48 protein-coding genes, 2 pseudogenes and 1 riboswitch (2 of these 51 cut by a window edge) are annotated in these 56,996 nt (G+C 62.3%); of the genes and pseudogenes, 23 read left to right on the forward strand and 27 right to left on the reverse strand.

All coding sequences use genetic code 11. From position 1 onward, the window contains the following. From FS767_RS09480 to FS767_RS23485, 6 genes and pseudogenes are all read right to left on the reverse strand, one after another. Positions 1–775 (reverse strand): annotated as a pseudogene (locus tag FS767_RS09480) (CAP domain-containing protein) (its annotated part extends 74 nt beyond the left edge of the window); the annotation flags it as partial. A 248-nt stretch (positions 776–1,023) separates the two neighbouring features. Then, complete coding sequence (locus FS767_RS09485) at positions 1,024–1,941, reverse strand: AEC family transporter (protein ID WP_144964983.1); 918 nt, start codon at positions 1,939–1,941, stop codon at positions 1,024–1,026. Positions 1,942–2,021: 80 nt separating this feature from the next. Next, complete coding sequence (locus tag FS767_RS09490; RefSeq protein WP_144964984.1) at positions 2,022–2,879, reverse strand: proline/glycine betaine ABC transporter permease; 858 nt, start codon at positions 2,877–2,879, stop codon at positions 2,022–2,024. Next, positions 2,876–3,892, reverse strand: a complete 1,017-nt coding sequence (locus FS767_RS09495) for an ABC transporter substrate-binding protein (RefSeq protein ID WP_144964985.1) — start codon at positions 3,890–3,892, stop codon at positions 2,876–2,878. Before FS767_RS09495 ends, FS767_RS09490 begins: the two co-directional genes overlap by 4 nt. A gap of 69 nt (positions 3,893–3,961) precedes the next feature. Beyond that, entirely contained in the window at positions 3,962–4,717 is a 756-nt protein-coding gene (locus FS767_RS23480) for a methyl-accepting chemotaxis protein (protein WP_371259672.1), read from the reverse strand. 102 nt (positions 4,718–4,819) lie between these two features. Further along, positions 4,820–6,106, reverse strand: a pseudogene (locus FS767_RS23485) (HAMP domain-containing protein); the annotation flags it as partial. 215 nt (positions 6,107–6,321) lie between these two features. On the opposite strand from FS767_RS23485, the gene FS767_RS09505 reads away from it, so the two are divergent. Continuing rightward, the gene (locus FS767_RS09505) at positions 6,322–7,641 is read left to right on the forward strand and encodes a Na+/H+ antiporter family protein (RefSeq protein WP_144964987.1); all 1,320 of its coding nucleotides are present in this window, start codon (positions 6,322–6,324) and stop codon (positions 7,639–7,641) included. Positions 7,642–7,652: 11 nt separating this feature from the next. Here FS767_RS09505 and FS767_RS09510 read toward each other — a convergent pair whose 3' ends face one another. Beyond that, on the reverse strand, positions 7,653–8,654 hold the full coding sequence (locus FS767_RS09510; protein ID WP_144964988.1) for a FecR family protein: 1,002 nt from the start codon (positions 8,652–8,654) through the stop codon (positions 7,653–7,655). Positions 8,655–8,892: 238 nt separating this feature from the next. On the opposite strand from FS767_RS09510, the gene FS767_RS09515 reads away from it, so the two are divergent. From FS767_RS09515 to FS767_RS09530, 4 genes are all read left to right on the forward strand, one after another. Continuing rightward, positions 8,893–9,366, forward strand: a complete 474-nt coding sequence (locus FS767_RS09515) for a MarR family winged helix-turn-helix transcriptional regulator (RefSeq protein ID WP_144964989.1) — start codon at positions 8,893–8,895, stop codon at positions 9,364–9,366. Between the two features lie 30 nt (positions 9,367–9,396). Then, positions 9,397–10,590, forward strand: coding sequence for an efflux RND transporter periplasmic adaptor subunit (locus FS767_RS09520; RefSeq protein WP_144964990.1), 1,194 nt, complete (start codon positions 9,397–9,399; stop codon positions 10,588–10,590). Next, the gene (locus FS767_RS09525) at positions 10,587–12,119 is read left to right on the forward strand and encodes a DHA2 family efflux MFS transporter permease subunit (protein ID WP_058638313.1); all 1,533 of its coding nucleotides are present in this window, start codon (positions 10,587–10,589) and stop codon (positions 12,117–12,119) included. Before FS767_RS09520 ends, FS767_RS09525 begins: the two co-directional genes overlap by 4 nt. Before the next feature lie 682 nt (positions 12,120–12,801). After that, positions 12,802–13,548, forward strand: coding sequence for an SDR family oxidoreductase (locus FS767_RS09530; protein WP_058638312.1), 747 nt, complete (start codon positions 12,802–12,804; stop codon positions 13,546–13,548). 16 nt (positions 13,549–13,564) lie between these two features. Here the strand turns inward: FS767_RS09530 and FS767_RS09535 are convergent, their stop codons facing one another. The 4 genes from FS767_RS09535 to FS767_RS09550 form a co-directional block, all read right to left on the reverse strand. Next, on the reverse strand, positions 13,565–15,208 hold the full coding sequence (locus tag FS767_RS09535; protein WP_371921582.1) for an ATP-binding protein: 1,644 nt from the start codon (positions 15,206–15,208) through the stop codon (positions 13,565–13,567). Between the two features lie 484 nt (positions 15,209–15,692). After that, complete coding sequence (gene mapR / locus FS767_RS09540; RefSeq protein WP_144964992.1) at positions 15,693–17,102, reverse strand: GntR family transcriptional regulator MpaR; 1,410 nt, start codon at positions 17,100–17,102, stop codon at positions 15,693–15,695. A 49-nt stretch (positions 17,103–17,151) separates the two neighbouring features. Further along, positions 17,152–18,555 carry a cytochrome c oxidase accessory protein CcoG gene (ccoG, locus tag FS767_RS09545; RefSeq protein WP_144964993.1) on the reverse strand — a complete coding sequence of 468 codons (1,404 nt, stop codon included), beginning with the start codon at positions 18,553–18,555 and terminating at the stop codon, positions 17,152–17,154. Positions 18,556–18,675: 120 nt separating this feature from the next. After that, positions 18,676–18,915 (reverse strand): DUF3203 family protein, encoded by a 240-nt coding sequence (locus FS767_RS09550; protein WP_058605420.1) that lies wholly within the window; start codon positions 18,913–18,915, stop codon positions 18,676–18,678. A 275-nt stretch (positions 18,916–19,190) separates the two neighbouring features. Here FS767_RS09550 and FS767_RS09555 point away from each other — a divergent pair, with 275 nt between their 5' ends. Continuing rightward, the gene (locus FS767_RS09555) at positions 19,191–19,697 is read left to right on the forward strand and encodes an MgtC/SapB family protein (RefSeq protein WP_058605421.1); all 507 of its coding nucleotides are present in this window, start codon (positions 19,191–19,193) and stop codon (positions 19,695–19,697) included. Positions 19,698–20,231: 534 nt separating this feature from the next. On the opposite strand, the gene FS767_RS09560 is transcribed toward FS767_RS09555, so the two are convergent. Next, positions 20,232–21,131 (reverse strand): hydroxymethylglutaryl-CoA lyase, encoded by a 900-nt coding sequence (locus FS767_RS09560; protein WP_144964994.1) that lies wholly within the window; start codon positions 21,129–21,131, stop codon positions 20,232–20,234. A 19-nt stretch (positions 21,132–21,150) separates the two neighbouring features. Further along, positions 21,151–21,549 carry a MerR family DNA-binding transcriptional regulator gene (locus tag FS767_RS09565; protein ID WP_144964995.1) on the reverse strand — a complete coding sequence of 133 codons (399 nt, stop codon included), beginning with the start codon at positions 21,547–21,549 and terminating at the stop codon, positions 21,151–21,153. A 225-nt stretch (positions 21,550–21,774) separates the two neighbouring features. Between FS767_RS09565 and ggt the strand changes: the two genes are divergently transcribed. The 3 genes from ggt to sodC all read left to right on the forward strand — a co-directional run bounded on the left by ggt (position 21,775) and on the right by sodC (position 25,131). Then, the gene (ggt, locus tag FS767_RS09570) at positions 21,775–23,565 is read left to right on the forward strand and encodes a gamma-glutamyltransferase (RefSeq protein ID WP_144964996.1); all 1,791 of its coding nucleotides are present in this window, start codon (positions 21,775–21,777) and stop codon (positions 23,563–23,565) included. A gap of 69 nt (positions 23,566–23,634) precedes the next feature. Continuing rightward, positions 23,635–24,516, forward strand: coding sequence for a LysR substrate-binding domain-containing protein (locus FS767_RS09575; protein WP_144964997.1), 882 nt, complete (start codon positions 23,635–23,637; stop codon positions 24,514–24,516). Positions 24,517–24,615: 99 nt separating this feature from the next. Then, the gene (sodC, locus tag FS767_RS09580; protein ID WP_144964998.1) at positions 24,616–25,131 is read left to right on the forward strand and encodes a superoxide dismutase family protein; all 516 of its coding nucleotides are present in this window, start codon (positions 24,616–24,618) and stop codon (positions 25,129–25,131) included. A 59-nt stretch (positions 25,132–25,190) separates the two neighbouring features. Here sodC and FS767_RS09585 read toward each other — a convergent pair whose 3' ends face one another. The 3 genes from FS767_RS09585 to FS767_RS09595 all read right to left on the reverse strand — a co-directional run bounded on the left by FS767_RS09585 (position 25,191) and on the right by FS767_RS09595 (position 28,518). Then, a complete protein-coding gene (locus tag FS767_RS09585; protein ID WP_058605425.1) occupies positions 25,191–26,027 on the reverse strand; it encodes a bifunctional allantoicase/(S)-ureidoglycine aminohydrolase in 837 nt (278 codons plus the stop codon). Between the two features lie 106 nt (positions 26,028–26,133). Then, complete coding sequence (locus tag FS767_RS09590; RefSeq protein WP_144964999.1) at positions 26,134–27,525, reverse strand: LLM class flavin-dependent oxidoreductase; 1,392 nt, start codon at positions 27,523–27,525, stop codon at positions 26,134–26,136. A 12-nt stretch (positions 27,526–27,537) separates the two neighbouring features. Next, positions 27,538–28,518 (reverse strand): aliphatic sulfonate ABC transporter substrate-binding protein, encoded by a 981-nt coding sequence (locus FS767_RS09595; protein WP_144965000.1) that lies wholly within the window; start codon positions 28,516–28,518, stop codon positions 27,538–27,540. A gap of 195 nt (positions 28,519–28,713) precedes the next feature. Between FS767_RS09595 and FS767_RS09600 the strand changes: the two genes are divergently transcribed. Next, complete coding sequence (locus FS767_RS09600; RefSeq protein ID WP_144965001.1) at positions 28,714–29,598, forward strand: hypothetical protein; 885 nt, start codon at positions 28,714–28,716, stop codon at positions 29,596–29,598. Between the two features lie 22 nt (positions 29,599–29,620). Here the strand turns inward: FS767_RS09600 and FS767_RS09605 are convergent, their stop codons facing one another. Continuing rightward, the gene (locus FS767_RS09605; protein ID WP_144965003.1) at positions 29,621–30,628 is read right to left on the reverse strand and encodes a GlxA family transcriptional regulator; all 1,008 of its coding nucleotides are present in this window, start codon (positions 30,626–30,628) and stop codon (positions 29,621–29,623) included. A gap of 220 nt (positions 30,629–30,848) precedes the next feature. Here FS767_RS09605 and FS767_RS09610 point away from each other — a divergent pair, with 220 nt between their 5' ends. The 3 genes from FS767_RS09610 (at position 30,849) to FS767_RS09620 (ending at position 32,615) form a co-directional block, all read left to right on the forward strand. Next, positions 30,849–31,061, forward strand: a complete 213-nt coding sequence (locus tag FS767_RS09610; protein WP_023535666.1) for a PLDc N-terminal domain-containing protein — start codon at positions 30,849–30,851, stop codon at positions 31,059–31,061. Between the two features lie 143 nt (positions 31,062–31,204). After that, on the forward strand, positions 31,205–31,633 hold the full coding sequence (locus FS767_RS09615) for a RidA family protein (protein ID WP_144965005.1): 429 nt from the start codon (positions 31,205–31,207) through the stop codon (positions 31,631–31,633). Between the two features lie 88 nt (positions 31,634–31,721). Continuing rightward, positions 31,722–32,615 (forward strand): DMT family transporter, encoded by an 894-nt coding sequence (locus tag FS767_RS09620; protein ID WP_144965007.1) that lies wholly within the window; start codon positions 31,722–31,724, stop codon positions 32,613–32,615. A 41-nt stretch (positions 32,616–32,656) separates the two neighbouring features. Here FS767_RS09620 and FS767_RS09625 read toward each other — a convergent pair whose 3' ends face one another. From FS767_RS09625 to FS767_RS09635, 3 genes are all read right to left on the reverse strand, one after another. After that, a complete protein-coding gene (locus FS767_RS09625; protein WP_144965010.1) occupies positions 32,657–33,376 on the reverse strand; it encodes a TorF family putative porin in 720 nt (239 codons plus the stop codon). Between the two features lie 161 nt (positions 33,377–33,537). Beyond that, positions 33,538–34,578 carry a branched-chain amino acid aminotransferase gene (locus tag FS767_RS09630; RefSeq protein WP_256674249.1) on the reverse strand — a complete coding sequence of 347 codons (1,041 nt, stop codon included), beginning with the start codon at positions 34,576–34,578 and terminating at the stop codon, positions 33,538–33,540. A gap of 74 nt (positions 34,579–34,652) precedes the next feature. Next, a complete protein-coding gene (locus tag FS767_RS09635) occupies positions 34,653–36,251 on the reverse strand; it encodes an ATP-binding cassette domain-containing protein (RefSeq protein WP_144965011.1) in 1,599 nt (532 codons plus the stop codon). Positions 36,252–36,541: 290 nt separating this feature from the next. Beyond that, positions 36,542–36,755, forward strand: a riboswitch (cobalamin riboswitch). Positions 36,756–36,854: 99 nt separating this feature from the next. Here FS767_RS09635 and cobW point away from each other — a divergent pair. The 4 genes from cobW to FS767_RS09655 all read left to right on the forward strand — a co-directional run bounded on the left by cobW (position 36,855) and on the right by FS767_RS09655 (position 43,364). Further along, positions 36,855–37,922: a cobalamin biosynthesis protein CobW gene (cobW, locus tag FS767_RS09640; protein ID WP_144965013.1), complete on the forward strand. Its 1,068-nt coding sequence runs from the start codon at positions 36,855–36,857 to the stop codon at positions 37,920–37,922. 3 nt (positions 37,923–37,925) lie between these two features. Beyond that, complete coding sequence (gene cobN / locus FS767_RS09645) at positions 37,926–41,687, forward strand: cobaltochelatase subunit CobN (RefSeq protein ID WP_144965015.1); 3,762 nt, start codon at positions 37,926–37,928, stop codon at positions 41,685–41,687. A 1-nt stretch (position 41,688) separates the two neighbouring features. Beyond that, on the forward strand, positions 41,689–42,699 hold the full coding sequence (locus tag FS767_RS09650) for an ATP-binding protein (protein WP_144965017.1): 1,011 nt from the start codon (positions 41,689–41,691) through the stop codon (positions 42,697–42,699). A gap of 119 nt (positions 42,700–42,818) precedes the next feature. Continuing rightward, a complete protein-coding gene (locus tag FS767_RS09655; RefSeq protein ID WP_371921581.1) occupies positions 42,819–43,364 on the forward strand; it encodes a VWA domain-containing protein in 546 nt (181 codons plus the stop codon). Between the two features lie 102 nt (positions 43,365–43,466). Here FS767_RS09655 and FS767_RS09660 read toward each other — a convergent pair whose 3' ends face one another. Then, the gene (locus FS767_RS09660; protein ID WP_058638293.1) at positions 43,467–43,733 is read right to left on the reverse strand and encodes a hypothetical protein; all 267 of its coding nucleotides are present in this window, start codon (positions 43,731–43,733) and stop codon (positions 43,467–43,469) included. A 340-nt stretch (positions 43,734–44,073) separates the two neighbouring features. On the opposite strand from FS767_RS09660, the gene FS767_RS09665 reads away from it, so the two are divergent. Continuing rightward, positions 44,074–45,402 carry a sigma-54 dependent transcriptional regulator gene (locus FS767_RS09665; RefSeq protein WP_144965018.1) on the forward strand — a complete coding sequence of 443 codons (1,329 nt, stop codon included), beginning with the start codon at positions 44,074–44,076 and terminating at the stop codon, positions 45,400–45,402. A gap of 25 nt (positions 45,403–45,427) precedes the next feature. Here the strand turns inward: FS767_RS09665 and FS767_RS09670 are convergent, their stop codons facing one another. Further along, entirely contained in the window at positions 45,428–47,428 is a 2,001-nt protein-coding gene (locus FS767_RS09670) for a U32 family peptidase (protein WP_144965020.1), read from the reverse strand. A 223-nt stretch (positions 47,429–47,651) separates the two neighbouring features. Continuing rightward, the gene (locus tag FS767_RS09675) at positions 47,652–48,032 is read right to left on the reverse strand and encodes a RidA family protein (RefSeq protein WP_058638290.1); all 381 of its coding nucleotides are present in this window, start codon (positions 48,030–48,032) and stop codon (positions 47,652–47,654) included. 126 nt (positions 48,033–48,158) lie between these two features. On the opposite strand from FS767_RS09675, the gene FS767_RS09680 reads away from it, so the two are divergent. Further along, positions 48,159–48,872, forward strand: a complete 714-nt coding sequence (locus FS767_RS09680) for a class I SAM-dependent methyltransferase (RefSeq protein ID WP_144965022.1) — start codon at positions 48,159–48,161, stop codon at positions 48,870–48,872. A 5-nt stretch (positions 48,873–48,877) separates the two neighbouring features. After that, positions 48,878–49,810: a LysR family transcriptional regulator gene (locus FS767_RS09685; protein ID WP_144965024.1), complete on the forward strand. Its 933-nt coding sequence runs from the start codon at positions 48,878–48,880 to the stop codon at positions 49,808–49,810. Between the two features lie 56 nt (positions 49,811–49,866). On the opposite strand, the gene FS767_RS09690 is transcribed toward FS767_RS09685, so the two are convergent. Then, positions 49,867–51,018 carry an acyl-CoA dehydrogenase family protein gene (locus FS767_RS09690; RefSeq protein ID WP_058638287.1) on the reverse strand — a complete coding sequence of 384 codons (1,152 nt, stop codon included), beginning with the start codon at positions 51,016–51,018 and terminating at the stop codon, positions 49,867–49,869. Between the two features lie 15 nt (positions 51,019–51,033). Continuing rightward, the gene (locus tag FS767_RS09695; protein WP_144965026.1) at positions 51,034–52,104 is read right to left on the reverse strand and encodes an enoyl-CoA hydratase/isomerase family protein; all 1,071 of its coding nucleotides are present in this window, start codon (positions 52,102–52,104) and stop codon (positions 51,034–51,036) included. A 672-nt stretch (positions 52,105–52,776) separates the two neighbouring features. Between FS767_RS09695 and FS767_RS09700 the strand changes: the two genes are divergently transcribed. Next, positions 52,777–52,956, forward strand: a complete 180-nt coding sequence (locus tag FS767_RS09700) for a hypothetical protein (protein ID WP_256674250.1) — start codon at positions 52,777–52,779, stop codon at positions 52,954–52,956. 149 nt (positions 52,957–53,105) lie between these two features. On the opposite strand, the gene FS767_RS09705 is transcribed toward FS767_RS09700, so the two are convergent. Together FS767_RS09705 and FS767_RS09710 are read right to left on the reverse strand one after the other, a co-directional pair. Beyond that, complete coding sequence (locus FS767_RS09705; protein WP_144965028.1) at positions 53,106–54,497, reverse strand: HAMP domain-containing sensor histidine kinase; 1,392 nt, start codon at positions 54,495–54,497, stop codon at positions 53,106–53,108. Then, entirely contained in the window at positions 54,475–55,155 is a 681-nt protein-coding gene (locus FS767_RS09710; RefSeq protein WP_058605448.1) for a response regulator transcription factor, read from the reverse strand. Before FS767_RS09710 ends, FS767_RS09705 begins: the two co-directional genes overlap by 23 nt. Before the next feature lie 192 nt (positions 55,156–55,347). On the opposite strand from FS767_RS09710, the gene FS767_RS09715 reads away from it, so the two are divergent. Then, positions 55,348–56,241, forward strand: a complete 894-nt coding sequence (locus tag FS767_RS09715; RefSeq protein ID WP_144965030.1) for a PA4780 family RIO1-like protein kinase — start codon at positions 55,348–55,350, stop codon at positions 56,239–56,241. 168 nt (positions 56,242–56,409) lie between these two features. Then, positions 56,410–56,996, forward strand: partial view of a porphobilinogen synthase gene (gene hemB, locus FS767_RS09720; protein ID WP_027916474.1) — the 5' portion only. 388 nt of this gene lie beyond the right edge of the window; the window shows 587 of its 975 coding nt (coding positions 1–587); the start codon lies at positions 56,410–56,412; the stop codon falls past the right edge of the window.

Raw genomic sequence — 56,996 nt, forward strand, 5'->3', positions numbered from 1 at the left:
GCTCCCGGAAGTCGGCGCTCATCAAGATTGCGCAGTGGCCTGGGCTGTCCAGCCAGCCTTGAACAACCTTGTGCGGTGTGTCGCGCCCGGCGGCGATGTTCTCGCCGATCTGCTGGTACAGATAACCTGCCAGCTCGGCCCGGTCGCCTGGGGTGCGGCCCTCCTTGTCGATGTGATCGAAGAAGTTCTGGTTGGCCATGGCCCGTGTGTGGCTAGCTGCTACACCAGCCAGTACCGTGTTCCAGCCAAGTGCAGGGGCGGCGGCGTAGGGTTGGCCGCCGCACTGCCGGGGTTGCTGGCGCGCGGCGTTGATTTCCTGGAGCATTTTTTGCCCTTCCGCTTGCCAGTCGCCCAAGCGGCCAGAGAGCAGGGGGCGAGCCAGCACAACGCGCCAGTCCCGTCCTTCCTGGCTGACGCCGATGTCGACGAACTGAGGGTCGAGCACCACCTGGCAGAAGCTTTCTTCGATGGCGTGCATGGCTGCGCGTGCATCACGGGGACCAGACAGGCTGATCGCCTGGACGTTGACCATCGGGTAACCGGCGCGGGTCATGGCCTGCTGAAGGTCACGGGTGCCTTCGGGAGACAGCGCCAGGCGGGTGTCGCTGTTGAGCGGCGGTAGTTCCAGCGAAGCTTGCTCGCCACAAGGCTGCGCCTGGCTGCGGTATGCGTTGATCGACGCGATCAGCTGTGCTTCTTCGCCCGTGACAGCCAGCGCCTGGGACGAAACGATCAGCCCAAGCGTGAAGGCAGCGACAGATGACAGGACGCGCATATGGTTCTCCCTGAGGCTGGCAGCGGCGAGTAGGCGCTGCCTATCCTACACAAGCCCGATGGTTTTGACCCGAGCTGTGCAACGCATTGAAAACGCCTGCAAATATTGTCGGTCGTAAGGGGGAGTAGACCGCAGCCTGGGCAAAAAGTGCGGCGATGTCCAGGCCAAACGTTGGTGGTAAGCGCGTGGTGGGCCTGGGCCCGACGTGTACCCAGCATGACGTGGGCCATGGTGGGTTTGCGCGGCGGTTAGCCCAGTAGCAATGAAAGGACCAGAGGAAGCGTGGCCGCCGCCACCACCGTCTGTACCGCGATGATGGTCGCCATGAGGGGCGCGTTGCCGCCCATTTGCCTGGCCATGACGTAGGAAGACGATGCCGTTGGCAGCGCCTGGAAAATCACCGCCACCACAGCGGCCTGGCCATTGAGACCGAGCAGGCGACAGAGCCACCATGTCGTCACTGGCATCACCAGGAACTTGAACACAGAAGCGGCTATCAACGGCTGGGCCTGATCACCGATACGTGCACCACCCAGTGCCGCACCAACGCACAGCAACCCCAGCGGTAAAGCGGCATGGCCCAGCGCGCCGAGGGTAGGTTCGATGCCAACTGGCAGGCCCAGCCCCGTCACCCGCAACAGCATGCCCCCCGCACACCCCAGAATCAGTGGGTTGGCAAGGATTGCCCGCAGTACCGTCAACGGCGAGCTGTGCCGGGCGCTGAAGCGCGCGAAGACCAGCACGCAGAGCAGATTGACCAGTGGCACGATGGCTGCATTGGCCACTGCTGCCAAGGCGATACCCGCACTGCCATAGATGCCCGCGGCCAGGGTCGCGCCGATGTAGTTGTTGAACCGGATGCCACCCTGGAACAGCGAGGTGAAGTCGGCGCCGTCGTGCTGGCGAACGCCTTGATAAAGCACCAGCAGCAATGCCCCGGACAGGGTCGAGAGCATCAGCACCGCGACCATGCCCAGCACCGGCACCCCGTCTAGGTTGGCAGTGGCCAGGCCGTGGAGGAACAACGAGGGCAGCAGCACGTAGTAGCTCAGGCGCTCGGCACCTGGCCAGAAACTCTGCGCGACGAACCCACGCACCCGCAGCAGCGTGCCCAGGGCGATCAACAGGATGATCGGAAGCAGGGTGGTCAACAGCACATGCAGCATGGAGGCAGATCCGTGGCCGGGTACGTTGCACAGACTACCGGCCAGACACCCGCTTTGCCATGCCCGTCCCACCGCCTTGGCTAAGGCCTCTCACGCCGTCCACGCCCATATGCCTGGCTGATCCGGTCGATGACCATCGCCAGTGCCACGATGGCCAGCCCTGCCTCGACGCCCTGGCCGACGTTCAGCGTCTGGATACCTGCCAGCACATCTTCGCCCAGCCCTCGCGCCCCAATCATCGACGCGACCACGACCATCGACAGGGCCATCATCACCGACTGGTTGAGCCCGGCCATGATACTGGGCAGCGCCAGGGGCAGGGCGATGCGCCTGAGTCGCTGAGCCCGGGTCGCGCCAAGGCCTTGGGCTGCCTTGAGCAACGATGGGTCTATCTGGCTCAACCCAAGCTCGGTGAGCCGCACCAAAGGTGGCAGGGCATAGATCAAGGTCGCGAAAACCGCAGGCACCTTGCCCAGGCCGAAGAGCATCAACACGGGGATCAGGTAGACGAAGGCGGGTAGGGTCTGCATCACGTCGAGCACCGGCATTACCAGGCGTCTTGCCAACGGGCGAGCTGCCAGCACGACGCCCAACGGTATGCCCACCAGCACGCACAGCCCGGTACTGACCAGCACCAGCGCCAGGGTTTGCAGCAGTTTGTCCCACAACCCCAGCATGCCGATAAGTGCCAGCAGCCCTACCAGAACACAACTTCGCAGCAGGCTTCGGCAAGCATGCCAGGCCAGCGCACCGACCACTGCCAGCAGGAGCCACCACGGCATGAGCCGCAGCAGGTTTTCCAGGCCGACGAGCACTTGCAGCAATTGGTCGGAAACGCTGCGCAGGTGATCCCCATAATGGAGCACCAACCAGTCAACCATGCGGTTGACCTGATCGGCGAAGGAAAACTGCAACGCCTGGGGGAAACCATTGCTCACAGACCGCCCTCGACCTTAGTGGCCACTTGCTCGGGAAGCCAAGCCTTCCACACTTGCGGGTGCTGGCGCATGAACGCCAAGGCGGCGTCACGGGGAGGGGTCCGTTTTTCGCTCATCTGCGCCAGTGCCTGGTTGAGCGGGTCGATAGGCAGGTCCACCCGCTCGAACACCTGGACCAAGTCCGGATATTGCTCACGAAAGGCTTTGGACACGCCAACCGACAGTTTCGCCGGCAGCGAACTGCTGCCTACTGGCGCTGGGTTGGTAGGGTCGGTCAAGGTCGCCCAGGCCTTGGCATCGAATGCAGGTTCCTGCAGCCGCACGAGCTTGTAGCGGCCCATGAGCGGGGTAGGGTTCCAGTAATAGAAAAGCACGGGTTGGCCCCGGCGAATGGCCGACCCGATCTCGGCATCCATCGCGGCCCCCGACCCTGTTCGGAAGTTCGTGTACAGTTCGTCGAGCCCATAGGCCTTGAGCTTCTGGCTATTCACGGTTTCGGACGTCCAGCCACTGGGGCTGTTCAGGAAACGGCCTTTGTCGGGTGATTCGGGGTCGCGGAACACCGGGGCGTAGCGCTTTAGGTCTTCGACGCTGCGCAGCTCAGGTGCCAAGGGCTTGAGGTTACGCGACGCATCGCCTTCGATGACATACGCCGGTACCCACCAGCCTTCTTCGGCCTGCTTGACCGTGTCGCCCAGCGCAAACACCTGGCCTGCCTGTTCGGCCTTGACCCAGGCAGGGCTGCGGCCCGCCCACTCTTCGGCGATTACCTGCAGGTCGTTACGGGCCAGGGCGACTTCCAGGCTGACCGTGCTCCCAGGCAATGTCTCGGTAGGGTAGCCGTAGCCACGCTCAACGATCACGCGCAGGAGTTCGGTGGTGAAGGCACCGCTTTCCCAGGTAAGGGCGCCAAAGCGAATGGGCGATTTCTGATCGGCAGCGCCAGCGCTGTCGGCAGTGGCCAGACCCAGGGCGAACAGCACCCCGAACAGCAGCGATGAACCTCGTTTCATGCCTAACCTCGTCGTCTACAGCCCTTCGGGGATGGGGCAAGTGTAGACGACGCGGCGCAGGCGGCAGACTTAGACGCGGAACTGATCCATCAATGCCTGCTGCTGGTTGGCCAAGGCATTGAGCGACTGACTGACCCTTGCCGATTCGTTGGCCTGGCCGGATAGCGACTCGGTGACATCGCGAATGGTCGCCACGTTGCTGTTGATTTCTTCAGCGACCGCGCTTTGTTCCTCGGCTGCCGAGGCTATCTGCAGGTTCATGTCGGTGATGACCGTCACTGCCTGGCCAATGCGCTGCAAGGCGGTCACGGCCTGGCCGACCTGCTGCACGCCGCTTTGGGCCTGACGATGGCTGTTGTCCATTGCGCCCACCACTTCGCGGGTACCGTCCTGCAAGGCCTCGATGACCTGGCGGGTTTCTTCGACCGACTCCTGGGTGCGCTGGGCCAGGTTGCGGACTTCGTCGGCGACCACCGCAAAGCCGCGCCCGGCCTCACCGGCTCGGGCTGCTTCGATGGCGGCGTTGAGCGCCAGCAAGTTGGTCTGCTCGGCGATCGAGCGGATGACTTCCAGTACGGAGCCAATTTTCTCGCTGTTCTGCGACAGGCCCTGCACCTCGGCCATGGCCGTGCTCATGTCAGCGGCCAATGAGTCGATGCTGTGGGTGGTGCGATCGATCACCGCCAACCCTTCGCGGGTGGCCTGGTCGGCGTCGCGGGCCGCCTGCGCGGCTTGCGCAGCGCTACGGGCGACGTCCTGGGCGGTCGCGCTCATCTCATGGGAGGCGGTGGCTACCTGGTCCACCTGGCGGTATTGCTGTTCCATGCCGGCGCTGGTCTGGGTAGCGATGGCCGATGACTGATCGGCCGTCGAGCGGGCGGCCTGTACCGACTGTTTTACCTCGGCGATGGTGGGCTGCAGTTTGTCCAGGAAACGGTTGAACCAGCCCGCCAGTTCGCCCAGTTCATCCTGCTTGTCGTAGGTCAAACGGCGGGTCAGGTCACCTTCGCCACTGGCGATGTCCTTGAGCATGGCCGCCACGCCCAGGATCGGGCGGGTAACGCCACGGGCCATCAGCCACACCATCAGCAGGCCGAAGATGGCTGCTGCCAGGCCAAGGCCGAGTTCGAGGAGAGTACCGCTGGTGTTGAGGGCGTCCAGTTCCTGCTTCAGTGCCTCGGCAGGCCCGGTCAGGGCGTTTTCAGGGACGTCCAGCAACACGCCCCATGGCTTGGCGTCCGGAATCGGACGGAAGGCCGCGAGCACTTTCAGGCGCTGGCGGTCATTGATGATGGTCATTTTGCCGTCGGCCATCTTGGCCACCAGCTCTGCGCCCTTGATCGTGTCGATCTGGTCGAAGCGCTGGGAGAGCTTGCTGGCGTCGGCACTGTAACCTGCCAGCAAGCCTACTGGGCTCAGAATGCCCACGGTTGTGCGGCCTTCATAGAGGCTGCGGCTGGCCTGTTCGCTCAGTGCCTGCAAGCTGTTGAGGTTGATGTCCACCGAAAGCGTGGCGATCGCCTTGCCGTCCACCACCAGCGGGAAGACGATGCTGGTCATCAGCACCTGCTGGCCATCGATGGCATAGAAGTAGGGTTCGACCACGCAGACCTTGCCCGACGTGCGCGGGCATACCCACCAGGTATTGGCAGGTTGACCGCTAGGCCCGATGGAAGTGTCGGCCATGTCGCGCTCGGGCAGGGCCATCGAGGTCAGCTGGCCCACGTGCGGTTGCGACCAGTACAGGGCGAAACGGCCGGTTTCGTTGCTGCCAAGCTGTGCCTGGCCGGCGAACAGGCTGTCCTTGCTGTCCAGCGCATTGGGCTCGAACACCAGGGACAGGCCCAGCAGATCGGGGTTGGCCTGAAGCGCGGCACGCACCTGCCGGGTCATGTCCTCGCGCAGGTCGAACGCATCGAGAAAGCGCTTTTCGGCCTGTTCGCGTAGGAACAGTACTTGCCTGGCAAAGCCCGCGCCGTACTGGTAGGCATCCATGAATTGGCGGCGGATGTTCAGGGCCTGCACCTCGCCCTGGGATTCGATGCGCGACTGGGCCGATTCGGTCAGCATCTGCATGCTGCTGGCCTTGACCAGGTCCGAGCTGTGGTCCATCCGGTACAGGGACAACCCGATGAGCAGGGTGACGATGCCGGCCAGGCACAGGCCGGCCAGCAATGTGATTTTCCATTGGATGGAAAGTTGTCGCAGAGGCATGGGGCAGATCCCTTTTTATGACAAGTAAGGGTTGGGCACGGGCGAGGCGATTTCCAGCCCCAGGTAGGTATCGGCTCCTACAGACTTTTCTTTATTCAAACATTCAATTTAATCCGCCCGGTTGCGGGCAAACCGCCGCTGCGTAGCAGTTTTGACATCTGCCGTGCACTGCGTCAGAGTGCGCGCTTTTTTGTTCCCAGTGAGGTAAGCCCCCCATGAATGCAGTGATTGCCGCGGTTGGCATCATGCTGATACTGAGCCTGTCCCGCGTGCACGTGGTCATCGCCTTGATCGTCGGTGCCCTGGCAGGCGGGCTGGTCGGCGGTCTGGGCGTGCAAGGCACGCTTGAGGCCTTCAATGGCGGGCTCGGCGGGGGGGCTACCGTGGCGCTGTCCTACGCGTTGCTGGGTGCCTTTGCCGTGGCCATCGCCAAATCCGGTTTAGCGCATGCCTTGGCCGACCGGGCTTTGGCCATGATCGACCGGCAAGGCCACGACCAGGGTGGCAGGGTGAAATGGTTGATGATCGGCCTGATGCTGGTGGTGGCCGTCTCGTCCCAGAACATTCTGCCCATCCACATTGCCTTCATTCCATTGTTGGTGCCGCCGCTGCTCTATGTGCTGACCCGCCTGCGCATCGACCGGCGCCTGATCGCCTGCGTCATTACATTCGGCTTGATCACGCCCTACATTTTCCTGCCAGTGGGTTTCGGCAATATCTTCCTCAATCAGATTCTGCTGGCCAACGTGGCGCGTGCAGGGGTCGATATCACTGGGGTCAACGTCACCCACGCCATGGCCATTCCCGCCGCTGGCATGTTGGTAGGCCTGCTGTTGGCCGTGTTTGTCAGCTACCGGAAAAAACGCGACTACGATCTGGCGCGCATCGAGCAGGTCGAACAGGTGAGCGTGCGTTACAACCCGATGACATTGCTGGTGGCCGGCATTGCGATCGTTGCCGCGTTCGTCGTCCAGCTGCTGGTGGACTCGATGATCATCGGCGCAATGGTCGGCTTTCTGATCTTCTCGCTGTCGGGCATCGTTAAGTGGCGCGACAACGATGACTTGTTCACCGAAGGCATGAAGATGATGGCCATGATTGGTTTCATCATGATCACCGCCTCTGGCTTTGCAGACGTCATGAAAGCCACTGGTGATGTGCAAAGCCTGGTCGAAACGTCGGCGCATTGGATCAACCACAGCAAAGGGGTAGGGGCCTTGCTGATGCTGTTGGTGGGCCTGCTGGTCACCATGGGCATCGGCTCGTCGTTTTCCACCGTACCGATTCTGGCTGCGATTTTCGTACCGCTGTGCGTCCAGCTCGGCTTCGACCCTTTGGCGACCGTGTGTATCGTGGGTACGGCAGGCGCGTTGGGTGACGCAGGCTCGCCAGCCTCGGATTCCACCCTAGGCCCAACTTCCGGGCTCAATGTGGACGGGCAGCACCATCACATCTGGGACACGGTGGTGCCGACATTCATTCACTACAACCTGCCGCTGCTGGCCTTCGGGTGGCTGGCCGCGATGACGCTCTAGCAGCAGGCGGCTCAGCGCTTGGCGGGCGGCGGCGAGATACGGTTGAGCACCGTGCTGCCGTCGTTGCTGCGGGTCAGGTAGATCGGTAGCACCTTGGGCAGGTTGTTGACCAGCTGGCCTACCTCCCGGGTGTTGTAGATGCCGCTGATACGAATCTGACCGGTACCGGAATCAGCAAGCCTGAGCGGCTTGTCGAGGTAGCGGTTTATGGCCGGCAGTGCTTGTTCAAGGGTCAAGTTGTCGAGCACCAGTTTGCCGCTGCGCCAGGCCAGCGCGTCGGCAAAGTTGCTGTTTTCCAGCAGTTGAGGCTCAAAATCGCCCTTGCGGTAGATGGCCTGCATGCCAGGGCCAAGCCGATAGCCCGTCTTGCCCTCGCTGGAGACCAGCACCGATCCCTCGACCAGGGTCACTTTAACCCTGTCCTGGTATTTCCAGACATTGAAGCGGGTACCTGTCACGCGGGTCTGGCCGTTGCCGGCACGGACCACGAAGGGGTGGGTGCTGTCGTGGTGCACCGTGAAGAATGCCTCGCCATGCTTGAGTGTGACACGGCGCTGTTGCTTGAAGTTGAGGTAGGTCAGGTCGGTGTTCAGGTTGAGCTGCACCGTACTACCGTCACTTAACTGCACGGTCTGCATGTGGTCCGTGGTCTCGAAGTGCTGGTAGCGGTTAGGTATCCACCCTTGCTCCCAGCCCATCCACCCCACCAGCGGCAGAGCCGCCAATGCGATGACGGCAGCGTAAGCCTGGGCGCGCCATCTGCGACCGCTGCGCCTGACCGGGCCAGCGTGCCCGATCGCTTGAGCGGGCCGCGGCAGCAGGTCAGCCGTGTGCCAGATAGCCAGCATGGCTTGGTATTCCTCGGCATGACGCGGATCGGCTGCCAGCCACCGGGCAAACGCCTCACGCTCTGCAGTCGTGCAATCGCCTTCATGCAGGCGCATGCACCAGTGCGCAGCGGCATCGGCCATGCTGTCGTCGATGTTGATAGTAGGGCGGTGGTCTTGATTCATCGCGGCTCCGGGTTTTGCGCATTCTAACGTTCCACCGATGCGTCGAGGAACACGCAAAGCCGCTAATCCCTTTCATTTCACGGTCTTTTCCGGCAAAAGCCTTCAGATTTTTAGCTTTTGAGAACGCTTCGCGCCATGACGCGAGGCCCTCGTGACGCGTACATAGCAAGCTAATTAAGTCTTTGACATTCACTGCCTAGGCAGTAATATTTGCACACACTTGTTCGAGCAATCATTCATGCCCCATTTCTCGCCTGACAATTTCGAGACGTGCGCCATCGGCATGTTGCTGGGCCGTGCGGCGCTTCTGAAGGACCGGATTCTCGACTGGCATCTGGAGTCCGAGGGCGTCACGGCTGCGCAGTTCAAGGTATTGATCATCGTGACGCAGTACCAGGTCGATACACCTGCTGAGGTCTGCCGCTATCTGGGTCTGGACAGCGGGTCGATGACGCGCATGCTCGATCGCCTGGAGCACAAGGATCTGCTTGTACGCACCCGATGCCCCTCGGACCGCCGCGTGGTGCGCCTGGCGTTGACCACCGATGGCCAGCGGCTGGCCGACCGTTTGCCCGAGATCGGCGCTGCCGCCATGAACGAGCTGTGTGGCGCCTTGGCAGCCGATGAGCTCAAAGACCTGGAACGTCTGCTGGCCAAGGTACTGCTTGGCGCTGGCGATCCGCTGACGATCCGTCGTTTCGGTGATCGTTGAACCCCGTTTCCTTTATTCCAAGGTATTGTCATGGACACTTCCTCAGACACCCCTGCACCTACCGAGGCACCTACCTCCTCGCGCAAGCGCAAGCTCTGGCTGATTGGCCTGCTGGTGCTGCTGATCCTGGGCGGGTTAGGCACCTGGGCCTGGTACAGCCTGGTTGGGCGTTGGTACGAGAGCACCGATGACGCCTACGTCAACGGCAATGTGGTCGAAATCACGCCATTGGTGACCGGGACGGTCACCAGCATTGGCGCCGACGATGGCGACCTGGTACATGCTGGCCAGGTCTTGCTGCAGTTCGACCCGGCCGACAGCCAGGTGGCCCTGCAATCGGCTCAAGCCAACCTTGCGCGTACCGTAAGGCAGGTGCGTGGTCTGTACAGCAACGTCGATTCGCTCAAGGCACAGTTGCAGACGCGCCAGGCCGAGCTGCGCAAGGCCCAGCAGGACTTCAACCGGCGCAAGGTGCTGGCCGAAAGCGGCGCCATCGCCGGGGAAGAGCTTTCCCATGCGCGCGATGACCTGAGTGTTGCCCAGGCGGCTGTCAACAGTGCCCGCCAGCAACTGAGTACCAGTGCTGCTTTGGTCGACGATACCGTGGTGGCTTCGCACCCGGAAGTCATGGCCGCGGCGGCCGACCTGCGGCAGGCCTACCTGGCCCATGCGCGCACCACGCTGGTCGCGCCGGTGACCGGCTACGTTGCCAAGCGCAGCGTGCAGCTCGGGCAGCGCCTGCAACCCGGTACTGCCACCATGGCAGTGATTCCGCTCGACCAGGTGTGGATCGACGCCAACTTCAAGGAAACCCAGTTGCGCCAGATGCGCATCGGCCAACCGGTGGAGATCACTGCCGACCTGTATGGCAGCGATGTCTCCTACAGCGGCACGGTGGACAGCCTGGGTGCAGGCACCGGCAGCGCGTTCGCCTTGCTGCCTGCGCAGAACGCGACCGGCAACTGGATCAAGATCGTGCAGCGGGTGCCGGTGCGGATTCACCTGAACCCCGACCAGTTGAAGGACCATCCCTTGCGGATCGGCCTGTCCACGGTTGTGGATGTGGACCTGCACGACCAGAGTGGCCCGGCCCTGGCCCAGCAACCGCCGCAACAGGCGAGCTACACCACCGACGTCTACGATCGCCAGTTGGTCGAAGCGGACAAGCTGATCGAGCAGCTGATCCGTGACAACAGCGCGCCTGGCAAGACGGCTCAGCGATGAGCAATAACGCCACTGCCCAGTTCACCCCGCCAAGCCTGCTGCTGACCACCATCGGCTTGTCGCTTGCCACGTTCATGCAGGTGCTGGACACCACCATTGCCAACGTGGCCTTGCCGACCATCTCGGGCAACCTGGGGGTCAGTTACGAGCAAGGGACATGGGTCATCACCTCGTTCGCCGTGAGCAATGCCATCGCCTTGCCGCTGACGGGCTGGTTGAGCCGGCGCTTTGGCGAAGTGAAGTTGTTCCTGTGGGCGACCTTGTTGTTCGTGCTGGCATCGTTCTTGTGCGGGATCGCCCAGTCGATGCCGGAGCTTGTAGGCTTTCGCGTGTTGCAAGGGGTGGTAGCCGGTCCGTTGTATCCCATGACCCAGACGCTGCTGATTGCGGTCTACCCCCCTGCCAAGCGGGGTATGGCGCTCGCGCTACTGGCCATGGTAACGGTTGTGGCGCCTATCGCCGGGCCCATCCTGGGTGGGTGGATCACGGACAGTTACAGCTGGCCATGGATCTTCTTCATCAACGTGCCTATCGGCCTGTTCGCCGCTGCGGTGGTGCGCCAGCAGATGCGCGATCGTCCGGTGGTCACCAGCCGGCAGCCGATGGACTACATAGGGCTGCTGACCTTGATCGTTGGGGTAGGGGCGCTGCAGGTGGTGCTGGACAAAGGCAATGACCTTGACTGGTTCGAGTCCTCGTTCATCATCATCGGCACGCTGATCTCCGTCGTGTTTTTGGCCGTGTTCGTCATCTGGGAACTCACCGACCGGCACCCGGTGGTAAACCTGCGGTTGTTCGCCCACCGCAATTTCCGCGTGGGGACCATCGTCCTGGTGGGTGGCTATGCAGGATTCTTCGGCATCAACCTGATCCTGCCGCAGTGGCTGCAGACACAGATGGGCTACACCGCCACCTGGGCGGGCCTGGCGGTGGCGCCTATCGGGATATTGCCGGTAATCATGTCGCCATTCGTGGGCAAATACGCGCATCGCTTCGATTTACGGATTCTGGCAGGGCTTGCGTTTCTGGCCATCGGCAGCAGCTGCTACATGCGGGCGGGGTTCACCAGCCAGGTGGATTTCCAGCATGTGGCATTGGTGCAGTTGTTCATGGGGATTGGGGTTGCGCTGTTCTTCATGCCCACACTGAGCATCCTGTTGTCGGACCTGCCGCCCCAGCAGATAGCCGACGGATCAGGCTTGGCAACGTTCCTGCGCACATTGGGTGGGAGCTTCGCGGCTTCGCTGACGACGTGGATCTGGATTCGACGGGCTGACCAGCACCATGCCTACTTGAGTGAGCACATCAGTCAGTACGAGCCGGCAACGCGGCATACGCTTGAGCAGATGGGTGGGGCGAACCTGCACAACTATGCGCAGTTGGAGCAGGTGCTCAACGGGCAGGCTTACATGATGTCGACGGTGGACTACTTCATGTTGATGACGTGGGTGTTCGCAGGGTTGATTCTGTTGGTCTGGTTCGCGAAGCCGCCGTTTACGGCCAAGGCGGGGCCGGGAGGTGGGCATTGAGTTTGATTTGGGCTACACGACCGGAGTCTTTGCTAAATACTGGGGCTTTTGTAAGAGCGGTCTTGCCGGGGCGCCGGACCGACCGCGATGGGCTGCGCAGCAGCCCCAAGTGAGTTTGATGGGGAACCTTGAATTTCGAGTCCTCGCTGCTGATCATCGCCGCATCGGCGCGGTAACCTTGGAAAGACGTTTGTGCATGCACGTCCGGATCAGGGGCGGATCTTCCTACCCCCACCCCTGGCTTGGCCATCGCGTCGAAGAGGCCCATGTGGCCATCCTGACGGTTGTCACTGACATCCCTCATCTCATTACGTTGCGTTCGGGTTCGTACCATCGCAATGGCTCTGTGTCGCCGCCCATGCGTACAGTGGCGAGTGGGTAATCAGGACAGTGTTCCATTTGCCATCTTTTATATTCTTAATTGCTGATGTCATCGCGCAGGGTGGTTCCAAATTTTCGTAGGAAGTTTCGTTGTGAAACGCGCTTTCTAAAAGTATTCTTGGACTTCGGTGCAGTATTTACCGACAACAAATCACTATCTTAGATAGGGGTTAGTCGATTAATTCACGAACTCACGCCTAACTGAAAGTTTGCTTGTTCAGCCCATCTTGGCCCGCTTAACTGGCAACCGCCTTTCATTTCCTCTATCGTCAAACCACCACCTCAACATCTCCGGCACCTCATGAACCCCGTCATCCTCATCACCGGTGCCAGCCGCGGCATAGGCGCTGCCACCGCCCTGCTCGCCGCCCGGCATGGCTACCACCTGTGCATCAACTACCGCAGCAACGATGAAGCTGCCGATGCCATCCTCAGCCAGGTCCGTACCTTGGGCGCAAAGGCTATCGCCGTGCGCGCCGACGTCAGCAGCGAAGCCGATATAATCGCGATGTTCCAACGTGTAGATGAAGATCTGGGGCCGATCTCGGCCCTGGTGAACAATGCCGCCACCATCGCTCCCCAAACCCGCCTCGAACATATGACCGAGGCGCGATTGCTCAGCATGATGAAGACCAACATCGTCGGCCCCATGCTCTGCGCCAAGCACGCTGTATTGCGCATGGCCGCACGTCACGGCGGAAATGGCGGGGGCATCGTCAACGTCTCATCCCTGGCCGCCCGCCTCGGGTCACCGAACGAGTACATTGATTACGCCGCTTCCAAAGGAGCGCTCGACACGTTCACGGTGGGCCTAGCCAAAGAGCTGGCTGCTGAAGGTGTAAGGGTCAACGGGGTCAGGCCCGGCTACATCCACACCGGCTTTCATGCGCTGTCGGGAGATCCGGATCGCGTCAGCAAGCTTGAGCCTGGGTTGCCCATGGGCCGAGGCGGGCGGCCTGAGGAGGTGGCCGAGGCGATTCTCTGGCTGCTGTCTGACAAAGCTTCCTATTCGACAGGTACATTCATCGACCTGAGTGGCGGAAGATGACCGGCTGTCCGCATCGTCAACTGCTGCTGTTTGAGTCGGCGGTGGCGCTAGTCAGCAGCAGGCCCACCTGTTCGACCAGTGCAGCCAATGCGAAGGGCTTGCACATCACCGCACCCCTGCGCGACATGGCGATGCCCTGTTGATCAGCGTAGCCCGTGATGTAGAGCAGGGCTGCCGAGTCGGGCAGGGCGGTTTCCAGCTGCTTGCCACTGACTCTCCCTGGCAAACCGATGTCGGTAATCAACAGCGATGGCTGCAGGCCTGCCCTTAACGCTTCCAAGGCCTGCGAGCCCTCGGTGAAGACGCGCACCTCCATCCCTTGATCAATGAGCAGTTCCTCTATCACCAGCCGCAATGTGTCTTCGTCCTCCACCAGCATGACCAGATGGTTGTCCTGCTGGGGAGGGCAGAAGGGCGTTGATACCTTGTCAATGCTCGCAGCGACCTGGCCTGTGTCCTTGGGTAGATAGAGGTCTACGCAGGTTCCTTGCCCCGGCGTACTGGTGATCTTTACCTGCCCCTCGGATTGACGGATGAAGCCGTAGACCATGGGGAGCCCCAGTCCCGATCCCTGGCCAAGCGGCTTGGTGGTGAAAAACGGTTCCATGGCACGTTCTGCCACATCGCCGCTCATTCCTACGCCATTGTCACTGACAGAAATCCTGACGTAATCGCCGACAGGCAAATGCAGTCGTTCGGCCAGTGAAGGGTCTACCCGCACGTCACTGTTGCGAATGATCAGCGTGCCGCCTACCGGCATGGCGTCGCGTGCATTGATGCACAGGTTGAGCAATGCGTTTTCCAGCTGGGAGGGGTCAATCTGGACAAGCCAGTGACCAGACTTGGTGAGGTCCTGGAACTCGATGCTGGCGTGCAACGAGCTTTTGATGAGATCGTGCATGCTGGTCACCAACTCATGGACGTCGACGGTCTGCGGGCTCAGTTTCTGTTGCCGAGCGAACGCCAGCAGTCGTTGCACCAGCGTGGCCGCTCGCTTCGTATCCTGCCTGGCCAACCCCATGAGCCTGGCAGCATCCGGATAGCGACCTTCGGTTTGTCGCTGAACGGCAACCTCAAGCGCCCCCATTATGCTCCCGAGCAAATTGTTGAAGTCATGGGAGATACCGCCGGTAAGCTGTCCGATGGCCTCCATTTTCTGGGACTGCCTTAGGGTTTCTTCCACTTGCTCAAGGCGCTGCTGTTCAGCGACGCGCTCAGTGATGTCGTAGGCGAACATGAAACCACCCTGCACGACCTGGTCGGCATCGAGCAACGGGTTGTAGCGCACCTCGTAGTGGCGGACATTCCCTTCCAGGCCAACGGCAACGGTGTCCACGAAAGATTCACGCGTCATGATCCTTGGCCACAGCCCGCTCAGTTGCTTGACGATGTCCGGCTGGTCGGCGATGAAGTCGGGGATGTACTCACCGACCTTGGGCACCAGGCCGCGCCAGCGTTTGAAGGTTTCCTGCGCGGTGCGGTTGATCGCCAGCAGTCTGAAGTTGCAATCGGCCGCGAATACGTTGGCAACGCTGTGATCGACCAGATTGCCCAGCAGCTTTCGACTGGCAAGCTCCCTGTCCACTTGCTGCGCCAGTTCCTGGTTGAGCGCCTGCAACTGATGGATGTCAGCGTTTTCGTCGGGCCTACCGGTGAACAGAACCAGCAATATCCGCTCGCAGGCGGGCTCGAGGCGGCTGACTTTCAAGGTCAGCCACCGGTTCGAGACTGCCAGCCGCTGCTCGAAGTGCAAGGGCACACCCGTACGAGCCACCTCGGCAAAATGCGGGAGCCATTGGTCCACTTCGTCGGGGATGGTCTGCCTTGCGGTCAAACCTACCTCTTTGAAATGGAGGGTGTGGCGGGCGCAGGCCTCGTTGTACATCAGGTAGCGATAGTCATTGAGTTGGCCGTGCTCATCCTCGAGCACTTGCAGGATGCACAGGCCTTCATCGATTTGCTCGACGACGGCGTCATAGGCAGCAGCTTTCAGGCGCAGCTGCTCGTGCTCGGCCTCGAGCTCAAGCAGCCTGGCCTGCAGCGCTGCGCGGTCATCCAGGGGCGTTTGTGATGTCATGCGGGCGATTCGGCTTGGGAATTTCGACAACTATAGCCGTGTGTGCATGAAGGGTTGAACGCAGACCTCAGAAAGAACGAATGATCCGCCCCAGGGTGGCCATTGCCTGCTCGGCAGCTTCGTTCCAAGGGCTGCCATAGTTGAGCCGGATGCAGTTGTCGAAGCGCCGGGTGGGCGAGAAGATCGGCCCCGGGGCAATGCTGATGCCTTGCGCCAGGGCCATGTGGAACAGCTTCAGCGCATCCATCTGTTGCGGTAGCTCCAGCCAGAGGAAATACCCTCCTGACGGTTGACTGACCCGTGTCTGTGCCGGGAAGTGACGCCCGATCGCCGCCAGCATATTGGCTTGCTGGCCTTCGAGTGCATAACGCAACTTGCGCAGGTGTCGATCGTAGCCACCGTGCTGGAGGTAGTCGGCGATAGCGGCCTGGGCGGGCATCGAGGCGCAGAGCGAGGTCATGAGCTTCAACCGCTCGACCTTCTGCGCAAACCGCCCAGCGGCGACCCAGCCGATGCGGTAGCCCGGGGCGAGGCTCTTGGCGAAGGAGCCGCAATGCATGACCAGGCCCTGGGTATCGAATGCCTTCGCAGGCTTGGGGGCCTGCTGGGCGTAGTAGAGCTCGGCGTAGACATCGTCTTCAATAAGGGGCACTTGGTGGCGTGTCACCAGCTCGACCAACGCCTGCTTCTTGGCCTCCGGCATGCTGGCGCCGACCGGGTTCTGGAACGTGGTCATGCACCACACCGCCTTGACCGGGTGCTTTTGCAGCGTTTGGGCCAGCACCTCCAGGTCCATGCCCTCGCGGGGATGCACGGGAATTTCCACGGCTTTGAGTTTGAGCCGCTCCAGTATCTGCAGGCAGGCATAGAACGCGGGCGCTTCGATTGCGACCAGGTCACCTGGCTGGGTGACAGCCTGAAGACAGAGGTTCAGGGCCTCAAGTGCGCCGTTGGTGATCAGCAGTTCTTCCATCGGCAGCATCAGCCCGCCGACCATGTAGCGCAGGGCAATCTGCCGGCGCAGTTGCGGGTTGCCGGGCGACAGGTCGGTGACCGCCACCCGAGGGTCCATGGCACGGCTGGCGCTGGCCAGTGACCGGGACAGGCGCTGCAGAGGGAATAGCGAGGGGCTGGGGAAGGCCGAACCGAAGGGTACCGTGTTGGGGTCCTTGATCGAATCGAGGATGGAAAAGACCAGGGCACTGACGTCCACATCGGTGGACTCGCTGATCGGGTGCAGCGCTTGGGGCTCGCTGAACTGGCGAGTCGCATGGGCATTGACGAAGTAGCCTGAGCGCGGCCGGGCGCGAATCAGACCACGTCGCTCCAGCAGGTAGTACGCCTGGAAAACCGTGGAGGGGCTGACCCCATGGGTCTGGCTGGCGTACCGCACGGAGGGCACGCGTTCACCAGGGCCCAGTACGCCGGAGCGGATGAGTTCGGCGATGTCGTCGGCAAAGCGTTCGTAACGTTTCATTGTGGCCTTCTGTCGAAGCCTTGCAGGCAAGGGAAGAGGAGTGTAGGCGTCATCGGTTCATGGGCGCGACGAAGCGGCTGTGCGCCACGCTGCGCACCGACGCGTCGTCGCGTTCGCTGATTTCGAATGCAAGCGGCACCGAGCTGCTTTCGGGTCGGTCGGCCAGCATCGCCACCGACACCGGAATTTCGCTCATTTCGCCGGCCGATACGGTAAGCGCCGTCTGCCCCTGAAGGGTAAAGCCCTCGGCATCGAGCAACCGCAGCGCGTAGTGTTGAGTGCGCTCGGTCTTGTTGATCACCTTGAGCAGGTAGATGTTCTCGATCTGACCCAGCGCATTTTCGCGGAACAGACCACGGTCCTTGATCACATCCAGCGATACCATCGGCCGCAGGTACAACGCCACGCACAATGCACCGATCATCACCAGCAATGCTGCGGCGTAACCGAGCAGGCGTGGTCGTAGCCAATGCGTAGTACCCCCTTGCAGGCTGTGTTCTGACTTGTACCCGATCAGCCCACGTCTGTAGCCCATCTTGTCCATCACACCGTCGCAGGCATCGATACAGGCGGCGCAGCCGATGCAGGCCATTTGCAAACCGTCGCGAATGTCGATGCCGGTAGGGCATACCTGAACGCACAAAGTGCAGTCGATACAGTCACCCAGGCCCTGGGCGCGGGCGTCGCTGCCTTTCTTGCGCGCGCCACGTGCCTCGCCACGGCGCGGATCGTAAGCCACGGCCAGGGTGTCCTTGTCGAACATCACGCTCTGGAACCGGGCATAGGGGCACATGTGCAGGCAGACCGCTTCGCGCAGCAAGCCGGCATTGAAGTAGGTGGCGGCTGTGAAGAACAACACCCAGAACAGCGCAACGCCGCCCAGTTGAAGTGTGAGCAGTTCGGCTGCCAGCGGACGAATGGGTGTGAAGTAACCAACGAAGGTCACGCCGGTGACCAGGCCTATGGCCAGCCACAGCGAATGCTTGGTGAGGCGTCGGGCAGCCTTGTCGAGGCTCCAGGGCGCTGCGGCCAGCTTGATGCGTTGGTTGCGGTCGCCTTCGGTGATTTTTTCGCACCACATGAACAACCAGGTCCAGGTGCTTTGCGGGCAGCTGTAACCGCACCAGACCCGCCCGGCGTAGACAGTGATGGCGAACAAGCCGAACGCACAGATGATCAGCAGCGCCGAAAGCAGAATGAAGTCCTGTGGCCAGAAGGTGGCGCCAAAGATATGGAACTTGCTGTTGCCCAGGTCCCACAGTACCGCCTGACGACCGTTCCAGTTCAGCCAGGCAGTGCCGAAGAACAGGGCAAACAGGGCCCCGGCGAAACCGATGCGCAGCGTGCGGTACACCCCGCTGAAACTGCGCGTGTGGATGGCGGCGTCGCCGACACGCCGGGAAGGGTTGGCAGGGACAGCGGCGATCACTGAATAAGGTGTTCTATCGGTCATGGCTCCGTGCTCATCTAGCCTGGATCAGGCATGTGCACTATGGCCGTCACTCTGCTATCAGCACAGGCTCAGCCTTGGCGATAAAAACCATATCAGTTGAGGTGCAGGCCGTGCAGCCCCTTATATGATCGAGCCTGGCGCGGTGTTCTTCAGATGCCTGCGGCTATCGACCGCACCGGCCACCGTGAGCGCATCGGCCTCGATTTCGGTGATCGGCGTGTGCATTGCACCCAGTACCGCCACTGACATGCGCAGTCGCTCGTCGGTCACGATTTCGACGTCACAAGCGGCGCCTTCGAGACGCTGCTGATCGTTGATGAGCGTGCAGCGTTGGGTTTGAGCATCGATTTCGACTGGCATGACACGTCTCCTGATGTGAGTTCGAACGGTTGACCGCAGGGTATTGAGCATCGTTGCACCCCCTTGGCTCAACGGCACTTTGCAGAGGCTCTTGGGGTCCATGAAGGTGAACAGGGAATGCAGGGCCCGGTGGTGTGGGCAGCTGTGCAGCCCATCGCCGGCAACCAGGATCGCCAAGGGCCGTGGTTGATGTGTTGGCACTTGGGGCAAGCATGGCCCCACGACCTAGGCACCGACGTTTGCCAAGCACTCAGCCTTTGGAGAGAACGTACAGGATGGAAACTATCTGGCACGCCATCCAGATCGAATTCGCGGATGTGACCGATGCGCACGAGGTCACACGCATTCTAATTCGCTTGTTGATGGCAGCGCTGCTTGGCGCGGTTTTGGGGTTCGAACGCGAACACCGGGGCAAATCCGCCGGGGTGCGCACCCACATGCTGGTGTCGCTCGGTGCCGCCCTGTTCGTGCTGGCGCCCAGCATGGCAGGCGCCGACGAACAGGCCCTTAGCCGCGTGATCCAGGGCATCGTCGCCGGCATCGGTTTTCTCGGAGCAGGCACCATCTTGAAAGGCAACGGACGGGACACCAGCCACGTGAAAGGGTTGACCACCGCCGCCGGCCTTTGGATGACCGCTGCCATAGGCACTGCCGCTGGAATGGGCCGGGAAGCCACCGCACTGATAAGCACAGTGCTCGCGCTGCTGGTATTGGGCACGATGCCGCTGCTGGTGGAGAAGGCCGAGGGCAAGCACGAGGAAAAACAGAAGGAGGAGGGGTAAGCACTAAGGGGAGCCGAAGCTCCCCCCAAAGCGTTGCTGCTTGCTCTTTTTATTATTGGAGCTGGCCTGTTGTTGTTTTTGTCAGCCTGCCCTGGTGGTGCAAGGCCCCCATGCGGGGCCAAGAGCAAACGTATTTTTTTGAGCGCTGACCGACCTTCATCACGCATGATCCGAGTTGGCTGCTGCTACCTTGAGGTAGTTTTATTGTTCTGTGCCAATTCGCGGGGCTTGCCCCAGGAATGCGGGTCGACTCCAAAAAAATCTGCTTGCTACGCCTCTGCCGTGTTGTTCTTGTTCTGTCAGAGCCGTTCTCTATTATTTTTATTGAGTGATGCTTTGTTGTTCTTGTTATGCAAGAGATATAGCAGGTCCCGTGCCAGTTTTGAAAAACCCTTGCAAATCAATGGCATGAAGAAATTCATGAAAGCAGGACGTCTGGAAAACCTCACTGGATGTTTCCGGGATACCCGTATCTGGCTTCGTCGCCAAGCGAGCGGTAACACTTCACCCACATTGTTGTGACACCTTGATGATCTAGCGCGCCTGTCGCGCACGTGCAACGCGCGATCCATTGGCCCTTCCCAGCACCGTGCTGATGCGCTGCCCAGCCTCGATCAAGCGCTCCAGGTCGATACCAGTCTCGATGCCCAACCCATCAAGCAGGTAAACGACATCTTCGGTCGCGACGTTACCGGTCGCGCCCTTGGCATAGGGGCAGCCACCCAAACCCGCCACCGAGCTGTCGAAGGTGCTGATGCCTTCAAGAAGGCTCGCATATACGTTGGCCAGGGCTTGGCCATAAGTATCGTGGAAATGCCCCGCCAATTGCGCGCGGGGAACATGGTCCGCTACCACCTCGAACAAGCGTCGGACGTCACCAGCAGTACCGGTGCCGATGGTATCGCCCAGCGATACTTCGTAGCAGCCCATCTGGTGCAGGGCACGCGCCACCGGCAGCACCTGCTCTGCACGGATCGGGCCCTCGTACGGGCAGCCGAGCACGCAGGATACGTACCCACGCACCCGCACACCTTGGGCTCGCGCGGCCTCGATGATGGGTTCGAAACGTTCCAGGCTTTGCGAGATAGAACAGTTGATATTGCGCTGCGAGAATGCCTCGGACGCGGCGGCGAATACCGCCACCTCCTTGACGCCCGCCGCCGCGGCATCTTCGAAGCCGCGCAGATTGGGCGCCAGCGCTGCGTAGGTGACGCCCGGACGCTGGTCGATACTGGCGAACACCTCGGCCGAACCGGCCATTTGCGGCACCCACTTGGGTGAAACGAAACTGCCCACTTCGATGTAGCCGAGGCCAGCCGCTGTGAGGTCGTCCACCAGCCGCACCTTGTCGGCGACACTGATGGGCTGGGCTTCATTCTGCAGCCCGTCGCGAGGGCCAACTTCTACCAGACGAACTTTTTCAGGCAAGGACATGATGAGGTTCCTGTAACGGTCAACCGTGGTCTTTATTGGCAAGCGTGCACGCCAGGGCCTGTTCACAGCGCTCCTGGGCAGTGTCCAGCTCAAGCTGCATCTGGTGGATGTCGAGCATTTGCTGTTCCAGTTGGGCGCGCCGCTCGGCGATCTTGGCGAGCATGCTGTTCAGTTGCTTGAAGTTGCCGCCCGAAGGGTCGTACAGCTCGATCAACTCACGGCACTCTGCCAGCGAGAAGCCGATGCGCTTGCCACGCAGGATAAGTTTGAGGCTGACCTTGTCCCGCGCCGAATAGATGCGCTCAAGGCCGCGTCGCTCGGGGCGCAGCAGCCCTTGCTCTTCGTAAAAACGAATGGCGCGCGTGGTGATGTCCAGCTCACGGGACAGGTCGGAAATACTGTAGGTCTGGGTACTCATACCAGGGCTCTGGGCAGGATATGCCGACATCCTGAAGCGTGCTTTACGTATACGTCAAGGTGGGCGACTGGAATCGAACCGCGCCACAACCGCGTGACCGTTGGTGGTCCCGTGCGTCGCAGTCGCGTTATCCTCGCCCAGCCTGAACGCTCAACGAAAGCGTCAGTGCACTTTTCGATTCGACAGCCTCGCACCTGTGCCAGGCCCAACGCAGGAAGCGGCTGCATGAACCCTCTCTTTCCATCCGTCAGCGCGCTGTGCCTGAGCCTGTCCTGTAACCTGGCCGAGGCCAGGCAAGCGCTGCCCGTAGCACCCGAACTTGGCTCCGGTTATCGCGCAGGCTTGCAGCCGGTGGCGGCCAAACGGCACATGGCCGCTGCCGCCAACCCGCTGGCCAGCCAGGCTGGACAACGCATCCTGCGCGCCGGGGGCAGCGCGCTGGATGCGGCGATTGCGATGCAACTGGTGCTGACACTCGTCGAGCCTCAGTCGAGTGGAATCGGCGGCGGCGCATTCATCCTCCACTGGGACGGGAAAAGGACCCAGGCATTCGATGGCCGGGAAACGGCGCCGTCGCAGGTGACCGAACGCCTGTTCCTCGACGACAAGGGGGCACCCATGCCGTTCAGGTCAGCACAGATTGGCGGACGAGCCGTGGGGGTGCCGGGTGTATTGCGGGCCCTGGAATTGGCGCACAAGCAGCACGGCGTGCTGCCCTGGCAAGCGTTGTTTCAACCCGCCATCGAACTGGCCCGCACCGGGTTCCCAGTCTCTGCAAGGCTGCATGCGCTGCTGGAAGCCGACCCCTTCGTGGCTCGCTCGCCCAGTATGGCTGGCTATTTCCTGGACACGACGGGGCGCCCGCTTGCAGTAGGCACACGGCTGCGTAATCCCGAACTTGCCGACACGCTTGAGCAGATCGCGCAACACGGCGCGCAGGCGTTTTACAACGGCGAGGTTGCGCAGGCCATGGTGGCAGCCGTCCAAAACCACACCAACCCAGGTTATCTGTCCGCCGATGACCTGAAGCAATACCGGGCCAGCGAGCGTGAACCTGTCTGCGGACCCTACAAAGCTTGGCAGGTTTGTGGCATGCCCCCTCCTTCATCCGGGGGCGTGGCGGTACTGCAGACCTTGGGAATACTGGAGGCATTGCAACGCAGGTCGGCCAGGGACGATCTGGCGCACCTGGCACCCGTCCCCTCGGCCACTGCTGCCACCCTGGAGGCGCCAGCACGCGCCGTGCACCTGGTCGCCGAGGCCGAGCGACTGGCTTATGCCGATCGCGCCCAGTACCTGGCCGACAGTGACTATGTACCCGTTCCGCTCAAGGGCCTGCTCGACCCGGCCTACCTGGCACAGCGTGCCAGTCAGGTGGGTGAGCGCAGCATGAACAAGGCCAGCCCTGGCCATCCGAACGGTGCGCTGTTGACGCTTGCGCCTGACCGATCGCCACCGCGGATAGCCACCTCCCACCTAAGCGCCATTGATGATCGCGGCAATGCCGTGGCTATGACCACCTCGGTGGAGGGCGCATTCGGCTCGCACCTGATGGTTAAAGGGTTCTTGCTCAATAACCAGCTGACCGATTTTTCGTTCGTGCCCCAGGAGCAGGGCAGGCCAGTGGCCAATCGCGTTCAACCGGGCAAGCGGCCCCTGTCAGCCATGGCGCCTACGCTGGTGTTCTCCCGGGACCATGGGGAATTGGTAGCCAGCCTTGGCTCACCCGGCGGCTCGCAGATCATCGGTTACGTCAACAAGGCGCTCATCGCGTTGCTGGACTGGCGGCTGGACCCCCAGCAAGCCGCCGGGCTGCCCAATTTTGGCAGCCGCAACGGTGCAACCGAGGTGGAATCAGGGCTGACCAGCGCTGCACTGATTCGCAAGCTCCAGGCGTGGGGCCACACCGTGACGCCGATGGACATGACCAGCGGCCTGCAAGTCATTCAGCGGGACGGGGCAGGCTGGTTGGGCGGTGCGGACCCGCGCCGTGAAGGTGTAGCACTGGGAGATTGAAGGCAGCGTTGCGAGCTGCCCAGGTGCGTGCTAGAAAACGGTCCTCCCATTCATTTGTCGAATACTTGCATGTCTCATAACGTTAAATCGAATAGGGCCTTGTTCGACCTGGACCTTCTGCGTGCGATCGTCGTGGTGGCCGACTGCGGCAGTTTCACCACGGCTGCCGCGCGCTTGCATTCGACCCAGTCCACCATCAGCCAGAAAGTCCGGCGCCTGGAAGACATGGTAGGGCACCGTCTACTGGTACGTGGCAACCGCGACGTGCTCCCGACCGACGCCGGGCAGACGCTGCTCGGGTACGCCCGGCATATGCTAGCCCTGAATGACCAGATGCTCGAAGCCTTGGCCGGTGCCATGGTCGGCTTCACGGTGCGCCTGGGTGTACCCGAGGACTTTGTGGGTGGATCGACCACCCATGCCCTGTCGGCCTTCAGTCGGCTCAATCCGCAGGTGAAGCTGGAGGTCACCAGCGGGCTGTGCCGGGATCTGAGCCAGGCCTACGACAATGGCGAGCTGGACCTGGTATTGCTCAAACAACGCCGCAACAGCCGCGAAGGCGTCGCCTGTTGGCCAGAGCGGCTGCAATGGATCGACAGCGCTCGCCTGCCTGCCTTTGAACTGGACCCGGTGCCATTGGTGACCTTCCCGCCGCGGGGCTTGTACCGCGAGGACATGATCACTGCCATCGAGCGCAGTGGCAGGCGCTGGCGTATCAGTTTCACCAGTTCGAGCTTGAGCGGCATCCAGGCCGCTGTCGCCGATGGCATGGGCATCAGCCTGCTACCGCCGCGCGCGGCCACTGCAGAGCATCGCGTGCTGGGCGCCGAGCAGGGGCTGGGCGAAGTCGATAGCTATGAGATCGTCATCGTGCACCGTCCAACCGCCGATCCGACGGTCAAGGCCCTGGCAGAGGTACTCAAGCAACTGTTGGCCGGTGGCAGTCTTTAAGTGTTTCAGGCTGTGGCACAAGGGAATGACTGCGCGATGATGCAGTCCCATGCACAACGCGGGTATGACGTCCGCCTTCACCACGCCATGGAGAACTTTATGAAAGCAGTTGTAATCGCTGCGCTGCTGGCCACTACCGGCCTGGCCCAAGCCGCCCAGACCGTCGAGCTCAAGCTGGCAGGCCCCGATGGCCCAGGCAAGTCGATCGGCACCATCAGCATCGAGCAGAACAAGTACGGAACACTGCTTACCCCAGACCTCAAGGACCTGCCGCCCGGTGTGCACGGCTTCCACCTGCACCAGAACCCGTCCTGCGCTCCTGCGCAGGATGCGGGCAAAACCGTGCCAGCAGGCGGGGCGGGGGGGCACTGGGACCCGCAATCGACCAACGCGCATAAAGGCCCTTACGATGACAGCGGCCACCGCGGCGACCTGCCGGCGCTGTATGTAGGTGCCGATGGCAAGGCGACGTATCCGGTACTGGCACCGCGCCTGAAGGCTGAGGACTTCAAAGGCCACGCACTGATGGTGCACGCAGGTGGCGATAACCACAGCGATCACCCAGAGAAGTTGGGTGGCGGTGGCGCGCGCGTGGCGTGTGGGGTGGTTGAGTAACAGCGATTTGGCGCACCCTGGCGGGTGCGCCTTGATGACCGGCGGGCAGTCTTCTGGGCTCAGCGCTTGGGGTTGAGCGTCAAGTGCACGTGACGGTTCACGTCCTTGTACAGCAGGTAACTGAAGTTGCCAGGGCCGCCGGCATAGCAGGCCTGTGGGCAGAAGGCCCGCAGCCACATGAAATCACCGGCCTCGACCTCGACCCAGTCCTGATTCAGGCGGTAGACCGCCTTGCCTTCCAGCACGTAGAGCCCGTGCTCCATGACATGGGTTTCAGCAAACGGTATGACCCCACCTGGCTGGAACGTGACGATATTGACGTGCATGTCATGGCGCATGTCAGCCATGTCGACGAAGCGGGTAGTTTTCCAGCGGCCTTCGGTACCTGGCATCTCGATCACGGTAGCGTTGTCGCGGTGGGTCACGAACGAAGAAGGCACGTCCAGCCCTTCGACCTTCTGGTAGTGCTTGCGCAGCCAGTGGAAGGTGACATTGGCCTGGCTGTTGTTGCGCAGGCTCCATTCGGCGCCAGGCGCCAGAAACGCATAACCCCCTGGCACCAGTGTGTGGTGCTGACCCTCGACGGTAATGTCCAGCTCGCCTTCGACGATAAACAGCACGGCTTCGGCGTTGGGGTCCAGTTCAGGCCGTTCGCTCCCGCCTTCGGGCGCCACCTCGACGATGTACTGGGAGAACGTTTCGGCGAACCCTGTCAGCGGCCGGGCGATGACCCACATGCGCATCTTGTCCCAGAAAGGCAAGTGACTGGTGACGATGTCACGCATCACGCCCTTGGGAATGACCGCGTAGGCTTCGGTGAACATGGCACGGTCGGTCAGCAGCTCGGTTTGAGCCGGGTGGCCGCCGTGGGGCGCGAAATAGGCGTGGTTCGACATGAATGCTCTCGACTTGTTGTTCTATCCCCATGCCGTGGACCGCACCGGCCGGTGCGGTGCAGGGGACGTGGGCACAGGATAGGGTGGCGCGCCGAGCATCTACAAATTAAATGTTGGAATACCCGGTATTTGGTTGCTGAATGCTCACGCGGGTGCCGACATGGCGCGCCGTTAGCCGGTTTCCTTTGCCGAACAACTTGTGGCGCAAGGTGCCATCGACGTACCCGTGGGGATAGCGGCCACGGCGCTGCAGTTCAGGAACCAGCAACTCCACGACATGGGTCAGGTCGTCAGGTTGGACGGCATACGTGAGGTTGAACCCATCGATACCGGTTTGATCGACCCACGCCTCCAACTGGTCGGCGACTTCACTTGGCGTACCGATCAGGACGGGGCCGCGTCCTCCTAGCCCGATGAATTGCGCCGCCTCGCGCACGGTCCATTGACGGCTAGGGTCCGCCGCCGTGAAGGCTGCCAAGGCTGCACGGCCCGCATCGTTTTCCACGTACTGGATTGGCGCGTCAGGGTCCAGGCCATCCAGGTCGATTCCGGTCCAACCTGACAGCAGTGTCAGGGCTGCTTCGATGTCGACGAAACTGCGGTATTGGTCAAAGCGTGCCCGAGCCTGCTCGTGAGTGGGCGCGACAATCAGCAACGCCTGGGCATAGATCAGCACCTCGTCACGTGCGCGTCCCGCCGCTTCGCTGGCCTGACGCACGCCATCGGCGTAGCGCCGCAGAACCGTGGGTGTCGGCCCGCTGATGAACACGCATTCGGCATGCTTGGCGGCGAACTGCTGACCGCGCGCCGACGCGCCTGCCTGAAACAGCACGGGGGTGCGTTGCGGCGATGGCTGGCAGAGGTGAATACCGGGTACCTGGAAATGCGCGCCGGTGTGACCGATGGGGTGCACACCGGTTGGCTCGACGTAGCGGCCCGTTTCACGGTCCAGCACCAGGGCATCGTCATCCCAGCTCTTTTCCCAGAGCTTGTAGAGCACCTGCAGATACTCCTCGGCCAAGTCATAGCGCTGGTCATGCCCCAGTTGTCGGTCGAGCCCAAGGTTACGCGCGGCACTGTCCAGGTAGCCGGTGACGATATTCCAGCCCACGCGCCCGTCACTGAGGTGGTCGAGTGTGGACATGCGCCGTGCAAAAGGATAGGGGTGTTCGTAGGTCAGCGAGAAGGTGACCCCGAAGCCCAGGTGCTCGGTCACAGCGGCCATGGCCGGGACCAACAGCATCGGATCGTTCACCGGCACCTGGACGCCGCCGCGCAAGGCCGGGTGCGGGCTGCCTTGATAGACGTCATAGATGCCCATGACATCGGCAATGAACAGTGCGTCGAACAGACCGCGTTCGAGTAGCCTGGCCAGGTCGGTCCAGTAGGCCAGGCGGTTGAAATCGGTGCTGGTGTTGCGCGGGTGGCGCCACAAGCCAGGCGATTGGTGGCTGGCAGCGTTCATGCTGAAGGCGTTGAAGCGTATAGGGCGGGGCATGTTGAGCTGGCCTCAAGGCAGCACGGAAGCAGGGTAAACCGCTTCGGCTACGTTCAGTTTGCGGGGGATCAGGCCAAGCCCTTGGAAGGTGTCGGCCAGCTTCTGTTGTTCGGCAACGATTTCTGGGGTCACCGGCACAGCGTTGTAGTTGCGTCGTTGACTTGCCACCTCCAGGACATCGGCGTTGATGCCAAGCTGCGGTGCCAGCAAGGCGGCGACGTCGCTGGGTTTGTCATTGGCCCACTGGCTGGCTTTGGCCAGTTCGCTGAAGAATGTTCTGAGCAACGCCTTATGGCTGTCCGCGAAGCGGGCGGTGGACAGATAGAAGGTGCGGTTGTTGGTCAAGCCGGTCCCGTCACGCAGGTTCTTCAGCCCTGGCTGACCCTCGGCTGCAGCCAGGAATGGGTCCCACAGTGTGGCGGCCTGAACGCTGCCTGACTGCAGCGCGGCTATCGCGTCGGCTGCGTTATTGACGTAGGCCGGGGTGATGTCCTGGTAACTCAGGCCTGCCTGTTGCAAGGCGACGGCCAGTAAGTATTGCGCATTCCATCCCCGGCCCGTGGCCACGCGCTTGCCCTTCAGATCCTGCACATCGTTCAGAGGGTCCTGCTGGCGCACCACCAGGCCGATCCCACGCGGATAAGGCTGTTCAGCGGCCAGGTAGACCACGGGTTTGCCAGCCGCCTGGGCGAACACCGAAGGCGCATCGGCCGCGTGTCCCACGTCGATGGCACCGGTACTCAGCGCCTCGAGCAACTGTGGACCGGCGGCAAACTCATGCCAGCTAACGCTCACCCCTTGCGGGGCAAGGGCTTTTTCCAGTGCGCCGCTGCCTTTGAGGATGTTGAGGCTGTTGAATTTCTGGTATCCGATGCGCAGGGTGCTGTTTTCTTGCGCCTCGGCCGGTGCGGCTATCAGCAGGGCCCCGGCAAGCGAGGCCAGTAGTGCTCCCAGTGCTCGCCGGCGTAGGGATGAAAAGAGAGGGTTGGGCATGGCGCGATCCTTGATGTGCGATAAGTGGGAGCACCAGAACATAAGCACCTGACCGCGCTGCTTCAATTTCTTTATTACTAATTATTAGACTTTTTAGTTATTTTTATATCCTTTTGTTTTGTAATCAGGTGTCTGCTTCCGACATTTTTTTCACATCCCCTTGCTAGCATTCCTTGCAGAATCAAGGAGTTCTCCATGCCCACCTTTCTGCGCAAACCCCTCACCCGCATCGTGCTCACCGCTACCACCGGCCTTGTAGTGGCAACGCTTGGATTTTTCGCCTGGCAAAGCTTCTACCCCGTGCAGGCCGCTTCGGGTTGGCAGGTGGAGGTCGCGCACCGCAACGTGGACAAGGCTGCGTCGCTGCTTCCCCAGGGCGACGGCAGTCTGCTGGTAAGCCAGGAGCTGGACGATGGTCGGGGCAGTATTCTCAAGATTGCACCCGACGGTGAGCGCGAAGTGCTCGTGGACCAGCTGTCCAAGCCCGACGGCATGGTGGCGGCCAGAGGTGGCTGGGTCTTCAGCCAGGAAGGTGGCCTGGCGCCGGTGAGTCTGGCTGTCGATGGCCACGTCACACCGCTTTTCGACGGTATTGCGGTGCAGGGCCTTTGGAACGAGGGCAACCACCTTTATGCCATCGAAGACCGCAAGGGTGATGGCCGCTTGCTGCGTTATGACTGGCGCAGCGGCCAGGTGGACGTGCTGCGTTCGGGCCTGACCGAAGCGGAAGGTTTGACCCGATGCGGGGATGGCCGGCTGCTGTACACCGAGAAAGCCGACGGGCAGATACGGGCGTTGTCCAAGGATGGCAAGGACCCTGTGGTGTTCGATGGCCTCAAGAACCCCACATTCCTGTTCTGCGACCAGCGTGGTCTTTGGATCAGTGAAGACAACACTCACCGGGCACGGCTGCTGCGCATAAAGCCCGATGGGACTCGCCAGACCGTGCTGTCGTTTCTCAAGGCGCCGCAGTCCATCGTGGCCGATGGCAGCGGCGGTTACTGGCTTGCAGAAGGCGGGCGGGATCGCGTGCTGCACCTGACCCCTCCACCGAAGCAGCCCGCCGCTGCGTCAGACTGACGCCACAAAAGCGCGAGCAGGTTCAATCCCCCAGGCGCTGCTCGCGCGAGGGGGGATAACCGAAATAGGCGGCGTAGCATTTGCTGAAGTGCGACACCGAGACGAAGCCGCACGCCACCGCCACCTCCATCACTGAGAGATCGGAGTACTGCAGCAGGCGGCGACTTTTGGTGATGCGAAGTTCCATGTAGTAGCGCCGTGGAGAGGTGCCGAGCTGTGCCTGGAACAGGCGGTCTATCTGGCGGCGAGAGCGGCCGCTGTAAGCCGCCAACTGGTCCAGGCTGAGGGTTTCCTCAAGGTTGTTTTCCATCAGCTCGACGATGGTGCGCAGGTGCAGACTCATCGACTTCTTGGCCCCGGGGCCCACTTGCCGATAGCGGGCGCCCGAAAAGGACAGAATCTCCTCGACACCCTCTGCCAGACCGTCACCGTACAGCCGTCGTACCAGCCCCAGCATCAATTCCATCGCCCCGTTCGGGCTGGCGGCGCTCAGTCGGTCCCGGTCGAGGGTGAAGCTTGCGGGCGTGATACGCGTCTGCGGGCTGCGCTCGGCGAGGCTGGCACGTTGTTCGGGGTGAACGCTGCAGCCGTAGTCATCCAGCGCTCCGGCGCGGCCAAGAAACCATGCGCCATTCCATAGGCCGCCCAAGGCCATGCCGTGAGATGCGCAGTCCTGGAGCAAACGGTCGAGCTCAGGGTATTTGAGCGGCGTACGCAAACCGCCGCAGACCACGAGCAAGTCCAAGTGCTTGAGGGCGGTTGCCGAGAGCTCGGTCGTAATCAACTCCAACCCCAGGTCGCTGAGCACACGGTCACCGGCAAGCGACAACGGCGTGAATTGGAAGCTGTCCGCGCGCAGAAGGTTAGCCGTAACCAGTACGTCCATGGCTACGGTGAAGCTGGCCATGGAGAAGTGTTCGAGCAAAACGAAATGGACCCGATAGGGCGCCTCAACGCTGGCGCTGCTGGTCTTTAACCGCAGCATGTTGCTGGTGCTGCTCTTTTTGCTGAACTGACGGGGTGTGGACACGCTGGACTCCGCTTCCTGGCTTCGCACCAAAGTGTGGCCGGTGCCCCTACGAAAGACAATCGGCAGGGTGGCTGGCGCCAATGTGCAGGTCGTGTTCAGGCATGCGCTGGGCGTCGGCCTGGGGCATGCGGGTTTGATACACGCTGGCGCCGTTCAAATCGAACGGAACCCTGGGCGTCTTCGATGAATCAATAGGGTAAGTGCCAATGGGAGGAAGCTCATGGAAATCGGAACGATTTGGTTCGTGGTGGCAATCATCTTGATTTTGCTGGAGATCTGGGCGATCTGGCACATCATGGGCAGTGATCGGCGCGCCGAGCGCAAGATGCTGTGGATTGTGTTCGTCGTGTGGGCACCGTTCCCTGGCCTGCCGATCTGGGCCTGGCGTGGGCCCCGTGCAGTCAAGGGCAAGGCAGTACTGGAAGAGAAGTGATTGCGCGCCAGGCGCGGGGGCGTCTGGCAGCCTCGCTGGTGTAGCCGCATAAATCATGTTCAAGGGCCGCTTCCGGCCCTTGACCTCAGGTTTGCTTGAGGTTGGATACTCGGCGCTCATTCCGTGAACCGAGCGCCCAAACCATGCACACCACCGCTTTTGAACTGAGCAACCCCCAATCTTTGTATGACCCCAGTGGCAACGGATACTCCCATGTGGCCGACGTGCTCTCAGGGAGCAGGCTGCTTTTCATCGCGGGTCAGGGTGGGGAGCAGGCCAGTGGGGCTCTATCCCCTGTTTTCGCCGATCAGGCGCGGCAGGCCCTTGCCAACCTGGAACTGGCCTTGTGCAGCAAAGGGGCGGGCCTCGAGCATGTCTGCAAGCTCACCCTACTGATCGTCGACCATAGCCAGGCGCGGCTCCAGCAATGGGTGGAAGCTATAGACCACGCGTGGGGCCAGGCCCTAAAGCCTACCTGTACGCTCATACCGGTTCCACGCCTGGCCCTGGACGGAATGCTGATCGAGGTGGATGCCGTGGCGGCGCTGCCTGTCTCCTCCCAAGGTAGGTAGCGCCATCGACTGGCTGTGTAGTAAATCTCTGCTCAGGTTCGCGCCTTCATGCGCGATAAGCACAGCGGTTCTCAGAGGTGACCACACCATGAGCACGACCTCATCCCCGCTCGAACGGCCGTTGCTGAGCGCCTGGTTCTGGCCGGCCATGTTCAGCTTGATGGCCTTCGCTGCCAATTCGGTTTTTTGCCGGCTGGCACTCAAGGATGGCGCCATCGACGCCATCAGCTTCACCGCGCTGCGCCTGGGCAGCGGCGCCTTGTTCCTGTGGTGGCTGGTAAGGCTGCGCAGTCCCTCCTCAGGCGCTGCCGGCAGTTGGCGAGGTGGCTTGGCGTTATTTTGCTACGCCTTTCTGTTCTCCGTCGCCTACCTTGATTTGAATGCAGGGATAGGGGCATTGCTCTTGTTTGGCGCTGTGCAGCTGACCATGTTCGGCAAGGCGTTGCTGCGTGGGGAGCGGATCAGCCTGCGCACGTTGTCAGGCATGCTGATGGCTTTTTCAGGCCTGATCGTGTTGCTGCTGCCTGGCAGCCACGCACCTAGACTGACGAGCGCCTTGCTGATGGTGGTCGCGGGCATGGCGTGGGGGATCTACACCTTGCTGGGGCAGGGATCACCTCGGCCGCTGGCCGACACGGCGGGCAACTTCATTCGCAGCGTGCCCTTCCTAGCAGTATGTGCGCCGCTGATCGTTCTGGGTGCCGAGCTGCGGTTCTCGATGGCCGGCGTGTTCTTTGCGGTGTGCTCTGGGATTCTGGCATCGGCGGCAGGTTACGCCGTCTGGTACAGCGTGGTGCGGCGCATCAGCGCGCAACAAGCCGCCACGTTGCAACTGAGCGTGCCGGTGATCGCCGCGTTGGGTGGGATGCTCGTGATCGGCGAGACACTGTCGCTACGTGCCATGGCTGCCTGCGCGATTGTCCTGGGCGGGGTGGCCATCGCTGTCACTGCCCCCCGTCCACAGGCGCCGACACAGGCTTGAGGTGGCAGTGGCCGGCAAAGCCTGAGCGTGAGCAGGCTTGCCTAGAAGAAACTGCGCTGGGCCTTGAGGGTTACCACGCTCTCGCAATAGGTGTTGATCCCCGAATAAGCATCGCAGCCGCCACCGGTCAGGTTCGAGTCGCTGTAGATCAGGTTCAGGTCCAGGCCTAACCAGGGGCGCGACAGCTGCATGGACCAGTCGGAGAAACCGTTGACCTGGCTGCCGTCGCCGATCGTGAATGGGATGCCGAGCCGATGATGGGCCAGCTTGACCGTCAGGTCGGCGTTGAGCAGGGGGACCTGCCCGAAATCGGCATACAGGGTGCCGATCCGGTTGCTTGGGTTGTCTCGCAAGGCCCCGCCGAATCGGCTGCCCATTATGGAAATACCCCCATACAGCGCATGGCTCTCTGCACCTGCGATGTTGGGTTGGCTGTAGTGGATCACGCCGATCTCGTAACCCAGGGTACTGTCGAAGTGATGCTTGTAGCCGACGTAGTTGTCGACCCGCAGGGTGGACCCTGGCGCCACGCCCATGCTGGGTGTGTATTGCCCCACGTACCAACCACTGGTGTGACTGAAGTCCAGACCGCCATGAAAGGTGCCGGTGGCGGTTGGGGAAATAAGCCCCTGAGCCATGCTGCGAGAAGGGGTCGTACTGAGGGTGAAGTCGAAGTCGCCCACTTCACGTTTGATCTGCTGGGCCAGGAGCGTGGGGCTGAACAGCAGGGCCGCGCTCAGCACTAGAAGGGGCCTGGTCATGGTCGGCTTCCTGAAGGGCTTGCAGTAGAGCCTTGAAGGATACCGGGCCTGGCGCGCGGAGGAAACCTTGTTGCCTGCTGGGCACGCAAATGCCTGTCGCGATGTGCAAAAAAAACGCGCCCCCTGCGGAGCGCGCCTTCGAGATCACATAGCTTCAGTGATCAGGCCACCTTGACAATCCAGCCTGCCGGAGCCTCGATATCGCCGCTCTGAATGCCGGTCAATTCGTTGTAGAGCTTCTGGGTAACGGGGCCGACCTTCTCCAGGTCATGGAAAACATGCAGCTTGCCGTTGTACTCGATGCCGCCGATGGGAGTAATCACCGCCGCAGTGCCGCAGGCACCTGCCTCGACGAAGCGATCCAGCTGGCTGATTTCCACATCCCCTTCGATAACGGTCAGGCCCAGGCGAGACTGCGCCAGCTCCATCAGGGACAGGCGGGTGATACCCGGCAGCACCGAAGCCGACTTGGGCGTTACGAACTCGTTATTGGCCGTGATGCCGAAGAAGTTGGCCGAACCTACTTCCTCGATCTTGGAATGAGTCAACGGGTCCAGATAGATGGCATCGGCGAAGTTGGCCTTTTTCGCCTCATAGCCTGGTTGCAGGCTGGCGGCATAGTTACCACCCACCTTGGCAGCGCCGGTACCTTGCGGAGCCGCGCGGTCGAAGCTGGAGATCTGGAAGTTGTGCGGCTTCATACCGCCTTTGAAGTACGAGCCTACCGGGATGGCGAAGACGGAAAAGATGAACTCCGGCGCGGTGCGCACGCCAATGTTGTCACCCGTGCCGATGACGAATGGTCGCAGGTACAGGGCGCCTTTGCCGTGTGGCGGCACGAAGCGCTCGTTGGCCTTGACGACCTGCTTGCAGGCTTCGATGAACACGTCGGTGGGCACGTGGGGCATGAGCAGGCGCGCACAGCTGCGCTGCATGCGGGCGGCATTCTGGTCAGGGCGGAACAGGTTGATCGAGCCATCCTTGCAACGGTAGGCCTTCAGGCCTTCGAAGCACTGCTGACCGTAATGCAGGGCCGTGGAGCCTTCGCTGATATGCAGCACGTTGTCTTCGGTCAGGGTGCCTTCATCCCACGCGCCATCGCGCCAGACAGACAGATAGCGTTTATCGGTCTTGATGTAGTCGAAGCCGAGCTTGTCCCAGTTAATGCTTTCGTTGCTCATGACACCCTCGTTGTCTTGCAAGTGCCCACGTTCGGGCTGCTGTTATATGCGCACACGCCACCTTAATACATCTTCGCCGGATCGGAAATGTCCTATCACCACTTGATGCTCGGCCCGTCAAGGCGTAAGGAGCAGTCGAGCCTCAGCGCATCGAGCAGCACCTGGTCATGGGAGGCGATCATCAGCGCACCGGTGAACTGCTCCAGCATCTTTTGCAGGGCCTTGAGCGATGGCAGGTCGAGGTGGTTGCCAGGTTCGTCCAGTAGCAGCAGCTCCACCGGGCGCCTGCGGTACAGGATCGCCGCCAGGGCCGCCTTCATGCGCTCGCCTCCACTCAGCAGTCTGCTGGGAAGCGCGACACGTGCAGCGTCCAGGCCCAGCTGAGCCAGCAGCATGCGTACATGGCTCTGATCCAGTGCCAGGTTGGCCTGCTGCACGTGTTCCAGCGCGCTCACGTCGGCCGACAACACGCTGCAGTGCTGGTCGAGCAGCGCCGTTTCGTCTGTGACCTTGAGGTTGCCTGCAGGCGCTGGCAACTGGCCGGCGCTCATTTTCAGCAGTGTGCTCTTGCCGCTGCCATTGACGCCCGTCAGGGCACAACGTTGGCCCTGGCGCAGGCTGAGGTCGATGGGTACCTGTGTGCCATGCGGCAGGCACAAGGCTTGCAGCAGTAAAACTTGCCGCTGGACATTGGGCTCAAGCGTTGGCGTGTGCACGGTAATTTCGCAGGCTCTTTCGACCGCTTGCGCAGCGTCCCGCACCCTGTCGATCAACTGTTGCTCGGCCGCCTGATGGCGTCGGCGCTGCTTGCCAAGCGTCGCCTGGCCGCCTTGCTGCTGGTGATCGACCAGGATCTTGGCTTGGTTCACGCCCTTGGCCTTGCGCCCCGCCCGGGCCTGGGCTTTGTCCAGTGCCTGGCGTTGCTGTAGCTGGGCTCTGGCTTGCTGCTGCTGGGAGCGCTTGAGGTGCGCCAACTGCTGCACAGCTTGCGTGGTCTCGCAGCGCTTTAGCGCCTGATAGTGGCTGAAGTTGCCGCCATAGGCTTTCAGGCCCAGGCTTGACAGTTCGAGGATACAGTCCATGTGCTCGAGTAGAGAACGGTCATGGCTTATCACGAGCAAGCCGCGGTTCCAGGTTTGCATCATCGCCAGCCACTGCGTGCGGCCATGGTCGTCCAGGTGGTTGGTAGGTTCATCGAGTATGAGAAAGTCGGCCTCGCTCAACCAGGCGCCAATCAGCGCCACGCCCATGGCCTGCCCGCCGCTCAGGGTATGGACAGGGCGTTGCAGGTCCAGGTCGCCCAGGCCATGGCGGTGCAGGTGGGCGCGCAGGCGCTCGGGCGCATCCCAGCGCTCGCCGACGGTGTCGAAGTCAGCCGCCTCCACGCTGCCGAGTGCGATTCGTTCGAGCGCTGCGATCAAGGGCCCCATCTGGGCCAGGTCGGCCACGGTCTTGCTGGTGTCGATCACCTGTTGATCGACAAGATGGACACGGCCCATGCGCTGGCACGTGCCGCTGCTGGGTGAACGCCGGCCAGCGAGCAGTTGGCCAAGCAGGCTCTTGCCCACGCCGTTGCGGCCTACCAGGCCGGTCCGGGTAGTGTCGAAGGTCTGGGTGAGATCAGTGAACAGTGGCCTGCCATCTGGCAAGACCAGGGTGACGCTGTCCAGCGTCAGGATAGACGTAGTCGTCATGAGCAACTCCACGCATGCCGCGACATTTCCGGTGGCGACCGGAAAGTGAAGACTGGCCGTCAAGCAGACGGCGGCATCAATGGCGCATTGGACGAATACCTCATGAAGGGGAGGTGGGAAGGGTAGAGGAGGATGGTCAGCGCGTAAAGCGGGCAGGCGATGAAGAGAAGGGGAACTGCCTTGCACCTCATTCGTGGGTGGCAAGGGCCAGGGCGGGACGAAGGTCGCCGTCTGGCAGCAGTGCGGCTCCCCACAGCCTCGACAACGGTTGACCACCCGACAGCCACTGCGTAGCCTTGGCCGTTCGAGGTTCTCCGGCCAGGCCGGAGCTAAGACGGGAACGCGGTTCAAGCCGCGGCTGCCCCCGCAACTGTAGGCACCATCGATGGGTCGACACTGCCACTGCGCCAAGCGCGGGAAGGCGTCTTCCTCCAAGCCCGGTCCTGATGATCGTGCCTGGCGCAGGTGCAAGCCAGGAGACCTGCCTCGCATCGTTTTCGACTTTAAACCGGGCGGGGTGATCCGGTGGCGAACATGCCTGGCCTGTCTGGCCGGCGGCGCTCGTCCTGCATGCCCGCGCCATTCTGCCAAGGGCACTGCAACATGAAAACACTGGCCAAGCTCCCCGTTACCATCGTCACCGGCTTCCTGGGCTCGGGCAAGACTACCCTGCTGCGCCACATGCTCGACAACGCACAGGGTCGGCGCATCGCCGTGATCGTCAACGAATTCGGCGAGCTGGGCATTGATGGCGACATTCTCAAGCAGTGCAGCATCGGCTGCACCGAGGAAGAGGCCAATGGCCGGGTGTACGAACTGGCCAACGGTTGCCTGTGCTGCACCGTCCAGGAAGAGTTCTTCCCGGTGATGCGCGAACTGGTGGCGCGCCGCGGCGACCTGGACCATATCCTGATCGAAACCAGCGGCCTGGCGTTGCCCAAGCCGCTGGTACAAGCCTTCCAATGGCCTGAGATCCGTACCGCCTGCACCGTCGATGCGGTGATCACCGTGGTCGACAGCCCCGCTGTTGCCGCAGGCACTTTCGCCGCCTACCCGGACCAGGTCGACGCCCAGCGCAAGCTGGACCCGAACCTGGACCACGAGTCCCCCCTGCACGAGCTGTTCGCTGACCAACTGGCCAGCGCCGACCTGGTCGTGTTGAACAAAGCCGACCTGATCGATGCCGATGGCCTGGCCAAGGTGCGTGCCGAGGTCGCCGAAGAGCTGCCAGCGGCAGTCAAAGTCATCGAAGCCAGCAGTGGCAAGTTGCCGCTGGAGGTGTTGCTGGGCCTGGGCGCCGAGTCCGAGCTGCACATCGACGCCCGCCCGACCCACCACGATGCCCATCACGACGGCGATGACCATGACGACCATGACCATGATGCCTTCGATTCCATCTCCATCGACCTCCCCGAATCCGATGAGCGGGTGCTGATCGAGGCGCTCAACCAGCTGGTGGTCGAGTACGGCATCCTGCGCGTCAAAGGCTTCGCCGCTATTGCCGGCAAGCCGATGCGCTTGCTCATCCAGGGGGTAGGCACGCGCTTTGACAAGCACTTCGACCGCGCCTGGCGCGCCGAAGAGCCGCGCGTCACGCGCTTGGTGCTGATCGGTCAGGACCTTGACCCCGCCCAGCTCGAAGCGCGTCTGCGCCACGCTCTGGGCGCCTGACCCATGCACCTGCTGCGGACCCAGCCCGGCGGCTTCGTGCCGGACGACAGCATTGCCGACCTCGGCCAGACGCCTGCCGAACTGGTCATCCTCTGCAGCGGGGATTCGCACCTGGCCTTGCTCGCCGACAGCGCCGAGCAGCTGCCCGGCGACTATCCCAGCCTGCGCCTGGCCAACCCCATGCAGGTGCAGAACCACGCTTCGGTCGACCTTTATGTCGATCAGGTCTTGCAGCACGCCAAGGTCATCCTGGTGTCGCTGCACGGCGGCGTGGGGTACTGGCGCTACGGTGTGGAACAGTTGGTTACGCTCGCCGAGCGCGGCGTGCACGTGATCCTGGTGCCCGGCGACGACCGTCCCGACCCGGAACTGACCGGGCTTGGGTCCGTGCAGGGGGCGCAAGCCGAGCAGTTGTGGCACTACCTGCGCCAAGGTGGCAAGGCCAACGCACTCAATCTGTTCTACTACCTAGCCAGTCAGTGGCTGGACCGTGACTATCCCTGGGCCGAGCCGCGGGCGTTGCCTCGCACAACGGTCTACCACCCTCAGGTGGGCAGTGGGACGCTGGAGGACTGGTACCCGCACTGGCAGGCCGATCATCCGGTGGCGCCGATACTGTTCTATCGCTCGCACCTGCAAGCAGCGAACACGGCCTTCATCGATGTGTTCTGCCAGCGCCTGCTGGCAGCAGGTTTGAACCCGTTGCCGATTGCGGTGGCCAGCCTGAAGGAAAGCGCGTGCCTGGAACAGGTCGAAGCATGGCTGGACATGGTCGGCGCCGAGGTTGTGCTCAATACCACGGGTTTCGCCCTGTCCAGCCCGGAGCGTCCTAACCTGCGCCCGCTAAGACGAGACATACCCGTGTTGCAGGCCATTTGCGCCCAGGACAACCAACCGGGTTGGGAGGCCAGCGAGCAGGGCCTCGGCGCACGTGACCTGGCCATGCACATCGTGCTACCCGAACTGGACGGCCGCATCATCACCCGGCCGGTCAGCTTCAAGGACATGGCCTGGCACAGCGAACGCAGCCAATCGGATGTGGTGTGCTACCGCGCCCACCCCGAGCGCATGGATTTCGTGGCCGAGCTGGCACGGCGCTGGGTGACCCTGGCACGCCAGCCCAATGCGCACAAGCGCGTGGCGCTGATCCTGGCCAACTACCCCACGCGCGATGGGCGCATCGGCAATGGCGTGGGCCTGGACACGCCGGCTGCGGCGCTCAACATCTTGCGTGCGCTGCGCACTGAAGGCTACCCGGTCAGCGACCTGCCCGAGTGCGGTACCCAGCTAATCCACCAATTGCTGGGCGGTGTGACCAACGACCTCGACCAGATCGACCAGCGGCCCTGTGCCCAGAGCATGAGCCTGGTCGATTACCAGGCGGCATTCGACCGCCTGCCGGACGCCAACCGCCAGGCGATACTGGAGCGCTGGGGGCCACCGGAGCAGGACCCGATGTACCGCCAGGGCCGCCTGATGGTGGCAGGGGTGCGCATGGGGCTGACCTTCGTCGGCATCCAGCCTGCTCGCGGCTATCAGGTAGACCCCAGCGCCGTTTATCACGATCCGGACCTGGTGCCACCCCATGGCTACCTGGCGTTCTATTTCTGGCTAAGGCATGTGTATGCGGCCGACGCTGTCATCCATGTCGGCAAGCACGGCAACCTGGAATGGCTGCCGGGCAAGGGGGTAGGGCTGTCCGATACGTGCTGGCCGGATGCGCTGCTCGGGCCGCTGCCCAACATCTATCCGTTCATCGTCAACGACCCAGGTGAGGGTGCGCAGGCCAAGCGACGCACGCAAGCCGTGATCATCGATCACCTGATGCCGCCGCTGACCCGCGCCGAGACCTATGGCCCGCTGCGCCACCTGGAGCAATTGGCCGACGAATTCTACGAAGCACAACTGCTCGACCCGCGCCGCGCCCGTGAGTTGCAACGCGACATCCTCGAACTGGTCAGGACCCACCACATCGACCGGGAATTGCAACTCGAAGGACAGCTTGACGATGCAACCGTCTGGTTGCCACGCCTTGACACCTACCTGTGCGACCTCAAGGAATCGCAGATCCGCGATGGCCTGCATGTGTTCGGCCAGTCGCCCGAGGGTCGGTTGCGCCTGGACACGCTGCTGGCACTGCTGCGGGTCGAGCGTGGCGATGGGCGTGGCGGCAATGCGAGTGTGTTGCGAGCGCTGGCCAAGGCACTGGTCCCTGGCTTCGATCCGCTGGACTGTGACCTGGGGCAACCCTGGCAAGGCCCACGGCCCACGCTACTGCTGAACATCAGCGAACAGGCCTGGCGTACGGCTGGCGATACCCGCGAGCGCCTCGAACTGCTGGCGTTGCAGGTTATTGAGGGTGCGCTCGACGGCACGCTGCCAGCGCTGGAGGCGGAACTTGGCCAGCCTGTTCAGGCAGTTGTCGATCACCTACTCGATACCGTGGCGCCGAGCCTGGACGCCTGCGGCGCCGCCGAGATGAACGGGCTGCTTGCAGCGCTCGCCGGGCGCTTCGTGCCTGCCGGGCCTAGTGGTGCGCCCAGCCGTGGTCGGCTTGACGTGCTGCCCACAGGCCGCAATTTCTACACCGTCGATGTGCGTAACTTGCCGACCACCACAGCGTGGCGGCTAGGCTTCGCGTCGGCCAACCTGATACTCGAGCGTTATTTGCAAGACCATGGTGACCACTTGCGCCAGCTCGGGCTATCGGTGTGGGGGACCGCGACCATGCGCACCGGTGGTGACGACATTGCCCAGGCCATGGCACTGATGGGTGTGCGCCCGGTGTGGGCCACCGGCAGCCAGCGGGTCGACGATTTCGAAATACTGCCCCTAAGCCTGCTGGACCGCCCGCGGGTGGACGTCACGCTGCGGGTGTCGGGTTTCTTCCGGGACGCTTTTGGCAGCCTTATACGCCTGTTCGATGCTGCCGTTCAGGCCGTGGCCGGTCTTGATGAACCCGATGATCTGAACCCGTTGTCTGCGCGCGTTCGCAGCGAGCGTACGACCTTGCAGCAGCAGGGTGTGGACGCTGAGCAGGCGGCTCGCCAGGCCGGTTGGCGCGTCTTTGGCGCCAAGCCAGGTGCCTACGGGGCTGGCGTTCAGAATGCGATCGATGGGCGCCTGTGGCAAACCCGTGAAGACCTGGCCGAGGTCTACCTGAACCATGGCAGCTACGCCTATGGCGGGCAGGACGAGGGCACGCCGGCCAGGGCACAGTTCGTCGAGCGCCTGAGCAAGGTGCAGGCGGTGCTGCAAAACCAGGACAATCACGAACATGACGTGCTCGACTCCAACGACTACTACCAGTTCCAGGGCGGCATGCTGGCGGCCACTGAAACGCTGGCAGGCGCGTCCGTGGCCAGCTACCACGGTGACCACAGCCAAGTGGACCGACCGCGCATCCGCACGTTGAAGGAAGAGCTCAACCGCGTGATCCGCGCGCGTGCGCTGAACCCCAAGTGGATCGACGGCGTCAAACGCCACGGCTACAAAGGCGCGTTCGAAATGGCGGCGACAGTCGACAACCTGTTCGCCTTCGACGCCACTACGCACCTGATCGACGATCATCATTACCAATCGCTGGCCGATGCCTATGTGCTGGACCCGGCGACTCGAGACTTCATGCGCGAGCACAACCCGCAGGCGCTGCGCGACCTCACCGAGCGGCTGATCGAGGCGCAGCAACGCGGCCTCTGGCAGTCCCCCGGCGAGTACCGCGAAGCCTTGGAAGAACAGCTGCTCGATGGCGAGGAACAGGCTTGAAATGAACGACGCTGCACAATTTCCCCTGGCCGCCGTGGTGGGGGCCGACGACTTGAAGTTGGCGCTGTGCCTGACGGCCATCGACCCCAGGATCGGCGGGGTGCTGATCGAAGGCCCGCGTGGCATGGCCAAGAGCACCCTGGCCCGCGGCTTGGCTGACCTGCTGGGCGATGTGCCTTTCGTGACCTTGCCGCTGGGCGCCAGTGAAGAGCGCTTGGTGGGCACACTCGACCTGGATGCGGCACTCGGGCAAGGCAAGGCGCAGTTCTCCCCCGGTGTGCTGGCCCAGGCCAATGGTGGTGTGCTTTATGTGGATGAGGTCAACCTGCTGCCGGACACTTTGGTTGACCTGCTGCTCGATGTCGCCGCCAGTGGCACCAACCGTATCGAACGCGACGGCATCTCCCATCGTCACGATGCCCGCTTCGTCTTGATCGGCACCATGAACCCCGAAGAGGGCGAGTTGCGTCCCCAACTGCTCGACCGCTTCGGTCTGAATGTGGCGCTCGACGGTCTACCCGCGCCTGATGCACGGCAACAGATCATCCGGCGCCGGCTGGCCTTCGACCATGACCCCCTGGCGTTCCGCGCCGAGTGGGCATCGGCCCAGGAGGGCTTGCGCAAGCGCTGTCATGCAGCGCGCCAGGCGCTGGACGACATCGCGCTGGATGACCGGACCTTGGCCAGTATCACCGAGCGCTGTTACGCCGCCGGAGTGGATGGGCTGCGGGCAGACCTGGTGTGGTTGCGCGCCGCCCGCGCTCACTGCGCATGGCGCGGGGCGGCGGCCATCGAGGCGGCTGACATCGACGCGGTGGAAGATTTCGCCTTGCGCCATCGCAGGCAGTCGCCTGCCCAGGCTACACCGCCCGCAGCCCCCGAACAGCCCCAGGCACAGACCGGCAGCAGCTCGGCCGAGAAAGGCGGGCAGGGGGATTGGGGGGCTTTGGCCCCACAGCCTGTGGCAAGCGGGCCAAGGCGTGAGGTGCCGAGCTGGGCAAAAAAGCCCTGAGCATCCGTCAGCCGGCCAAGACGACGGGTGCGCAAGCAGGCAAGGGTGCGCGCGCAGGTGCAAGCCGCGGTCGGGCCCAGGCTGCCAGTGCTGGCCAGGTCGCCTGGCTGCCGAGCCTGTTGAAGGGCCGGCCCCGGCACCGCGACGACTTGTGCTGGCACACCCGCAGAGGCGCACCGGCTCAGTTATGGCTGATCATCGTCGATGCCTCCGCTTCGACGCGTCGCCATCAGGCGCTCGCGCACACCAAAGGGTTGTTGGCGACACTATTCGACCATGCCTACCGCCAGCGCGCACGGCTGGCTTTGTTGACGGCAAGTGGCAGTGCACCGCAATGGCAGCGCCATGGGCTCAAGGCTTCGGCCGCGCTGCAACCTTGGTTGCAGGCGCTGGGGGCAGGAGGGGGCACCCCGTTGCTGCCGGCGCTGGAGCAAGCCAGGCAGTGGTTGGGCAATCGGCGCAAGGCCTATCCGAACGAGGAAGTACGCTGCCTGGTGTTCACTGACGGGCGTCTGCAGCAATGGGACCCTGTCGAGCCCTTGCCGTGCCCCACCTTGCTGGTGGACATGGAGCTGGCCCCCGTCCGGCTGGGCCGTGCTCGCCGGCTGGCGCAGCAACTGGCAGCAGACTATCAACACCTGCTTAGTTTCGAAGCGATGAAGTAATAACGGCGGGGTGCGGCAACAAGTCGCACGTTAGCAGAATGAAATACGCAGGGCCGCAAGTACATGTGCGTGGCAGAGCACGCACATGCCAACGCTGTTCATTTACTTGGGCATCGACCACGGCTGCAGGTGGTAGCCTTTTTCACAAAGTTCTGCGCGTACTTCTTCGATCAGGTTAAGCCACTGAGCTTTGTCGGAATAAGTTTGCGAGTTTACCTGTTTGCTGCCGATGCGGGTGCTGGTACGGTCGATGACCGCCAGGCTCAGGTCGCCAGTGCCGTTGGGGGCGTCCCAGGCCACGCAGTGGAAGGGTTCGAAGGCGTGGTCGGCGATCAGCAGTGCTTCGTTGACACGGAGCGGGGCATTCATGGTTCGGTCTCTCTGTGGTCCCAAACATTCAAGTGACGTCCGCGTTGCTTCAAGGTCGCCTCATGGATCGCGAAATGCAGCGCGGGGTTATGTGTACTGATGCTCGACAGTCGGCATTGAGTCACATGGGTGCAGCAAAATAATCAACGATTATTCATTTTTGTTTCAACGCGCCCCATGTGAGGACGTTAATCATCGAAAATTCCCCGGCGAAATTAGGAAAAGCAGCATTGGCAGACAGACGGTCATAGGCACCGTCAACTTAATTGCTACTGTTATTCGGGCGCCACAACTTACTGTTTTATCTCAAGAAACCAATACCTGGCGCCAAGGATCGGTCATGCAACAAACCGCAGTGCAACGCCGCCTGCTCATCGTCGATCCTTGTGACGATTGCCACCGCCTGACGCCAGGCTTGGTTCAGGCCGGGTGGGATGTCGCCAGCTGCGCCTTGGCGCAGGCGCAGGCGCTGGAGCATCGTTGCGATGTAGGTGTACTGCGCCTGGATGAAGCGCACCTCAAGCACTCTGACGTGGTCAAGGACATGATCAAGCGCAGCAACACCGAGTGGATCGCGGTGCTGAGTGCCGAACAACTGCGCTCCCCGGCCTTCGGCGATTTCGTTTGTGAATGGTTCTTTGATTTCCATACATTACCGTTCGACGAATCGCGGGTGCAGGTCACGCTGGGCCGGGCTTTTGGCATGGCGCGGCTGCGTGGCAAGGGCACGGTCAAGGCATTCGACACCCAGGACGAACTGCTAGGTGAGAGCCGGCCGATTCGAGAGTTGCGCAAGTTGCTGGGTAAGCTGGCACCGACCGAGTCGCCTGTGCTGATACGCGGTGAAAGCGGCACGGGGAAGGAACTGGTGGCGCGTACGCTGCACCGCCAGTCCCAGCGCAGCGGGCAGCCTTTCGTGGCGATCAACTGCGGGGCCATTCCCGAGCATTTGATCCAGTCCGAACTGTTCGGGCACGAAAAGGGCGCGTTCACAGGTGCCCACCAACGCAAGATCGGTCGCATCGAAGCCGCTAACGGCGGCACGCTGTTTCTCGATGAAATCGGCGACCTGCCACTGGAACTGCAGGCCAACCTGCTGCGCTTTCTCCAGGAAAAACACATCGAGCGAGTGGGGGGCAGCCAGCCCGTACCGGTGGATGTACGGGTGTTGGCCGCCACCCACGTCGATTTGGAAAAGGCCATCGAGCAGGGCCGTTTCCGGGAAGACCTGTACTACCGCCTGAACGTCCTGCAGGTGGTAACCGCCCCGTTACGTGACCGCCATGGCGATCTGTCGATGCTGGCCAATCATTTTGCCCATTTCTACAGCCTGGAAACCGGCAGGCGGCCACGCTCTTTCAGTGAGCACGCGCTAACGGCCATGGGCCAGCACGATTGGCCGGGTAACGTGCGTGAGCTGGCCAATCGGGTGCGGCGTGGGCTGGTGCTTGCCGAAGGGCGCCAGATCGAGGCCAAGGACCTGGGTTTGCAGCCGTTTGCGCAACAGCCGCCGCTGGGCACGCTGGAAGAGTACAAGCACAAGGCCGAGCGCCAGGCGTTGTGCGATGTGCTGGACCGTCACAGCGACAACCTCAGCGTTGCAGCCAAGGTGCTGGGCATCTCGCGGCCGACCTTCTACCGTTTGTTGCACAAGCACCAGATACGCTGAAACCGCAGGTGTCGCGCGACGCGCCTCAGTGAGGCGCGCGGACGATGGTCTTGAGCAGGTCTTCCGGGCTGATGTGGCCTACGACCTGGGCCACGGCGCTGCCAGGGGTGGGCAGGTCGATGATGTGGTTCTTCATCTTGCCGATCACGTGCATCTCGCAGGGTTTGCAGTCGAACTTCAGGGTCAGTACTTCATCCCCTTGGACCAGCTGCATCGGCGCCACCTTGGTACGCACCCCGGTCACCCCTTTGGCCTGCTTGGGGCACAGGTTGAAGGAGAAGCGCAGGCAGTGCTTGGTGATCATCACCGGCACTTCACCGTGTTCCTCGTGGGCTTCATAAGCCGCGTCGATCAACTGCACACCATGACGGTGGTAGAAATCCCGGGCTTTCTGATTGTAGACGTTGGCCAGGAACGACAGGTGCGATTCGGGATAAACCGGCGGTGGCGAGGTTTCCGGCTTGCGCCGGCCATGGGGGTGCGCCTGTATGCGTTGCGCGGTCAGCGTCTCGATGGCCTGCCGGCGCAGGGCCTTGAGCTGCGAATTGGGAATGAAGAACGCCTGCGGGGCATCCAGTTCGATGTTGTTGGCGTGGTAGAGCGTAGTGCCGAGCTGGCCAAGCAGGTCGTGCAGTTGGTCCAACGCCTGCTCGGGCTTGTTCGCCGGGCCGAATGGGCCATCCAGGGCGACCTGCACCTGCACGCCTTCCTCGCTGGTCACGTTCAGGGTCAAGCGCTCCTGGCGCAGCATCGCCTGCCAGCGTACACCGATGCGGCGTTCGGCCGACGTACGTTGCAGGGCCTGCTGCCAATTGTGGTCCAGGTTGCGCGAAAGCGGATGGTTTGGCCTTAGCTTGTGCAGCCCGGCAGGCATCTCGTTCGGTTCCACCCGGTAGCGGAAGCGCTTTTGGCCGTCTTCTTCGAATTCCCCGCGTGCCTCGGCAATGTTGGCCCTGAAACCTACCACTTCACGCTTGACCAGCACATTGAGGCCATCCCCGTTGGTCAACGGCACGTCGGTAACGACCTGCAGGTCGCGCTTGCCTACTTTCTCCACCACACCCACTGGCAGGCCGGTGAAGGTAGGGGAGTCGAAAGCACCGATATCGACCTTGCGGTCGGTCACGAAGTAATCGGTGCTGCCGCGGTGGAACGTCTTGTCCGGGTCCGGTACGAAGAAGTGTGCGGTACGACCGCTGGAGGCACGGGCCAAGGCAGGACGGTCTTCCAGGATGGCGTCGAGCTCCTTGCGGTAATGGGCCGTGATGTTCTTCACGTAGCCCATGTCCTTGTAGCGCCCTTCGATCTTGAACGAGCGCACTCCGGCATCGACCAGGTCGCGCAGGTTGGCGGTCTGGTTATTGTCCTTCATCGACAGCAGATGCTTTTCGAACGCCACCACCCGGCCTTGGTCGTCCTTGAGCGTGTAGGGCAGACGGCACGCCTGGGAGCAGTCACCCCGGTTGGCGCTGCGACCGGTCTGGGCGTGGGAGATGTTGCATTGCCCGGAGAACGCCACGCACAACGCGCCATGGATGAAGAACTCGATGGCGGCGTCGGTTTCGGCTGCGATGGCCCGGATTTGCTGCAGGTTCAGCTCGCGTGCAAGTACCAGCTGGGAAAAGCCAGCCTGGTCGAGAAACTTGGCCCGTTCCAGGGTACGAATGTCGGTCTGGGTACTGGCATGCAGCTCGATGGGCGGAATGTCGAGCTCCATCACCCCCAGGTCCTGCACGATCAGCGCATCGACGCCAGCGTCGTACAGCTGGTGAATCAGCGCGCGCGCCGGCTCCAACTCGTTGTCGTGCAAGATGGTATTGATGGTGGTGAACACGCGCGCATGGTAGCGATGGGCAAACTCGACCAGCGCGGCGATATCGACCACCTCGTTGCAGGCATTGTGGCGTGCGCCAAAGCTAGGGCCGCCGATATAGATGGCATCGGCCCCATGCAGGATAGCCTCGCGGGCAATGGCCACGTCGCGGGCAGGGCTGAGCAGTTCCAGGTGATGCTTGGGAAGGGACATGTCGTTATGGTTTCGGCTGTCACGGTATAGCCGGGCATTGTACCGACGATTGTGCTGGGCGACACCCTCAGGCTGCGCTGGCCGGATGGCCGGGGTGGCTGCGCAGCCTATCGCAGCCGGTACCACGCCCAGGCCGCACGCCCAAGGTTCTGGCCTTGAAAACAGCGGGCGCAGGTCTGGATCATGCCAGTCAAGGCCCGCAACGGCCTCCGGTCCTGTTCAGTCAGCCTTTGGCCGCCATCGCCGTCACTTCCACGCGCATGCCCTCGAACGCGAGCGCCGCCACGCCTACGGCGGCGCGCACTGGCCAGGGTTTGGCGAAGAAACGCTGGTACACCTGGTTGAAGGCGGCGCGGTCGGCCATGTCGGTCAGGTAGATGGTCAGGTGCAGCACCCGGTCCATACCGCTGCCTGCTTTCTCCAAAGCATCCTTCAAGGCCTGCAGCGTGCATTCGCTTTGCTCGACGATATCGCCCAACGCCAGGCTACCGTCAGGGTGCACCGGGACCTGAGTGGTTACCAGCATCCCGTTGTATTCGGCGACATCGGAGGAAATGGATTCTGGGTCGCTGTCTGGGGTGTAGACGATATCAGCATGTGCCATGAGGTCTGCCTTGCGCGGTAGAAAAGCCCCAAGCCTACGCGAGCGGCCTGCGCCGGTCGAGAGGCCGGTTTTTTGCAAAGCGCGGCATTCACGGTCAGAATCGCCGCCATTGCAGAGAGGCTTACCGTGAACGAACACACCTTGTCCATGCGCCTGGAGCGTGTGGCCACCCATGTGCCCCAGGGCGCGCGTCTGGCTGATATTGGTTCTGATCATGGCTACTTGCCCGTAGCGTTGATGCTCCGCGAGCGCATCGATTACGCAGTGGCCGGGGAGGTGGCCAGCACCCCTTTTGCGGCCGCTCAGCGTAACGTGCGCAAGCAGGGGCTTGAGTCGCGTATCGCCGTGCGCCTGGCCGATGGTCTGGCGGCCATCGTCCCTGAGGACCGCATCACGGCCGCGAGCCTGTGCGGCATGGGCGGCGAAACCCTGTGCGAGATTCTCGAAGCGGGCAGGGCGCGCCTGGCGGGGGTCGAGCGCCTGGTACTGCAACCCAATGGCGCCGAGCCGCAGGTGCGACAGTGGCTGATGAGCAACGGCTACCGTATCGTCGCTGAAGAGGTACTGCGTGAGCACCGCTTTGACTACGAAATCATCGTGGCAGAACCCGGTCATGCGGCCTACAGTCCTCAGCAGTTGTATTTCGGCCCCTTGTTGATGCGGGACCATGGCCAGGCATTTCACGTGAAGTGGCAGCGCATGCTCGGGCAGAAAAAGCAGACCCTTGCCAATTTCGCCCAGGCCCGCGTCGCAGTGCCGCCGGCCAAGGTCGCTAACTTCGAACAACAGGTGGACTGGATCACCCGTCTGCTGGCCGAACGCCCCCGCCTCGAGGACTAGCTTTCATGGACATGTTGCAGGCCATGCGTACCTTCGTCCGGGTGGTGGAGTGCGGCAGCTTCGCCGCGGCGGCCAACGCGCTGGACATCTCCGCCGCGCAGGTCTCGCGCATCGTGGCGGAGCTGGAGAATCAGCTGCAAACCCGATTGCTGCACCGCACCACCCGACGCTTGCGCATGAGCGAGGCGGGGGAACGTTTTCTTGAGCGCGCACGGCAGATACTGCTACTGACCGACGAGGCAGTGGGAGAGGCACGTGGTGCTCACCTCACGCCCCGTGGCCGGCTGCGCGTGCATTGTCCCCATGGGCTTGGGTTGCTGTTGATGCCATTGGTGGCAGGCTACAACGCGCTTTGTCCCGAAGTGGTCATCGAGCTGACGCTGTCCCAGCGCAACCCCGACCCCCTTGCTGAAGGGCATGATGTGGTCATCACCGTCGACCAGGCATTGCCGGACTCACAGCTGATTGCCGTCCCCTTGGGCGCGATTTTCAGCATTGCCTGTGCCGCGCCCGGTTATCTGCATGAAAAAGGCGTGCCGGCACGCCCCGACGACCTGCACCAGCATCGCTGCCTGCGCATGGCCTACCCGCTGTATGAGGGTGACTGGGTGTTCCCGCAGGCAGGTGGCGATTGCGTCATCGCACCCCAGGACAGCTTCATGACGAACGTGGCGGACGCCATGCTGGTCGCCAGCGAGCTGGGCATGGGTATCGGCCTGTTGCCGTTCTACACCGCTAGCCTGGCCATGGAGCAAGGGCGCCTGTACCGGGTGCTGGCGGACTACCGGCTGCGGGAAAATGCCTTGTACGCGATTTACCCCTCGCGGCATTACCTGGACGCCAAGGTCCGAACCTGGATCGACTACCTCAAAGAGCGGCTGCCGCCGATTTTCGCCGCCCACGCCCGGGTGGTCGAAGACCCCCGTTATTGCCGCTGACGGCAGCGGGGCACAAGCCCCGCCGCCCGTCCAAGCCTGGCCAGGAAGGCCGGGCCTTACAGCGCGTAGTGTTTAAGCTCACGTGCGATCAACATCCGCTGGATTTCGCTCGACCCTTCATAGATCTGGGTGATGCGCGCATCGCGGTAATGCCGCTCGACCGGATAATCCTCAAGGTAGCCGTAGCCACCATGGACCTGTATGGCCATCGAGCACACCCGCTCGGCCATTTCCGAGGCAAACAGCTTGGCCTGTGACGCTTCGGACAGGCATGGTCTGCCGGCACTGCGCAGGCGCGCGGCGTGCAGGATCAGCAAGCGCGCCGCATTGATCTGCACCTGCATGTCGGCCAGCAGGTTGGCGATGCTCTGATGTTCGTGGATTGGCTTGCCGAACTGAATACGTTCCCGGGCGTAGCCCAGCGCCGCTTCGAAGGCAGCTCTGGCGATGCCCAGTGCCTGGGCCGCAATGCCGATTCGCCCGCCTTCGAGATTGGACAGGGCGATCGCCAGGCCTTTACCGCGCTCGCCCAGCAGGTTGGCAGCCGGAATGCGGCATTGCTCGAGCGTCACCGCGCAGGTATCGGAGGCGCGAATACCCATTTTGTGTTCGGTGCGATCGACCTTGAAGCCGGGGTTGTCGGTAGGTACGAGAAACGCCGACAGCCCTTTCTTGCCAAGCTCCGGATCGGTCACGGCGAACACGACGGCCAGCCCGGCGCGACGGGCATTGCTGACGAACTGCTTGCTGCCGTTGATCACCCATTGCCCGTCGACCAGTTCGGCGCGCGTGCGCAGGTTATGGGCTTCGGATCCCGCCTGGGGCTCGGTCAGGCAGAAGCAGCCAATGACCTCGCCACTGGCCAGCCGCGGCAACCAGTGCTGCTGCTGTTCAGGGGTACCGTAGGCCAGCAACGGGCCGCACCCTACCGAGTTGTGGATGCTCATCAAGGCCCCGGTGGAGCCACACCCGACTGAAATCTCTTCAACCGCCAGTGCATAGGCTACGTAGTCGGTATAGCTGCCGCCGAAGTCCTCAGGGACCACCATGCCCAGCAAGCCAAGTTCACCCATGCTGCGCACGACGGCGTCATCGATCCAGCCAGCCTTTTCCCACGCCTGGGCGTGGGGCGCGATCTCGCCGCGGGCGAAGTCGCGGGCCATGTCGCGGATCATGATCTGCTCTTCGCTCAGTTCCACGTCTTGCATCTGCTGCTCCCAGGCTCATAGGCCTTCGAAGAATTGGTCGATGCGCTGGCGCTCCAGGCCCTGCAAGGTAGGGGGATTCCACCGCGGTTGCTTGTCCTTGTCGATGATCAAGGCGCGCACGCCCTCGATGATGTCGCCGTGCTGGAACCACTGGCGATCCAGGTGCAACTCCATCGCGAAGCAGTCTTCCAGGCTTAACTGTCGACCGCGGCGCAACATCTGTAAGGTCACGGCCATGGCCAGGGGGGATCGGGTTTCCAACAGATCAGCAGTGGCCACGGCCCAGGCATGGCTATCGCCGATGCTGACGGCGCGCAACTGCTCGACGATGGCTGAGATATCGGGCAAGGCGAAGAAATGATCGATCGCCGGACGGAGCGTGGCCAGTGGCGGGCCTTCCAGCGTCTGGGTGCCCAGGCACGCCAACAGGTTCTGCAAGTCCTTGAGCGGATTGTCACTCAGGGATAACTGGTCCAGCTCCCGATCAAGGGCATCGATCTTGTCACTCGTCACATACCAGTTGGCCAGGCCGCAATACAGGGCATCGGCCGCCTGGACTTGTGTACCGGTTACGCCGAGGTAGGTCCCCAGCTCGCCCGGCAGGCGTGACAGGAAGTAGCTGCCCCCTACATCGGGGAAATAGCCGATGCCTACCTCTGGCATGCCCAGGCGGCTGCGCTCGGTGACCACGCGCAGGTCGCAGCCCTGTGCCAGGCCCATGCCACCGCCGAGGGTGAAACCGTCCATGAGCACCAAAATGGGCTTGCGGTAGCGGTGTATCAGCAAGTCCAGGGCATATTCTTCGGCGAAGAAAGCCTCGTGCAGGTCGTCGCCGGCTTTGTAGCTGTCATGCAGCGAGCGGATGTCGCCACCGGCGCAGAAGCCCTTCGGGCCTTCGCCGCGCAGGACGATGGCGCGTACGTTCGGGTCGTTGGACCAGGCGTCCAGGTGCTTGCGCAAGCTGCGCACCATGTCCAAAGTCAGGGCGTTCAACCCGGCGGGGCGGTTGAGACGCAGGTGGCCGATCTGGTTGCGAACCTCGCTCAGGATGTGTTCGGTAACCGGCGTCTGAATAAGCGCTGTCATTGCGGTCTCCCTGCTTGTTATTGATTTTCCATGTGAAATCTGGAGTTCGCTGGAGGATCGCTGGATCCTGGCATGCGAATTTGCCTTGTACAATCGACAATTGTGCAGGGGCATCGTGCATTTTTGCGCCGGTGCCCGTGGTGCTGTGAGTCCGCGTCGGTTGGAACCAGCCTTGAGGGTTCATAGCCGTTCACTGTAGCTGCGAATCAGGTGCCAAGGATGCTTAATCGGCGCCACGCTATGGCTATTACAAGTGTTACATGCGGGGGCTTTTGGCTTGAAAGCACCGTGGGAGAGGGTTAGTCTTCGCGGGCTGCTGTCAATCCAGCAGCCGGGTTTGGTCACCCGCAATCATCAAGGCGCATCAGCGCCGCTCAGCGAATCAGTCGGCGTTTTTTTGTGCGCGGCTGTCTCGTGTCATGGCGGCTGTGCGTGGGGCGCCTCCGTGCGCGCCGGTTTCCTTGATTCCCGGTTGACCAACCCGCGTACAGTCGCCACCCATTCGTTTGGTCACGTTGCGTGGCGGCTCCTGATGAATCAAGGAGAACACCATGACAAAAGGGTTACCTGATCCTCCTGCCAGTCTCACAACCGCGCCCACCTCATTCTCTACCTGTGAAAGTAGCCATCCGCCTTTCGGTACGTCCGGGCGTCGATCTTGAGGACGCGCTCGTGCACCTGTCCACGCTGTTGCGTGGCGCCTATGCCGCCAATCTGAAGGCCATGGAGTTGGCCAGGGGGACCTGCTTCGACCTGTTGCTGGGTAATGACCATGGGCTGGAATCGGCCACCGCCGTGATAGAGGCTTTGTTGAATGGGTTGGAGGCTCAGCGGCGGGTACCTGACCGCTAGTTGACGACGGCGGGGTGCCTCTAGCGAGTGGCGGAGTCAATTGCCTCGCTCCGCCCTTGGTTGTTAGCAAACTCCCAGGGTGAAAGCGGTCATGGTCGATATAAGGAGCGGCCTGGTGCCACCGGAGCGGTTGCCAGCCTTGCATGGGCTTACTTGACCAAACCCGCAAGAGGACAATGCAACACCAACTTCGCCCCGCCTAACCGACTTTCACCAATCTCCAACCCAAACCCATGCAAGTCCACGATCGCCGCCACGATGGACAAACCCAAGCCGAAACCCGCATGCCGATGCCCCTCGTCACTGCGGTAGAACCGCTTGAGCACCGCCGTACGCTCCTGTTCCGCAATGCCAGGTCCTGTGTCCTCCACAGCCAGGTGCACGCCAGTGTCATCTTGGGAAGCTGTGATCTGCACCTGTCCACCTTCGGGCGTAAATTTGATGGCGTTGCCCACCAGGTTGGCCAGTGCCTCGAACAACAATTCGCGGTCGCCATGCAGCGCCGCCAGTTGCCTTGGTTGGTGCAAGGTCAACTGGATGCCACCGTCCTCTGCCAGGGGCAGGTAGAAATCGTGCAATTCCACCAACAGGTCATGGGGGGCCAACTGCGTGAACCCTGCGCGGCGCTGGCGATCTTCCAGTTCGCTGATCCGCAACAGCCCGCGAAAGCGTGCCATCAGCGTATCGGTTTCACCAATGGCTTGATCCAGTGCCTCGGCCTGGGCGGTATCGGCATCGCTTTGCTGGCGTATGCGGTACAGCTGGGCGCGCAGCCGCGTGAGCGGCGTGCGCAGGTCGTGGGCGATGTTGTCGCACACACCTTTTACCTCATGCATCAGGCGCTCGATGCGGTCGAGCATGGCGTTGACGATGTCTGCCAGCATGTCTAACTCATCGCGCCGTGCCGACAGCGGCAAGCGATGGGTAAGGTCGCCCGCCACGATCAGCTCGGCCTGAGCCTGTACCGCGCGGATGCGCTTGAGTGGCCGGCGCCTGAGCAGGTACCAACCTGCAAAACCCGGGATCAGCGTCAGCGAAATGCCCCATAGCAAGGCGTCGAGGATGATACGTGTGACAACGAACAACGAGCCGTTGTCCCGGAACAACACCAACCAGCGGCCATCCTGCACCTTGATCGCCACCGCATCGCAGCTATGGCGCGGCATGTTCGGGTCGTCTGCATTCAGGCAGCGCTTGAGCTCGTGGATCTTGCCGTCCAGCGCCAGCCCAGGGGGAAGGGCACGTACGCTGCCGCCCAGCGGGTTGAGTTGCGCGTCGAACAGGCCATAGGCATCGAAGCTGCGTTCTTCGAAGGCTTGGCTCGCGATCAGGGCGTCGTCCAGTTGCTTGCCGCTCATGTGCGCGAACAGGTGTTGGCGCTGCAGCATCGAATGACGGGTGAGTTTGTTCAGGTAGCTGGAAACCTCGAAGTACAGCACCCCCATGAGGATGCTGCTCCAGGCCACGAACAGGAAGCTGTAGAGCGCCAGCAGCCGGCTTGTGGAAGAACTCCAGCCCTTAGACGGGTTCAGCAATGGCATAACCGGAGCCCCGTACGGTACGGATCAACGGCGACTGGCCAGGCAGGTCGATCTTCTTGCGCAGGCGGCCGATGTGCACGTCAATGAGGTTGGTGCCTGGATCGAAGTGATACCCCCAGACTTCCTCGAAGATCATCATCCGGGTAATCACCTGACCGCTGTGCCGCATCAGGTATTCCAGCAGTTTGTACTCGGTAGGCAGCAAATTGAGCGTGTGCTCGCCGCGTCGGGCTTCATGGGTGATGAGGTCCAGCTCCAGGTCGGCCACCTGCAGGCGAGTCTGCGTCATGGGCACACTGTTACGGCGTAGCAAGACTTCGACGCGCGCTGCCATCTCGTCCGAGGCGAACGGTTTGGTCAGGTAGTCGTCGCCGCCTGCACGCAGGCCTCGGACCCGTTCATCCACGTCTGACAGCGCGCTGATCATCAGGATCGGCGTGGCGATCTTGAGGTTGCGCAGGGTGGTGACGATGGTCAGCCCGTCCACCTCCGGCAGCATGCGATCAAGGGTGATCAGGTCATAGCCGCCGGCGATAGCCTTGGCCAGGCCCTCGCGACCATTGTCGGCCCAGTCAACGTCCAAGCCATGGCTGTTGAGTTCAGCGACGATTTCCTGGCCGGTGACGGCGTCGTCTTCGATGGTGAGTACGCGAGGCATGCGGGATCCCGAACATCCAGATGAAAGCCTGATTGTGCCAAAGATCGGCCAGCAGGCGATTTAAGAATAATTCATCTGGCGCCTGTTGCATGACCTTGCTTGTTTATCGGCATGGGCAGCACATGGGCAAGCAAGTGCGACTCGGCTGTGAGAGGATAGGCCGCATCACAGCCAGGACCCGAACACAGCCTGATGAAGACACCCAAGAGAATCGAACCCCTGATCGAGGATGGCCTGGTCGACGAGGTACTGAGGCCGTTGATGAGTGGCAAGGAGGCCGCCGTGTACGTGGTGCGCTGTGGCAACCAGGTGCGCTGCGCCAAAGTGTACAAGGAAGCCAACAAGCGCAGTTTCCGTCAGGCGGCCGAGTATCAGGAAGGGCGCAAGGTGCGTAACAGCCGTCAGGCCCGGGCCATGGCCAAGGGCAGTAAGTACGGGCGCAAGGAAGCCGAGGATGCCTGGCAGAACGCCGAGGTGGCCGCCTTGTTCCGGCTGGCTGGGGCAGGCGTCAGGGTACCCAAGCCCTACGACTTCCAGGATGGCGTGCTGCTGATGGAGCTGGTAACCGATGCCGATGGCAATGCTGCGCCCCGGCTGAACGATGTTCACCTCGAGGCGGACCAGGCGCGGGATTATCACGGGTTCGTGATCAGCCAGATCGTACTGATGCTCTGCTCAGGGCTCGTCCATGGCGACCTCTCGGAGTTCAACGTACTCCTGGGGCCGGACGGGCCGGTAATCATCGACTTGCCCCAGGCAGTGGACGCTGCGGCCAACAACCATGCGTTCAGCATGCTGCAGCGCGATGTGTCGAACATGGCGCATTATTTTGGACGCTTTGCCCCTGAGCTGAAAGCCACCCGGTACGCGCAGGAAATGTGGGCCCTCTACGAAGCCGGCGAATTGCGCCCCGATAGCCCACTCACGGGGTTGTTCGCTGAAGATGAGCAGGCAGCGGACGTGGCCGGCGTCATCCGCGAGATCGACGCCGCCCGGCTGGACGATGCCCGTCGCCGCGAAGCGCGAGCCGAGGCCGAGCACGGGCAACCGCAGGCTGAAGAACCGACCCCGCCCTGGCTGCGCTGACACATCCAACCTACCGGTGCGCCCACCCCATACATCAGGCCGCGCCGGCCAGGTTTCGGCCTGCGCGACGGTCATTGCCTTTGACGCAAGACAATATCTCGTCATTTGGCCTTTCCAGTGTCGCGGCTCGGGCTTAAGGTATACGCCGTTCATCTTTCTGGAGCTGTCATGTCCACTCTTTTTCCGTCCGTCCGTCCCCGCCGTCTGCGCAAGAGCCAAGCGCTGCGCAGCGTCTTTCAGGAGACCGAGTTCCGCCTCGATGATCTGATCCTGCCGATCTTCGTGGAGGAGGGTATCGATGACTTCGTGCCGATCAAGAGCATGCCTGGCGTCAATCGCATTCCCGAGAAGCTGTTGGCGCAGGAAATCGAGCGGTACGCCCGTGCCGGCATCCGTTCGGTGATGACCTTTGGGGTCTCCCACCACCTGGACGCCGTGGGCAGCGATACCTGGAATGAAAACGGCCTGGTCGCGCGCATGTCGCGGATTTGCAAGGATGCAGTGCCGGAAATGGTCGTGATGTCCGACACCTGCTTCTGCGAATACACCAGCCACGGCCACTGCGGCGTGCTGCATGACCACGGCGTGGACAACGACGCCACCTTGGCCAACCTCGGCAAGCAGGCCGTGATCGCCGCAGCGGCAGGTGCGGATTTCATCGCGCCTTCGGCGGCCATGGACGGGCAGGTTCAGGCGATACGCAGCGCGTTGGACGGCGCGGGCTTCCATGACACGGCGATCATGGCCTATTCCAC

The sequence above is a fragment of the Pseudomonas sp. DE0010 genome, assembly GCF_007680745.1.
GTDB classification, from domain to species: domain Bacteria; phylum Pseudomonadota; class Gammaproteobacteria; order Pseudomonadales; family Pseudomonadaceae; genus Aquipseudomonas; species Aquipseudomonas parafulva_B.

What these genes read in the sequence shown, in the direction of transcription:
- FS767_RS09585 (WP_058605425.1), bottom strand. Translation starts at nt 26,027, where the DNA reads ATGTCGAACCACGCCTATTTCGCGCCCCACGGCGGCCACCCGGCTCAA.
- FS767_RS09505 (WP_144964987.1), top strand. Translation starts at nt 6,322, where the DNA reads ATGAATGCAGTGATTGCCGCGGTTGGCATCATGCTGATACTGAGCCTG.
- sodC (WP_144964998.1), top strand. Translation starts at nt 24,616, where the DNA reads ATGAAAGCAGTTGTAATCGCTGCGCTGCTGGCCACTACCGGCCTGGCC.
- FS767_RS09525 (WP_058638313.1), top strand. Translation starts at nt 10,587, where the DNA reads ATGAGCAATAACGCCACTGCCCAGTTCACCCCGCCAAGCCTGCTGCTG.
- FS767_RS09615 (WP_144965005.1), top strand. Translation starts at nt 31,205, where the DNA reads ATGCACACCACCGCTTTTGAACTGAGCAACCCCCAATCTTTGTATGAC.
- FS767_RS09675 (WP_058638290.1), bottom strand. Translation starts at nt 48,032, where the DNA reads ATGGCACATGCTGATATCGTCTACACCCCAGACAGCGACCCAGAATCC.
- FS767_RS23480 (WP_371259672.1), bottom strand. Translation starts at nt 4,717, where the DNA reads ATGGAACAGCAATACCGCCAGGTGGACCAGGTAGCCACCGCCTCCCAT.
- ccoG (WP_144964993.1), bottom strand. Translation starts at nt 18,555, where the DNA reads ATGACCGATAGAACACCTTATTCAGTGATCGCCGCTGTCCCTGCCAAC.
- FS767_RS09485 (WP_144964983.1), bottom strand. Translation starts at nt 1,941, where the DNA reads ATGCTGCATGTGCTGTTGACCACCCTGCTTCCGATCATCCTGTTGATC.
- FS767_RS09625 (WP_144965010.1), bottom strand. Translation starts at nt 33,376, where the DNA reads ATGACCAGGCCCCTTCTAGTGCTGAGCGCGGCCCTGCTGTTCAGCCCC.
- FS767_RS09510 (WP_144964988.1), bottom strand. Translation starts at nt 8,654, where the DNA reads ATGAATCAAGACCACCGCCCTACTATCAACATCGACGACAGCATGGCC.
- FS767_RS09705 (WP_144965028.1), bottom strand. Translation starts at nt 54,497, where the DNA reads ATGCCATTGCTGAACCCGTCTAAGGGCTGGAGTTCTTCCACAAGCCGG.
- FS767_RS09670 (WP_144965020.1), bottom strand. Translation starts at nt 47,428, where the DNA reads ATGTCCCTTCCCAAGCATCACCTGGAACTGCTCAGCCCTGCCCGCGAC.
- FS767_RS09715 (WP_144965030.1), top strand. Translation starts at nt 55,348, where the DNA reads ATGAAGACACCCAAGAGAATCGAACCCCTGATCGAGGATGGCCTGGTC.
- FS767_RS09650 (WP_144965017.1), top strand. Translation starts at nt 41,689, where the DNA reads ATGAACGACGCTGCACAATTTCCCCTGGCCGCCGTGGTGGGGGCCGAC.
- FS767_RS09530 (WP_058638312.1), top strand. Translation starts at nt 12,802, where the DNA reads ATGAACCCCGTCATCCTCATCACCGGTGCCAGCCGCGGCATAGGCGCT.
- FS767_RS09565 (WP_144964995.1), bottom strand. Translation starts at nt 21,549, where the DNA reads ATGAGTACCCAGACCTACAGTATTTCCGACCTGTCCCGTGAGCTGGAC.
- FS767_RS09620 (WP_144965007.1), top strand. Translation starts at nt 31,722, where the DNA reads ATGAGCACGACCTCATCCCCGCTCGAACGGCCGTTGCTGAGCGCCTGG.
- FS767_RS09600 (WP_144965001.1), top strand. Translation starts at nt 28,714, where the DNA reads ATGCCCACCTTTCTGCGCAAACCCCTCACCCGCATCGTGCTCACCGCT.
- FS767_RS09590 (WP_144964999.1), bottom strand. Translation starts at nt 27,525, where the DNA reads ATGCCCCGCCCTATACGCTTCAACGCCTTCAGCATGAACGCTGCCAGC.
- FS767_RS09635 (WP_144965011.1), bottom strand. Translation starts at nt 36,251, where the DNA reads ATGACGACTACGTCTATCCTGACGCTGGACAGCGTCACCCTGGTCTTG.
- FS767_RS09610 (WP_023535666.1), top strand. Translation starts at nt 30,849, where the DNA reads ATGGAAATCGGAACGATTTGGTTCGTGGTGGCAATCATCTTGATTTTG.
- FS767_RS09665 (WP_144965018.1), top strand. Translation starts at nt 44,074, where the DNA reads ATGCAACAAACCGCAGTGCAACGCCGCCTGCTCATCGTCGATCCTTGT.
- FS767_RS09515 (WP_144964989.1), top strand. Translation starts at nt 8,893, where the DNA reads ATGCCCCATTTCTCGCCTGACAATTTCGAGACGTGCGCCATCGGCATG.
- FS767_RS09575 (WP_144964997.1), top strand. Translation starts at nt 23,635, where the DNA reads ATGTCTCATAACGTTAAATCGAATAGGGCCTTGTTCGACCTGGACCTT.
- mapR (WP_144964992.1), bottom strand. Translation starts at nt 17,102, where the DNA reads ATGAAACGTTACGAACGCTTTGCCGACGACATCGCCGAACTCATCCGC.
- FS767_RS09520 (WP_144964990.1), top strand. Translation starts at nt 9,397, where the DNA reads ATGGACACTTCCTCAGACACCCCTGCACCTACCGAGGCACCTACCTCC.
- cobW (WP_144965013.1), top strand. Translation starts at nt 36,855, where the DNA reads ATGAAAACACTGGCCAAGCTCCCCGTTACCATCGTCACCGGCTTCCTG.
- FS767_RS09695 (WP_144965026.1), bottom strand. Translation starts at nt 52,104, where the DNA reads ATGACAGCGCTTATTCAGACGCCGGTTACCGAACACATCCTGAGCGAG.
- FS767_RS09710 (WP_058605448.1), bottom strand. Translation starts at nt 55,155, where the DNA reads ATGCCTCGCGTACTCACCATCGAAGACGACGCCGTCACCGGCCAGGAA.
- FS767_RS09685 (WP_144965024.1), top strand. Translation starts at nt 48,878, where the DNA reads ATGGACATGTTGCAGGCCATGCGTACCTTCGTCCGGGTGGTGGAGTGC.
- cobN (WP_144965015.1), top strand. Translation starts at nt 37,926, where the DNA reads ATGCACCTGCTGCGGACCCAGCCCGGCGGCTTCGTGCCGGACGACAGC.
- FS767_RS09550 (WP_058605420.1), bottom strand. Translation starts at nt 18,915, where the DNA reads ATGCCAGTCGAAATCGATGCTCAAACCCAACGCTGCACGCTCATCAAC.
- FS767_RS09660 (WP_058638293.1), bottom strand. Translation starts at nt 43,733, where the DNA reads ATGAATGCCCCGCTCCGTGTCAACGAAGCACTGCTGATCGCCGACCAC.
- FS767_RS09560 (WP_144964994.1), bottom strand. Translation starts at nt 21,131, where the DNA reads ATGTCCTTGCCTGAAAAAGTTCGTCTGGTAGAAGTTGGCCCTCGCGAC.
- FS767_RS09495 (WP_144964985.1), bottom strand. Translation starts at nt 3,892, where the DNA reads ATGAAACGAGGTTCATCGCTGCTGTTCGGGGTGCTGTTCGCCCTGGGT.
- ggt (WP_144964996.1), top strand. Translation starts at nt 21,775, where the DNA reads ATGAACCCTCTCTTTCCATCCGTCAGCGCGCTGTGCCTGAGCCTGTCC.
- FS767_RS09595 (WP_144965000.1), bottom strand. Translation starts at nt 28,518, where the DNA reads ATGCCCAACCCTCTCTTTTCATCCCTACGCCGGCGAGCACTGGGAGCA.
- FS767_RS09690 (WP_058638287.1), bottom strand. Translation starts at nt 51,018, where the DNA reads ATGCAAGACGTGGAACTGAGCGAAGAGCAGATCATGATCCGCGACATG.
- FS767_RS09555 (WP_058605421.1), top strand. Translation starts at nt 19,191, where the DNA reads ATGGAAACTATCTGGCACGCCATCCAGATCGAATTCGCGGATGTGACC.